52 protein-coding genes, 4 tRNA genes and 2 pseudogenes (1 of these 58 only partly in view) are annotated in these 56,898 nt (G+C 68.8%); 22 read left to right on the forward strand and 36 right to left on the reverse strand.

Annotation, left to right across the window (positions count from 1 at the left end; all coding sequences use genetic code 11):
- The 8 genes from NT132_RS01350 to NT132_RS01385 form a co-directional block, all read right to left on the reverse strand.
- Window positions 1-1,176, reverse strand: a 1,176-nt coding sequence (locus NT132_RS01350) for a RelA/SpoT family protein (protein ID WP_297783672.1), incomplete at its 3' end; no start/stop codon positions are given.
- Window positions 1,177-1,247: 71 nt separating this feature from the next.
- Window positions 1,248-2,237, reverse strand: coding sequence for a protein translocase subunit SecF (secF, locus tag NT132_RS01355; RefSeq protein WP_297783675.1), 990 nt, complete (start codon window positions 2,235-2,237; stop codon window positions 1,248-1,250).
- Window positions 2,237-3,949, reverse strand: coding sequence for a protein translocase subunit SecD (gene secD / locus NT132_RS01360; protein WP_297783678.1), 1,713 nt, complete (start codon window positions 3,947-3,949; stop codon window positions 2,237-2,239). Before secD ends, secF begins: the two co-directional genes overlap by 1 nt.
- Before the next feature lie 37 nt (window positions 3,950-3,986).
- A complete protein-coding gene (locus NT132_RS01365; RefSeq protein WP_297783681.1) occupies window positions 3,987-4,436 on the reverse strand; it encodes a preprotein translocase subunit YajC in 450 nt (149 codons plus the stop codon).
- 77 nt (window positions 4,437-4,513) lie between these two features.
- A complete protein-coding gene (gene ruvB / locus NT132_RS01370; RefSeq protein WP_297783684.1) occupies window positions 4,514-5,533 on the reverse strand; it encodes a Holliday junction branch migration DNA helicase RuvB in 1,020 nt (339 codons plus the stop codon).
- Entirely contained in the window at window positions 5,526-6,143 is a 618-nt protein-coding gene (ruvA, locus tag NT132_RS01375; RefSeq protein WP_297783689.1) for a Holliday junction branch migration protein RuvA, read from the reverse strand. The genes ruvB and ruvA overlap by 8 nt, the downstream gene beginning before the upstream one ends.
- Before the next feature lie 44 nt (window positions 6,144-6,187).
- Complete coding sequence (gene ruvC / locus NT132_RS01380; RefSeq protein WP_297783692.1) at window positions 6,188-6,754, reverse strand: crossover junction endodeoxyribonuclease RuvC; 567 nt, start codon at window positions 6,752-6,754, stop codon at window positions 6,188-6,190.
- Window positions 6,755-6,815: 61 nt separating this feature from the next.
- Entirely contained in the window at window positions 6,816-7,574 is a 759-nt protein-coding gene (locus NT132_RS01385; RefSeq protein WP_297783694.1) for a YebC/PmpR family DNA-binding transcriptional regulator, read from the reverse strand.
- Between the two features lie 102 nt (window positions 7,575-7,676).
- On the opposite strand from NT132_RS01385, the gene NT132_RS01390 reads away from it, so the two are divergent.
- Window positions 7,677-9,086 (forward strand): aminotransferase class V-fold PLP-dependent enzyme, encoded by a 1,410-nt coding sequence (locus tag NT132_RS01390; RefSeq protein ID WP_297783697.1) that lies wholly within the window; start codon window positions 7,677-7,679, stop codon window positions 9,084-9,086.
- Here NT132_RS01390 and pdxT read toward each other — a convergent pair.
- Together pdxT and NT132_RS01400 are read right to left on the reverse strand one after the other, a co-directional pair.
- A complete protein-coding gene (gene pdxT / locus NT132_RS01395) occupies window positions 9,034-9,687 on the reverse strand; it encodes a pyridoxal 5'-phosphate synthase glutaminase subunit PdxT (protein ID WP_297783700.1) in 654 nt (217 codons plus the stop codon). The genes NT132_RS01390 and pdxT overlap by 53 nt on opposite strands.
- Window positions 9,638-10,431: pseudogene (locus NT132_RS01400) on the reverse strand (pyridoxal 5'-phosphate synthase subunit PdxS). The gene pdxT and the pseudogene NT132_RS01400 overlap by 50 nt, the downstream one beginning before the upstream one ends.
- A gap of 51 nt (window positions 10,432-10,482) precedes the next feature.
- Between NT132_RS01400 and NT132_RS01405 the strand changes: the two are divergent.
- The 3 genes from NT132_RS01405 (at window position 10,483) to NT132_RS01415 (ending at window position 12,957) form a co-directional block, all read left to right on the forward strand.
- Window positions 10,483-11,820, forward strand: coding sequence for an aminotransferase class I/II-fold pyridoxal phosphate-dependent enzyme (locus tag NT132_RS01405; protein ID WP_297783703.1), 1,338 nt, complete (start codon window positions 10,483-10,485; stop codon window positions 11,818-11,820).
- Between the two features lie 52 nt (window positions 11,821-11,872).
- The gene (gene pdxY / locus NT132_RS01410; protein ID WP_297783706.1) at window positions 11,873-12,724 is read left to right on the forward strand and encodes a pyridoxal kinase PdxY; all 852 of its coding nucleotides are present in this window, start codon (window positions 11,873-11,875) and stop codon (window positions 12,722-12,724) included.
- 107 nt (window positions 12,725-12,831) lie between these two features.
- Window positions 12,832-12,957, forward strand: coding sequence for a hypothetical protein (locus NT132_RS01415; RefSeq protein WP_297783709.1), 126 nt, complete (start codon window positions 12,832-12,834; stop codon window positions 12,955-12,957).
- Window positions 12,958-12,959: 2 nt separating this feature from the next.
- Here the strand turns inward: NT132_RS01415 and NT132_RS01420 are convergent, their stop codons facing one another.
- Window positions 12,960-13,526 (reverse strand): HIT domain-containing protein, encoded by a 567-nt coding sequence (locus tag NT132_RS01420; RefSeq protein WP_297783710.1) that lies wholly within the window; start codon window positions 13,524-13,526, stop codon window positions 12,960-12,962.
- Window positions 13,523-15,529: a threonine--tRNA ligase gene (gene thrS / locus NT132_RS01425; RefSeq protein WP_297783712.1), complete on the reverse strand. Its 2,007-nt coding sequence runs from the start codon at window positions 15,527-15,529 to the stop codon at window positions 13,523-13,525. The genes NT132_RS01420 and thrS overlap by 4 nt, the downstream gene beginning before the upstream one ends.
- A gap of 73 nt (window positions 15,530-15,602) precedes the next feature.
- On the opposite strand from thrS, the gene NT132_RS01430 reads away from it, so the two are divergent.
- Entirely contained in the window at window positions 15,603-16,757 is a 1,155-nt protein-coding gene (locus NT132_RS01430; RefSeq protein WP_297783823.1) for an SLC13 family permease, read from the forward strand.
- A gap of 6 nt (window positions 16,758-16,763) precedes the next feature.
- Here NT132_RS01430 and NT132_RS01435 read toward each other — a convergent pair whose 3' ends face one another.
- From NT132_RS01435 to NT132_RS01465, 7 genes are all read right to left on the reverse strand, one after another.
- The gene (locus NT132_RS01435) at window positions 16,764-17,270 is read right to left on the reverse strand and encodes a DUF6790 family protein (protein ID WP_297783715.1); all 507 of its coding nucleotides are present in this window, start codon (window positions 17,268-17,270) and stop codon (window positions 16,764-16,766) included.
- 53 nt (window positions 17,271-17,323) lie between these two features.
- Window positions 17,324-17,986, reverse strand: a complete 663-nt coding sequence (locus tag NT132_RS01440; RefSeq protein ID WP_297783718.1) for a DNA alkylation repair protein — start codon at window positions 17,984-17,986, stop codon at window positions 17,324-17,326.
- Between the two features lie 72 nt (window positions 17,987-18,058).
- Entirely contained in the window at window positions 18,059-18,739 is a 681-nt protein-coding gene (locus NT132_RS01445; protein ID WP_297783720.1) for an HAD family hydrolase, read from the reverse strand.
- 93 nt (window positions 18,740-18,832) lie between these two features.
- Window positions 18,833-19,309, reverse strand: coding sequence for a heme-degrading domain-containing protein (locus NT132_RS01450; RefSeq protein WP_297783722.1), 477 nt, complete (start codon window positions 19,307-19,309; stop codon window positions 18,833-18,835).
- 160 nt (window positions 19,310-19,469) lie between these two features.
- Window positions 19,470-19,544 (reverse strand) — tRNA-Val (locus NT132_RS01455).
- Between the two features lie 24 nt (window positions 19,545-19,568).
- Window positions 19,569-19,642 (reverse strand) — tRNA-Cys (locus NT132_RS01460).
- A 48-nt stretch (window positions 19,643-19,690) separates the two neighbouring features.
- Window positions 19,691-19,763: transfer RNA gene (locus NT132_RS01465), tRNA-Gly, on the reverse strand.
- A gap of 161 nt (window positions 19,764-19,924) precedes the next feature.
- Between NT132_RS01465 and NT132_RS01470 the strand changes: the two genes are divergently transcribed.
- Window positions 19,925-20,000: transfer RNA gene (locus NT132_RS01470), tRNA-Val, on the forward strand.
- A gap of 58 nt (window positions 20,001-20,058) precedes the next feature.
- Here the strand turns inward: NT132_RS01470 and NT132_RS01475 are convergent.
- Together NT132_RS01475 and NT132_RS01480 are read right to left on the reverse strand one after the other, a co-directional pair.
- A complete protein-coding gene (locus NT132_RS01475) occupies window positions 20,059-20,661 on the reverse strand; it encodes a glycoside hydrolase family 16 protein (RefSeq protein ID WP_297783725.1) in 603 nt (200 codons plus the stop codon).
- 39 nt (window positions 20,662-20,700) lie between these two features.
- Window positions 20,701-21,252 (reverse strand): TetR/AcrR family transcriptional regulator, encoded by a 552-nt coding sequence (locus tag NT132_RS01480; protein WP_297783728.1) that lies wholly within the window; start codon window positions 21,250-21,252, stop codon window positions 20,701-20,703.
- Window positions 21,253-21,339: 87 nt separating this feature from the next.
- Between NT132_RS01480 and NT132_RS01485 the strand changes: the two genes are divergently transcribed.
- On the forward strand, window positions 21,340-22,266 hold the full coding sequence (locus tag NT132_RS01485) for an SDR family NAD(P)-dependent oxidoreductase (RefSeq protein ID WP_297783731.1): 927 nt from the start codon (window positions 21,340-21,342) through the stop codon (window positions 22,264-22,266).
- Window positions 22,267-22,273: 7 nt separating this feature from the next.
- Here the strand turns inward: NT132_RS01485 and NT132_RS01490 are convergent, their stop codons facing one another.
- From NT132_RS01490 to zapE, 3 genes are all read right to left on the reverse strand, one after another.
- Window positions 22,274-22,762: a type II toxin-antitoxin system PemK/MazF family toxin gene (locus NT132_RS01490; RefSeq protein ID WP_297783734.1), complete on the reverse strand. Its 489-nt coding sequence runs from the start codon at window positions 22,760-22,762 to the stop codon at window positions 22,274-22,276.
- A gap of 280 nt (window positions 22,763-23,042) precedes the next feature.
- Window positions 23,043-24,269: an ammonium transporter gene (locus NT132_RS01495; protein WP_297783825.1), complete on the reverse strand. Its 1,227-nt coding sequence runs from the start codon at window positions 24,267-24,269 to the stop codon at window positions 23,043-23,045.
- Window positions 24,270-24,467: 198 nt separating this feature from the next.
- The gene (gene zapE / locus NT132_RS01500) at window positions 24,468-25,499 is read right to left on the reverse strand and encodes a cell division protein ZapE (RefSeq protein WP_297783737.1); all 1,032 of its coding nucleotides are present in this window, start codon (window positions 25,497-25,499) and stop codon (window positions 24,468-24,470) included.
- Between the two features lie 121 nt (window positions 25,500-25,620).
- On the opposite strand from zapE, the gene NT132_RS01505 reads away from it, so the two are divergent.
- A complete protein-coding gene (locus NT132_RS01505) occupies window positions 25,621-26,523 on the forward strand; it encodes a sulfurtransferase (protein ID WP_297783740.1) in 903 nt (300 codons plus the stop codon).
- A 34-nt stretch (window positions 26,524-26,557) separates the two neighbouring features.
- Window positions 26,558-26,995 (forward strand): SufE family protein, encoded by a 438-nt coding sequence (locus tag NT132_RS01510; RefSeq protein WP_297783743.1) that lies wholly within the window; start codon window positions 26,558-26,560, stop codon window positions 26,993-26,995.
- 189 nt (window positions 26,996-27,184) lie between these two features.
- Here the strand turns inward: NT132_RS01510 and NT132_RS01515 are convergent, their stop codons facing one another.
- Window positions 27,185-28,396: an alpha/beta fold hydrolase gene (locus NT132_RS01515; RefSeq protein ID WP_297783745.1), complete on the reverse strand. Its 1,212-nt coding sequence runs from the start codon at window positions 28,394-28,396 to the stop codon at window positions 27,185-27,187.
- Between the two features lie 31 nt (window positions 28,397-28,427).
- On the opposite strand from NT132_RS01515, the gene NT132_RS01520 reads away from it, so the two are divergent.
- From NT132_RS01520 to NT132_RS01540, 5 genes are all read left to right on the forward strand, one after another.
- Window positions 28,428-29,006 carry a DUF3000 domain-containing protein gene (locus NT132_RS01520; protein ID WP_297783827.1) on the forward strand — a complete coding sequence of 193 codons (579 nt, stop codon included), beginning with the start codon at window positions 28,428-28,430 and terminating at the stop codon, window positions 29,004-29,006.
- The gene (locus tag NT132_RS01525) at window positions 29,003-30,199 is read left to right on the forward strand and encodes an HRDC domain-containing protein (protein ID WP_297783749.1); all 1,197 of its coding nucleotides are present in this window, start codon (window positions 29,003-29,005) and stop codon (window positions 30,197-30,199) included. Before NT132_RS01520 ends, NT132_RS01525 begins: the two co-directional genes overlap by 4 nt.
- 71 nt (window positions 30,200-30,270) lie before the next feature.
- Window positions 30,271-31,476: a thiolase family protein gene (locus NT132_RS01530; protein WP_297783754.1), complete on the forward strand. Its 1,206-nt coding sequence runs from the start codon at window positions 30,271-30,273 to the stop codon at window positions 31,474-31,476.
- Window positions 31,477-31,483: 7 nt separating this feature from the next.
- A complete protein-coding gene (locus NT132_RS01535) occupies window positions 31,484-33,622 on the forward strand; it encodes a 3-hydroxyacyl-CoA dehydrogenase NAD-binding domain-containing protein (RefSeq protein WP_297783758.1) in 2,139 nt (712 codons plus the stop codon).
- A gap of 81 nt (window positions 33,623-33,703) precedes the next feature.
- Window positions 33,704-34,255: a chloramphenicol phosphotransferase gene (locus NT132_RS01540; RefSeq protein ID WP_297783761.1), complete on the forward strand. Its 552-nt coding sequence runs from the start codon at window positions 33,704-33,706 to the stop codon at window positions 34,253-34,255.
- Window positions 34,256-34,316: 61 nt separating this feature from the next.
- On the opposite strand, the gene dxs is transcribed toward NT132_RS01540, so the two are convergent.
- The 5 genes from dxs to dut all read right to left on the reverse strand — a co-directional run bounded on the left by dxs (window position 34,317) and on the right by dut (window position 41,261).
- Window positions 34,317-36,281, reverse strand: coding sequence for a 1-deoxy-D-xylulose-5-phosphate synthase (gene dxs / locus NT132_RS01545; RefSeq protein WP_297783764.1), 1,965 nt, complete (start codon window positions 36,279-36,281; stop codon window positions 34,317-34,319).
- 151 nt (window positions 36,282-36,432) lie between these two features.
- Window positions 36,433-39,300: an aconitate hydratase gene (locus NT132_RS01550; RefSeq protein WP_297783767.1), complete on the reverse strand. Its 2,868-nt coding sequence runs from the start codon at window positions 39,298-39,300 to the stop codon at window positions 36,433-36,435.
- A gap of 139 nt (window positions 39,301-39,439) precedes the next feature.
- Window positions 39,440-40,219 (reverse strand): DUF3159 domain-containing protein, encoded by a 780-nt coding sequence (locus tag NT132_RS01555; RefSeq protein WP_297783770.1) that lies wholly within the window; start codon window positions 40,217-40,219, stop codon window positions 39,440-39,442.
- A complete protein-coding gene (locus tag NT132_RS01560) occupies window positions 40,216-40,809 on the reverse strand; it encodes a DUF3710 domain-containing protein (protein ID WP_297783773.1) in 594 nt (197 codons plus the stop codon). Before NT132_RS01560 ends, NT132_RS01555 begins: the two co-directional genes overlap by 4 nt.
- Complete coding sequence (gene dut, locus NT132_RS01565; RefSeq protein WP_297783776.1) at window positions 40,806-41,261, reverse strand: dUTP diphosphatase; 456 nt, start codon at window positions 41,259-41,261, stop codon at window positions 40,806-40,808. The genes NT132_RS01560 and dut overlap by 4 nt, the downstream gene beginning before the upstream one ends.
- Before the next feature lie 21 nt (window positions 41,262-41,282).
- On the opposite strand from dut, the gene NT132_RS01570 reads away from it, so the two are divergent.
- Window positions 41,283-41,756, forward strand: a complete 474-nt coding sequence (locus NT132_RS01570; protein ID WP_366940329.1) for a DUF3093 domain-containing protein — start codon at window positions 41,283-41,285, stop codon at window positions 41,754-41,756.
- On the opposite strand, the gene NT132_RS01575 is transcribed toward NT132_RS01570, so the two are convergent.
- Complete coding sequence (locus NT132_RS01575) at window positions 41,731-42,024, reverse strand: DUF4193 domain-containing protein (RefSeq protein ID WP_297783783.1); 294 nt, start codon at window positions 42,022-42,024, stop codon at window positions 41,731-41,733. The genes NT132_RS01570 and NT132_RS01575 overlap by 26 nt on opposite strands.
- A gap of 210 nt (window positions 42,025-42,234) precedes the next feature.
- Here NT132_RS01575 and sepH point away from each other — a divergent pair, with 210 nt between their 5' ends.
- The gene (sepH, locus tag NT132_RS01580; RefSeq protein WP_297783786.1) at window positions 42,235-43,227 is read left to right on the forward strand and encodes a septation protein SepH; all 993 of its coding nucleotides are present in this window, start codon (window positions 42,235-42,237) and stop codon (window positions 43,225-43,227) included.
- On the opposite strand, the gene NT132_RS01585 is transcribed toward sepH, so the two are convergent.
- On the reverse strand, window positions 43,228-44,355 hold the full coding sequence (locus NT132_RS01585) for an alkaline phosphatase family protein (RefSeq protein ID WP_297783790.1): 1,128 nt from the start codon (window positions 44,353-44,355) through the stop codon (window positions 43,228-43,230). It abuts the gene before it with no gap.
- A 57-nt stretch (window positions 44,356-44,412) separates the two neighbouring features.
- Between NT132_RS01585 and NT132_RS01590 the strand changes: the two genes are divergently transcribed.
- On the forward strand, window positions 44,413-46,878 hold the full coding sequence (locus tag NT132_RS01590; RefSeq protein WP_297783793.1) for a DNA topoisomerase IV subunit A: 2,466 nt from the start codon (window positions 44,413-44,415) through the stop codon (window positions 46,876-46,878).
- 115 nt (window positions 46,879-46,993) lie between these two features.
- On the opposite strand, the gene NT132_RS01595 is transcribed toward NT132_RS01590, so the two are convergent.
- A complete protein-coding gene (locus tag NT132_RS01595) occupies window positions 46,994-49,075 on the reverse strand; it encodes a DNA topoisomerase IV subunit B (protein WP_297783829.1) in 2,082 nt (693 codons plus the stop codon).
- A gap of 163 nt (window positions 49,076-49,238) precedes the next feature.
- Between NT132_RS01595 and NT132_RS01600 the strand changes: the two genes are divergently transcribed.
- The gene (locus NT132_RS01600; protein ID WP_297783797.1) at window positions 49,239-49,460 is read left to right on the forward strand and encodes a hypothetical protein; all 222 of its coding nucleotides are present in this window, start codon (window positions 49,239-49,241) and stop codon (window positions 49,458-49,460) included.
- Window positions 49,461-49,536: 76 nt separating this feature from the next.
- Window positions 49,537-50,553 (forward strand): sugar-transfer associated ATP-grasp domain-containing protein, encoded by a 1,017-nt coding sequence (locus NT132_RS01605; RefSeq protein ID WP_297783799.1) that lies wholly within the window; start codon window positions 49,537-49,539, stop codon window positions 50,551-50,553.
- A 67-nt stretch (window positions 50,554-50,620) separates the two neighbouring features.
- Here NT132_RS01605 and NT132_RS01610 read toward each other — a convergent pair whose 3' ends face one another.
- The 3 genes from NT132_RS01610 to NT132_RS01620 form a co-directional block, all read right to left on the reverse strand.
- Window positions 50,621-51,259, reverse strand: coding sequence for a coenzyme F420-0:L-glutamate ligase (locus tag NT132_RS01610; protein ID WP_297783831.1), 639 nt, complete (start codon window positions 51,257-51,259; stop codon window positions 50,621-50,623).
- A gap of 68 nt (window positions 51,260-51,327) precedes the next feature.
- Window positions 51,328-52,692: an RNA polymerase sigma factor gene (locus NT132_RS01615; RefSeq protein WP_297783802.1), complete on the reverse strand. Its 1,365-nt coding sequence runs from the start codon at window positions 52,690-52,692 to the stop codon at window positions 51,328-51,330.
- A gap of 184 nt (window positions 52,693-52,876) precedes the next feature.
- Entirely contained in the window at window positions 52,877-53,806 is a 930-nt protein-coding gene (locus NT132_RS01620) for a proteasome assembly chaperone family protein (protein ID WP_297783805.1), read from the reverse strand.
- A gap of 65 nt (window positions 53,807-53,871) precedes the next feature.
- Here NT132_RS01620 and NT132_RS01625 point away from each other — a divergent pair.
- The 3 genes and pseudogenes from NT132_RS01625 to sucB all read left to right on the forward strand — a co-directional run.
- Window positions 53,872-55,325 (forward strand): annotated as a pseudogene (locus NT132_RS01625) (leucyl aminopeptidase).
- A gap of 1 nt (window position 55,326) precedes the next feature.
- The gene (lpdA, locus tag NT132_RS01630) at window positions 55,327-56,691 is read left to right on the forward strand and encodes a dihydrolipoyl dehydrogenase (RefSeq protein WP_297783807.1); all 1,365 of its coding nucleotides are present in this window, start codon (window positions 55,327-55,329) and stop codon (window positions 56,689-56,691) included.
- 52 nt (window positions 56,692-56,743) lie between these two features.
- Window positions 56,744-56,898, forward strand: the 5' portion of a protein-coding gene (gene sucB / locus NT132_RS01635) for a 2-oxoglutarate dehydrogenase, E2 component, dihydrolipoamide succinyltransferase (RefSeq protein WP_297783810.1). Its footprint extends 1,600 nt past the window's final position; only the first 155 of its 1,755 coding nucleotides appear in the window; it begins with the start codon at window positions 56,744-56,746; its stop codon lies beyond the right edge, outside the window.

Below are 56,898 nucleotides of genomic sequence, written 5' to 3' on the forward strand. Positions count from 1 at the left end.
GTCGGAGATGTGCGCGAGCCAGACCATGTCGGCGTCGACGGACTTACCGTCGGTCTTGCCGCCGGCCATCCGCTCCTTGTACTTCCAGTGCGCGGCCACACCGTACTCGGCCTGCTGGTGCATCTCGTTGGTGCGGATCTGGATCTCCACCGTGCGGCCGCTGGGGCCGATGACGGTGGTGTGCAGCGACTGGTACAGGTTGAACTTGGGGGTGGCGATGTAGTCCTTGAACCGGCCGGGCAGCGGCGTCCAGCGGGCATGGATCGAGCCGAGCACGGCGTAGCAGTCGCGGACCGTGCCAACGATGACGCGGATGCCGATGAGGTCGTAGATGTCGTCGAACTCGCGGCCTCGCACGACCATCTTCTGGTACACGGAGTACAGCTGCTTGGGGCGGCCCACGACCCGGCCGCGGATGCGGAGCTCCCGCAGATCCGCCTCGACCGAGTCGATGACGTTCTGCACGTACTCCTCGCGCTGTGGCGTGCGCTGCTTGACGAGGCTTTCGATCTCGGCGTACAGCTTCGGGTGCAGCACGGCGAAGGACAGATCCTCCAGCTCGGACTTGATCGCCTGGATACCGAGGCGGTGCGCGAGCGGCGCGTAGATCTCGAGGGTCTCGGTGGCTTTCTTCGCGGCCTTCTCGGTCGGCACGAAGCCCCAGGTGCGGGCGTTGTGCAACCGGTCGGCGAGCTTGATCACGAGCACGCGGATGTCGCGCGACATCGCGACGATCATTTTCCGCACCGTCTCGGCCTGCGCGGCGTCGCCGTACTTCACCTTGTCGAGCTTGGTGACGCCGTCGACGAGCATCGCGACCTCGTCGCCGAACTCCGCGGTCAGCTCGGCGAGTTCGTAGCCGGTGTCCTCGACGGTGTCGTGCAGGAGTGCTGCGGCGATGGCCTTCGGGCCGAGGCCCAGATCGGCGAGGATCTGCGCGACCGCGAGCGGGTGCGTGATGTACGGCTCACCGCTTTGCCGCTTCTGGCCGCGGTGCGCCTTCTCGGCGACCGCGTACGCGCGCTCGATGATCGTGAGGTCGCCGCGCGGGTGGTGCGTGCGGACCGTGCGGATCAGCTGGTCGAGGTCGTCACGGCGGACCGCGCGGGTGAAGATCCGGGGAACCAGGCGCCGCAGACTCGACGACGGGGCGCCGGGAGGAGCGGTTTCGGTCATACGCCTGTCACCACCCTCTGCCGGATCGCTTCATCCTATGCCCCGTACGACGCACCGGTTCCCGCGTTCGCTCAGGCCGGAATCTGGGCCTTGGCCCGCGCCGCCAGCACCCGGTCGTCCCGCGTCCGCACCGACTTCTCGTTCTCGCGGAAGAGCGAGTACAGCGGAGCCGCGACGAACAGCGTCGAGTAGGCCGCCACGATGGTCCCGACGAAGATCGACAGCGAGATATCCGTCAGGGTCTGCGCGCCAAGCGCGAACGCCCCGATGAAGAGGATGGCGCCGGTCGGCAGAACGGCGACGATCGTCGTGTTGATCGAGCGGATCAGGGTCTGGTTCACCGCGAGGTTCACCGACTCACCGAACGTGCGCGCAGAGCTCTCGCCGTCGTCCCGGGTGTTCTCCCGAATCTTGTCGAAGACGACGGTGGTGTCGTAGAGCGAGTAGGCGAGCACGGTGAGGAAGCCGATCACGGCCGCCGGCGAGATCGGGAACCCGCACAGCGCGTACACGCCGACCGTGATGATGAGCACGTCGACAACGCCGATCATGGCGGCCGCAGACATCTTCCAGGTGCGGAAGTAGAGACCCAGGATGAGGAAGGTCAGCGCCAGGAAGATCGCGAGGCCCCACAGCGACTGCCGGGTGACATCGGCGCCCCAGACGGGCCCGATGAACGAGGCGGTGACCTCGTCGCTCTCGACGCCGTAGGTGTCGGCCAGCGCTCCGCGCACCGCCTGGGTGTCGTCGTTGCTCATCTGGTCGGTCTCGACGCGGACGCCGTCGGCACCGACGGTCGCGACCTTGACGGTGGCGCCCGGAACGATGGACTGCACGGCGTCGGTGGCGAGTGCCTGATCCGGGTTGCTGAGTCCGGAGACGGTGAACTGCGATCCGCCCGTGAATTCGATCGACAGCTGGATCGGCTTGACCAGCGGAACCAGCGCCGAGGCGACGACGAGGACCGCGGCGATGATGAACCAGACGCGACGACGCCCCACAAAGGGGAACGAGGTCTTGCCGGTGTAGAGGTCGTTACCGACCTGACCCATCGTGCGCATCAGTTGCCGGCCTCCTTCGTGTCGCGGGTGCCGGCATCGGATGCGGCGGCCTCAGCAGCCTTCCGTTCCGCGATGGTCTGCCGGCGGACCGCTTCGCCGCGGGAGCGAGAGGTGCGTCCGGGACGGGCAACGACCGGAGCCCGGAACTCCGCCCGACCGCGGTAGACCGCGCCGAGGGCGTTCGGGTCGAGACCGGAGAGCGGGTGACCGGAGCCGAAGAACCGGGTGCGGGCCAGCAGCTGCATCACCGGGTGGGTGAAGAGGATGAAGATGAGCACGTCGATCGCGGTGGTGAGACCCAGCGTGAACGCGAAGCCCTTCACCGTCGCATCCGCGAGGATGTAGAGCACCACGGCGGCGAGGATGTTGATCGACTTCGAGATGTAGATCGTGCGCTTGGCGCGACCCCAGCCGTCCTCGACCGCGCCGGTGATCGACTTGCCGTCACGCAGCTCGTCCCGGATTCGTTCGAAGTACACGATGAACGAGTCGGCGGTGAACCCGATCGTCACGATCAGACCCGCGACACCGGCGAGCGACAGGCGGAAGCCCATGCGCCAGCCGAGGATGCACAGCAGCAGGTAGGTGAGCACGCCCATCACCGCGAGCGACGCGATGATGACCGAACCGAGCGCGCGGTACACGAGGAGCGAGTACACGGCAACGAGCGCGAGGCCGATGAGGCCGGCGATGAGGCCGATCTGCAACTGCTGCGAGCCGAGGGTCGCCGAGATCGTGTCGGAGCTCTGCACGCTGAAGCTGAGCGGCAGCGCGCCGTACTTGAGCTGGTCGGCGAGCGTCTGCGCGGTCGTCTGCGAGAAGGAGCCGGTGATCTGGGGCTTGCCGTCGGTGATGATCGCGTTCATCGACGGGGCGGAGAGCACATTGCCGTCGAGCACGAAGGCGAACTGGTTCTGCGGCGAGGTCAGGCCGTACAGGCGCTGGCTGATCGCGGTGAACGCATCGGTGCCTTCAGAGTCGAAGACGATGTTGACGGCCCACTGGTTGTTCTGGCTGTTCAGGCCGGACGTGGCGTCCGAGATGGCCGAACCGTCGAGCTCGACCGGACCGAGGATGTACTTCGCCGTACCGTCCGCCTCACACGTGATGAGAGGCTCGTCGGCGGGCTCGGATGCCGGGTCGTTCGACGCATCCGCGCAGTCGTAGGCGAGGAACTTCGCATACAGCGCATCCGTGATCCACGCCGGGTCGCTACCGCTGGTGGGGCTGGCGGTGGGAGTGGAGTTCAGCGTCGGTTCCGGAGTCGGGTAGGGCGTCTCCGTGCCGTCGTCGCCGACGAAAGTGCCGGTCACTTCGCCCGAGGCGTAGATGACCGCACGCAGCTGCAGCTGCGCGGAGGCCTCGATGCGCTGACGGGTCTCCTCGTCGGCCTCACCGGGGATCTGCACCACGATGTTGCGGCCGCCCTCGGTGGTGACCGATGCCTCACCGACGCCGGAGGCGTCGATGCGCTGGCGGATGATCGTGACCGCCTGGTCCAGCTGGTCACTGGTGGGGTCGGTGCCGTCGGGCGTCTCCGCCCCCAGGATGATCTGCGTGCCGCCCTGCAGGTCGAGCGCCAGCTCGGGGATCCACGAGCTCTTCTGGAACACGTGCACGCCCAGGGCGTTCACCCCGAAGAGCACAGCGACGATCGCCAGCAGACCGATCAGTGCCCGCCAGGCATGGCGGACGGGGCTTGATGTCGCCACGGACACTCAGCTTTCTCGTGGAAGAGACGGGGCGAAATCAGGCGCTGGGCTTGGCCGGGTCTTCCGGCTCGTCCTTCGAGGCGGAGTAGCGCTTATCGTCGCTGATGGAGCTGACGTCACCGTCGGCGACGCCGGCGATGTACTCGGCCTCCGACGCCTCGGCCTCGATGAACTCGTCCTCGGTCACGACGCCCTCGGTGGGGTTCACGACGCGCAGGATCGCCTGGCTGTGGACCTTGATCTCCACACCCGGTGCGATCGCGACGACGGCCGGCTGGTCGAGATTCTCGGGGTCGAACTCGACGATGGTGCCGTACAGGCCGCCCTGCAACAGCACCTCGGCGCCGGGGACGGTCTCGCGGGCCTTCTGCTCCTGCTCGGCCTTGGCCTTCTGCGTGCGCCGACGCGAGCTCCAGAACATGAAGACCAGCAGCAGCACCAGCAGGATGATCAGGCCGTAATTGGCGAAGAAGTCGGCGAAGTCCATGGGGTGCGGGGCCTTTCGGGTGCGGCGCGCGTCAGAGCGCAGCCGGAAAAGTGAGTCGAGGCGAAAGCCTCCAGTGATTATAGGTCATCGAATCGGAATGCCCCGTCCGGATGCGGCACCCCGAGGTGGGCGTATGCCTCCGGCGTCGCGACGCGGCCGCGGGGCGTGCGCCCCATGAACCCGATCCGTACGAGATAGGGCTCCACGACCGATTCGATGGTGTCGGCTTCCTCCCCCACTGCCACCGACAGGGTGCCGAGGCCCACCGGGCCGCCACGGAAGCGACGAACGAGCATCTCGAGGACGGCGCGGTCCAGCCGATCGAGACCGATCCGGTCCACGTCGTACAACTCCAGCGCCGCATCCACCGATGCGATGTCGGCTTCGCGTCCGCGGACCAGCAGGAAGTCCCGCACCCGGCGCAGCAGCCGGTTGGCGATGCGGGGTGTACCGCGAGAACGGCGGGCGATCTCAGTCTGGGCCTCCGTCGGCAGGTCGACGCCGAGCATCACTGCCGAGCGGGCGATGACCTGCTGCAGTTCGTGCGGCTCGTAGTACTCCAGGTGGGCGGTGAATCCGAACCGGTCACGCAGCGGGTTCGGGAGGAGCCCGGAGCGCGTGGTCGCACCCACGAGCGTGAAGGGCGCGAGATCGAGCGGGATGCTCGTGGCCCCGGCGCCCTTGCCGACCATGATGTCGATCCGGAAGTCCTCCATCGCGAGGTACAGCATCTCTTCGGCGGAGCGCGCCATGCGGTGCACCTCGTCGACGAAGAGCACTTCGCCCGGGGTGAGGCTCGACAGCAGCGCGGCGAGGTCGCCCGCGTGCTGGATGGCGGGGCCGCTCGACATCCGCAGCGGCCTCCCGCTCTCGTGCGCGACGATCATCGCCAGGGTGGTTTTGCCGAGTCCGGGCGGGCCGGACAACAGGATGTGGTCGGGTGAGCGCTGCTGCATCCGCGCGGCGTCGAGCAACAGCTGCAGCTGACCGCGCACCTTCTGCTGGCCGACGAACTCGGACAGCGACTGCGGGCGCAGCGCCCCTTCGATCGCGAGTTCGGACTCGTCGACGGGCTCCGGGTCGCGCAGGTCATCCACGGCCGGCCTCCGCCCGTGCGGGTCCGAGGTGCGCGAGCGCGCGGCGCAGCAGACCGGAGACCGTGTGCTCGGCGACAGGCGCGTCCGCGGCGACGGCGGTGACCGCCTCGGCGGCCACGCGTTCGGGCCAGCCGAGTCCCACAAGCGCCTGGACGACCTGCGCGTCCAGCGTCGCGGTGGCGACCGGCGTGGTGCCGCCGGTGCTGACGGTGACGTCGAGCTTGCCGGCGAGCTGCACCACGATGAGCTTGGCCGTCTTCGGACCGATGCCCGACACCCGCCGGAACGGGGCGTCGTCTTCGGCGGTGACGGCCGCCGCGATCTGGGAGACGCTGAGCGAAGCCAGGACGCCGATCGCCGACTTGGGGCCGACGCCGGAGACGGCGACGAGCGCCGTGAACACGCCCAGCTCCTCGCGGGAGGGGAAGCCGACCAGCGACATGGCGTCCTCGCGGACGATGAGGTGCGTGTGCAGGTGCAGTTCGTCGCCCAGGTGCGCGCCGCGGGCGACGTCGGGGGTGACGGCCACGAGGTATCCGACGCCGGCGACGTCCAGCACGACGGAGTCGGGGCCGGTGTGCGCAACGGTGCCGCGCAGGGATGCGATCATGCTCCGAGCCTAACCGGGTTCGCAGATATGTTCGATCGACACGCTCAGCGTCGCACCGATCGTTCCGCATCCCGCCAGGCGCGCTGTGCGGGGGTCAGCGTCTCCACGCCGTCGGCCCGACCACTCGGTCCCGACCGCCATGCGTGACACAGGGCCAGCGCCAGCGCGTCCGCCGCATCCGCGGGCTGCGGCAGCTCGGCGAGGCGCAGGATGCGCGCCACCATGGTCTGCACCTGCAGCTTCTCGGCCGAGCCGTAGCCGGTGACCGCCGCCTTGACCTCGCTGGGGGTATGGGTGGCGGCGCTCATGCCGTGCTCGGCGGCGAGAAGGAGCGCGATGCCGCTCGCCTGCGCCGTGCCCATCACGGTGCTGCGGTTCTGCTGCGCGAACACCCGTTCCACGGCCATCACATGCGGCTCGTGGATGCGGATGGCGTCGCGGATGCCCGCGGCGATGGTCTTCAGCCGTTCGGCGATCGGGGCATCGGGTGCGGAGCGCACCACGCCCACGTAGACGAGGCTCGCGGAGCGGTCGGGACGCACATCCACGATGCCGACACCGCACCGGGTCAGGCCGGGGTCGATGCCGATCACGCGCAGCGGGGAGGTCACTCCCCCACGCTACGACCGCCCCGGACGACGGGAGCGCAGGCGCGCCCGCCGTCCGCGCGGGTCACTCGTCGTTCTCGAGCTCCGCCTGCACTTCGGGCGTCAGATCGAAGTTGCTGTAGACGTTCTGCACGTCGTCGCTGTCCTCGAGCGCGTCGATGATGCGGAAGATCTTCCGCGCGGTCTCCGCGTCGACCTCGACCTTGAGGTTCGGGACGAACTCGACGTCCGCCGACTCGTACTCGATCCCCGCGTCGACCAGCGCGCTGCGAACGGCGACCAGTTCGGAGGCCTCGGTGATGACCGCGAAGCCGTCGCCGTGCGGCTCGACCTCTTCCGCCCCCGCTTCGAGGGCCGCCATCATGACGTCGTCCTCGGTGGTGCCCTCGCTCGAGACGACCACGACGCCCTTGCGGGTGAAGTTGTACGCCACGCTGCCCGGGTCGGCAAGCGTGCCGCCGTTGCGGCTGAGCGCCGTGCGCACCTCGGCCGCGGCGCGGTTCTTGTTGTCGGTCAAACACTCGATCATGAGGGCGACACCGTTGGGTCCGTAGCCCTCGTACATGATCGAGGTGTACTCGACGGCCTCGCCGCCGATGCCCGCACCCCGCTTCACGGCGCGATCGATGTTGTCCTTGGGGACCGACGTCTTGCGTGCCTTCAGGACGGCGTCGAACAGTGTCGGGTTGCCGGCCATGTCCGCGCCGCCGAGCTTGGCCGCGACCTCGATGTTCTTGATGAGCTTGGCCCACGACTTGGCACGACGGGAGTCGATGACAGCCTTCTTGTGCTTGGTGGTGGCCCACTTGGAATGACCGGACATCGGCAGTGCCTCCTCGGTAGATCGCGGTCCAGTTTATGGGAGTCGCGGCATCGGCACACGTCCACCCTTGTCGCACCCCGGTGCCGGTGCGACACTGAGCGCATGTCAGAGCGCTCCCGCGCGCTCGATGCCGCGCACCGAGCCGCATCCGATTTCCTTGCCTCGCTACCCGATCGACCGGTGTGGCCGCGCGCGTCGCTGGACGATATGCGGGACACGTTCGGCGGCCCGCTGCCGGACGCGGGCGAAGATGCCGAGGCCGTCGTGACCCGACTCGCCACGGACGCCGACCCGGGTCTGGTCGCGATCCCCGGCGGCCGCTTCTTCGGGTTCGTGATCGGCGGCACCCTGCCTGCCGCCCTCGCCGCGGACTGGCTGGTGTCGGCGTGGGACCAGAATGCCGGATCGAGCACCATGACGACCGCCGCGGTCGCCCTGGAGCGGGTCGCTGGCGAATGGATCCTCGACCTGCTCGGCCTCCCCGCCACCGCCTCGGTCGGCTTCGTCACCGGGGCGCAGATGTCGAACTACGTGTGCCTGGCCGCGGCCCGTCGGGCGGTGCTGGAGCGGCTCGGCTGGGATCTGCTGCGCCGGGGCGCGCGCGAGGCGCCGCCCCTGACGATCGTCGTGGGCCGCCACCGGCACGGGTCGGTGGACCGGGCACTGCGCTTTCTCGGGATCGGCATCGACGAGATCACCGTGGTGGAGACGGACGGGGAGGGACGGATGCTGCCCGACGCCCTCCGCGCGACCCTCCGCACTATCGCTCCGGGTCACGCGATCGTCTGCCTGCAGGCGGGTGAGGTCCACACCGGCGCGTTCGATCGGTTCGCGCAGCTCATCCCGGTGGCTCGCGAGCACGGTGCCTGGGTACACGTGGACGGTGCGTTCGGTCTGTGGGCCGCCGCATCCCCCGGCCTTCGTCATCTGGTCGACGGCGCCGAGGGCGCGGACTCGTGGACCACGGATGCGCACAAGACGCTCAACGTCCCGTACGACTGCGGGATGGCTATCGTCCGGGATCCGGCGGATTCCGTCGCGATGTTCCGCGCCGGCGGCGACTACCTTATGTACGCGAGCCACGACCCGTGGGACGTGGGACCGGAGCTGTCCCGTCGTGCCCGCGGGGTGCCGGTGTGGGCGGCGCTGCGGAGCCTTGGCCGCACGGGGGTGTCCGAGCTCATCGGGCGGCTGCATGCGAACGCCGTGGACATGGCAGAGGGCCTCCGGCGGATCGACGGCGTCCGCGTCGTCAACGACGTCGACTACACGCAGGTGATGTTCCGGCTGCACGAGGACGAGGCGACCCGCGCTCTCGGCGAAGCGATCCTCCGCGATGGCACCGCCGCCCTCACCGGTGCGGAGTGGGACGGGCATGCGGTGCTCCGCTGCTCGATGTCGTCGTGGGTGACGGACAGCGACGACATCGCCCTGACCCTCACCGCGTTCGGGCGCCTCGTCAGCCGCGTACGGACTCCAGGAACAGTCGGTGGAAGCGGTACTCCCCGGTGACCTCCGGGTGGAACGAGGTGCCGAGCAGGTTCCCCTGACGCACCGCCACCACACGGCCGTCGGGGAGCGCGGCGAGCGGTTCGACCGCCGCACCCACCGTCTCCACCACAGGGGCGCGGATGAACACCGCGTGCACCGGCGGGGCGCCGAGCACGGGCACCTCGAGGTCGGTCTCGAACGAGTCGACCTGACTCCCGAAGGCATTCCGGCGCACCGTGACATCGAGCCCGCCGAAGCTCTGCTGCCCCGAGATGGCATCCGTGATCCGGTCGGCGAGGAGGATCAGCCCCGCGCAGGTGCCGTAGACCGGGAGCCCGCCGGCGATCGCATCCCGCAGCGGTTCCTGCATCCCGAACGCACGGGCGAGCTTGTCGATGACGCTCGACTCCCCGCCCGGGATCACGAGGCCATCGACCGCCGCGAGTTCCTCCGGCCGTCGGACGAGACTCACCTCGGCGCCGAGGGAGGTCAGCACCTGGGCGTGCTCGCGCACGTCGCCCTGCAGGGCGAGGACGCCGACGCGCCGCCGCCCTGCAGCGATGCCTGTGGTCTTACCAGCCACGTTCGGCGAGGCGGTGCGGCGCCGGCAGGTCGGCGACATTGATGCCGACCATGGCTTCGCCGAGGCCCCGGGACACTTCCGCGACCACCTTCGGGTCGTCGAAGAAGGTCGTGGCCTTCACGATCGCCGCAGCGCGCGCCGCCGGGTCGCCGCTCTTGAAGATGCCGGAGCCCACGAACACGCCGTCGGCGCCGAGCTGCATCATCATGGCCGCATCCGCGGGGGTCGCGACACCGCCGGCGACGAAGAGGACGACGGGGAGCGTGCCGGTCTCGGCGACCTCGGCGACGAGGTCGTAGGGCGCCTGCAGCTCCTTCGCGGCGACGAAGTGATGCGCCGGAGCGCTTCGCCGAGGTTCGTGGCACCGCAGACGAACGGCACCGTGAAGCCCCACTTGTCGATGTGGTTGACGTAGTCGGCGGGCGAGAGCACCTCGGACTCGTCGATGTAGTCGACACCGAGCTCCTGCAGGATCTGCGCCTCGACGAAGTGCCCGATGCGGGCCTTCGCCATGACGGGGATCGAGACGGCCTCGATGATGCTGTCGATCATGTCGGGGTCGCTCATGCGCGAGACGCCGCCCTGCGCCCGGATGTCGGCCGGCACGCGTTCGAGCGCCATGACGGCGACCGCTCCCGCATCCTCCGCGATCTTCGCCTGGTCGGCGGTGACGACGTCCATGATGACGCCGCCCTTGAGCATGTCTGCGAGACCGCGCTTGACGCGACCCGTACCTGTCGTGGACACGAGAACTCCCTCTCGGCGCACCCCTGGCGCCGTCATGGTTTGACCTATGCCAGAAAATACCATGGCCTGAGTTGTAATGTGGACTGCGTGAACAGCGGTGACGTGGACGAGGCGATCTCGGGCACCTCCGCCGCCGAGATCGCCGACAGTGTCCGCTCGCTCGTCGACAATGGGCGCCTCTCCGCCGGCGAACCGCTCCCTCCGGTGCGTGCGCTCGCCGACCGCCTCGGCGTGAACCGCAACACGGTGGTCGCCGCGTACCGGCTGCTCGGTCAGGCCGGCACCGTGGTCACGCTCGGGCGTGGCGGCACGCGCGTCGCCGCACCGGTGCCGCTTGCGGCCGAGGGCTACGCGCAGGACAGCGTGCTGCGCGACGTCGGAGACGGCAACCCCGATCCCTCCCTCATCCCTGATCTGTCCGCTGCCCTCACCTCCCTCGCGGGCCGGCCGGTGCTCTATGGCGAGCCCGTCATCGACCCCGAGCTGGAGCAGTGGGCGCGGGGCTGGGTCTCCCCCGATGTGCCCGATCCGGATGCGGTTCGCTTGACGATCACGGGTGGCGCGGTGGACGCGATGGAGCGGCTCCTCGCGCAGGCCCTGGTGCGCGACGACGCCGTGGCCCTCGAGGACCCGTGCTTCCTCTCCGCCATGCGCACGGTGCGGCTGGGTGGTTATCGCCCGGTGCCGATCCCGGTGGACGAGGAGGGCATGACCGTGGCGGGGCTCCGGACAGCCCTCGCCCAGGGGGTGCGGGCCGTCATCTGCACGCCGCGGGCCCAGAACCCGACGGGCGTCAGCCTCACCCAGAGGCGGGCGGCGGAACTGCGCGCGGTCCTCGCCGATCACCCGTACGTGCTCGTGATCGCGGACGACCACTATTCGCTCCTCACCCGTCGCCCGTACCACTCGATCATCGGGCCGGGTCATCGACGCTTTGCATTGATCCGTTCGGTGTCGAAGTTCCTGGGTCCCGACATGTGCCTCGCCGTGACCGCCACCGACCCGGAGACCGCCGACCGGTTGGCGATGCACTTCAGCCCCGGGAGCAGCTGGGTGAGCCACCTGCTGCAGCGGCTCACCGTGGCCCTCGTCACCGACCCCGAGGTGATGGCCGCGGTGGACCGCGCCGGTGAGCACTATCTGGCACGGAACACCGCCTTCGCCGAGCGTCTCACCGCCCACGGCGTCCCCTGCACGGCGGGCGACGGGCTCAGCCTCTGGGTCGATGTGGATGCGCCGTCGCGCGCCGTCGCCGAGCAGCTCATGCGCCGCGGCTGGCTCGCCCGCCCGGGCGACGAGTTCATCCTCGCCGACACCGGTGCCGCACGCCGCCTCCGTCTCACCGTCCACACCCTGTCGGATGCGGACGCCGACCGGCTGGCCGCCGATGTCGCCGCGGCCGTCCGTGCGACCGCATCCCGCTGACTCCGCCGCATCCTGTGCTCCGCCGCATCCCGTTGAAAGAAGGTCACCGCCCGTGAAGATCCTGTCGATCCAGTCCGCCGTCGCCTACGGCCACGTGGGCAACTCCGCCGCCGTCTTCCCGCTGCAGCGGATGGGTGTCGAGGTGCTCCCCGTCTACACGGTGAACTTCTCCAACCACACCGGCTACGGCGCGTGGCGCGGGCCACTGATCGCCCCGGACGACGTCCGCGACGTCATCACCGGCATCGAGGAGCGCGGCGTGTTCGGCGAGATCGACGTGATCCTCAGTGGCTACCAAGGTGGCGAGGGTATCGGCGATGTGATCCTGGATGCGGTGGCCCGCGTTAAGGCCGCGAACCCGTCTGCCGTCTATGCGTGCGACCCGGTGATGGGCAATGCGAAGTCCGGATGCTTCGTTGCCCCTGCGATCCCGGTGCTGCTGCGGGAGCGCGTGGTGCCGGCCGCCGACATCATCACCCCCAACCAGTTCGAGCTGGGCTTTCTCACCGACACCGAGCCCGCCGAGCTCGAGTCGACGCTCGCATCCGCCGACATCGCTCGCGCGATGGGCCCGCGCACCGTGCTGGTCACCAGTGTCGAGCGTCCCGACCGGCCCGAGGGCACGATCGAGATGATGGCCGTGAATGATGACGGCGCCTGGATCGTGCAGACCCCGCACATCCCGATGAAGGCGAACGGCTCCGGCGACGTCACCGCCGCTCTCTTCAGCGCGCACTACCGCGAGACCGGGAGCGCGGCGGACGCGCTCGCCCGCACGACCTCGAGCGTCTGGGATCTGCTCGATCTCACTCACTCGTCGGGCGAGCGGGAGCTGAAGCTGGTCGAAGCGCAGGAGTTCTACGCCCAGCCGCGGTTGCAGTTCGAGGTCACGCAGGTTCGCTGACCGCATCCGTCGCGGTTTCGCCCCGGCACACACCCCGCATCCGTGTCCCACTTTCTGCCGTTATGAGCACCCCAGAGCGGCAGAAAGTGGGACATATTCTGCAGAAAGTGGGACATGGTGACGGATGCAGCACGAAGCTGCTGCGCCGCAGCGACGGCAGCGAGAACAGCTACAGCTACAGCTACAGCTACAGCTACAGCTACAACCTCAGCCACAGCCACAGCCTGAGCTAGGTCTAGGCGGGCCAGCCGTCGGCGACGGCCTGCCGGACCTCGCCGAGCAACTGCGGCAGCGCCTTCGTCTTGGCGATGATGGGGAAGAAGTTAGCGTCAGTCGCCCACCGCGGCACGATGTGCTGGTGCAGGTGCGCGGCGACGCCGGCGCCGGCGACCTGGCCCTGGTTCATGCCGATGTTGAAGCCGTCACAGCGCGACACGGTGCGAAGCACCCGCATGGCGGTCTGCGTGAGCTCGGCGATCTCCGCGGTCTCCTCCGGCGTCGCCTCGTCGTACAACCCGATGTGCCGATACGGGCACACAAGCAGATGACCCGAGTTGTACGGGAACAGGTTCAGCAGCACGTACGCGGTGCGCCCCCGGTGCACGATGAGACCGTCCTCGTCGGACTTGCCCGGCGCGGCGCAGAACGGGCACTGCTCCACGAGCGGCTCGGGACCCGCGGCGATGTACGCCATCCGGTGCGGCGTCCACAGCCGTTGGAACTCGTCCGGAACCCCCGGCAGCTCGGCGGCAGACACCAGCCCCGCGATCTGCTCGGGGCTCACGTCCGCCGACTCGCTCATGCCAGGTCGTCCGCGGTGTTGACGAGGAGCTTCGCGGAAATCGCGCGATGGATGCGGTCGATCGCTTCGTCCACCGGGATGCCGTTGGTCTGCGTACCGTCACGGAATCGGAACGAGACGGTCCCGGCGGAGCGGTCCTGCTCCCCCGCGATCAGCTGCACCGGCACCTTCTGCGTCGTGTGCGTGCGGATCTTCTTCTGCATCCGGTCGGCGGAGTGGTCGACCTCGGCACGGACGCCGTCCGCACGGAGCCGCGTGATGATGTCATCGAGGTAGTCGCCGAATTCCTCGGCGACCGGGATGCCGACGACCTGCACCGGCGACAGCCACACCGGGAACGCGCCGGCGTAGTGCTCTAGCAGGATGGCGAAGAAACGCTCGATCGACCCGAACAGGGCGCGGTGGATCATGATCGGCCGGTGCTTCTCGCCATCCGGGCCGGTGAACTCGAGCTCGAACCGCTCGGGCAGGTTCACATCGACCTGGACGGTCGACAACTGCCACACGCGCCCGAGGGCGTCACGGGTCTTCAGGTCGATCTTGGGGCCGTAGAACGCGGCCTCACCCGGCACCTCGGTGAGCTTCAGACCACTGGCGACCGCGACATTCCGCAGCGCGTTCGTGGAGTACTCCCAGAACTCGTCCGAACCGATCCACTTCGACTTCTCGTCGTCGCGCAGCGACAGTTCGAGCTCGAAGTCGTTCAGCCCGAAGTCGCGGAGCATCGAGATGACGAACTCCAGGACGCGGGTCGCCTCGGTCTCCAGCTGGTCCGGGGTGACGAACAGGTGCGAGTCGTCCTGCGTGAAGCCGCGGACGCGGGTGAGACCGTGCAACGCGCCGGAGAGCTCGTTGCGGTAGACCGTGCCGTTCTCCGCCAGCCGCATCGGCAGGTCGCGGTAGCTGCGCGCCCGCTCCTTATAGATGAGGATGTGCATCGGGCAGTTCATCGGCTTCAGGTAGTAGTCGTGACCGGCCTTGGTGATCTCACCGTCCGCGTCTCGCTCTTCGTCCATGACGATCGGGGGGAACATGCCCTCCCGGTAGGTCACCAGGTGGTTCGACTGCAGGAACAGGTCTTCCTTGGCGATGTGCGGCGTGTACACGTAGGTGTACCCGTTCTCCACGTGGCGGCGACGGGCGTGCTGCTCCATCTCCATGCGGATGATGCCGCCCTTGGGGTGCCAGACGCTGAGGCCCGAGCCGATCTCATCCGGGAAGGAGAACAGGTCGAGCTCCTTGCCGAGCTTGCGGTGGTCTCGCTTCGCCGCTTCTTCCAGCCGCTGCTGGTAGGCACGCAGCTCATCCTTCGTCGGCCACGCGGTGCCGTAGATGCGCTGCAGCTGCGGGTACTTCTCGCTGCCGCGCCAGTAGGCGCCGGCGATGCGCTGGATGTCCCAGCCGTTGCCGATGAGGCGGGTGGTGGGCAGGTGCGGTCCGCGGCAGAGGTCCTTCCAGACCGTCTCGCCGTCCCGGTTGACGTTGTCGTAGATCGTCAGCTCGCCGGCGCCGACCTCGACGGACGCACCCTCGGCCGCTTCCTTGGTGCCGCCCTTCAGCCCGATGAGCTCGAGCTTGAACGGCTCGTCAGCGAGCTCGGCGCGTGCCTCGTCATCGGTGACGACGCGGCGGACGAAGCGCTGGTTCTCGCGAACGATGCGCTCCATCTCCTTCTTGATGGCCTTGACGTCTTCGGGGGTGAACGGGGTGTCGGTGCCGAAGTCGTAGTAGAAGCCGTCCGTGATGGGCGGGCCGATGCCGAGGTTCGTCTGCGGCTTGATGCGCTGCACCGCCTGCGCCATCACGTGCGCGGCGGAGTGACGGAGGATGCTGAGGCCGTCCGGGGAGTCGATCGTCACCGGTTGGACCGTGTCGGCATCCGTGACCGTGGTCGCGAGATCCTTCAGCTCACCGTTGACGCGCAGCGCGACGACGGAACGGTCGGGATAAAGGGCGAAGCCGTCGGTCGGATAGTCGACGTCGGCAGGGGTCACATCGGTCACAGGAACTCTCCAGAGGGTGGCTGCCATCAAGGCTACCGTTCCGCGCACGTCGGATCCCGCCGTCCGGGCCATGATGGTCTCTGTGAAGCTGGCCCTGATCGGTGGCGTGCTGCTGCTGGTCGGCGCCGCGGCGATGGCGTTCGGCATCCTTCCCCCCGCGGACGCGCTGACCATCGGCGAGCGGGTGTGGCCGATCCTGTTGTTCGTCGTGGCGATCACGATCGTGGCGGAGCTTGCGGCGGCGGCCGGTGTCTTCGACCTGGCCGGCGCACTGCTGGCGCGTCTGGCGCGCGGGCGCACGGTCGTCCTGTGGATGCTGGTGGTCGCTCTCGGCGTGATCGCGACGGCGTTCCTCTCGCTCGATACCACCGCCGTGCTCCTCACCCCGGTCGTGATCGCTGTCGCCCGCGCGAACAAACTGCCGCCGATGGTGTTCGCCTTCACCACCGTGTGGCTGGCGAACACCGCATCCCTGCTCCTGCCGGTCTCGAACCTCACGAACCTGCTGGCGATGCACCGCCTCGACCTTTCGCCCGGGGGCTTTCTCGCGCTCCTGGGCCCGTCCGCGGTGATCGCGATCGCGGTCACCGTGCTCCTGCTGTGGATCTCTCACCGCCGTGACCTCCGGGGACGGTATGTCCCCGTGCCGATCCCGCGCGCCGCGGACGCGCCACTCCTCGTCGCCACCGCTGTGATCGTTGTGGGGATGCTGCCGTTCCTGGTGTCGGGGCTCGAGCCGTGGATGCCGGCCGTGGTCGCGGCCGTGATGCTCCTCCTCCTGTTCGCGTGGCGGCACCCTCGGGCGCTGGGGCTCCGCCTGGTGCCGTGGAGCGTGCTCGTCTTCGCCGTCGGCCTCTTCCTCGCGGTCGGCGCCCTGGAGGCGACGGGAGCGTTGGATGCGGTCTCCGCCCTCGTCGGCGACGGGCCTGCCGGTCTCTGGCAGGCGGCGGGTCTCGGGCTCGTCGGCTCGAACGCCATCAACAACCTGCCGGCCTACCTCGCGCTGGAGCCGTCCGCATCCTCCCCCGCGCTCCTGGGCGCGCTGCTGATCGGTGTCAATGCGGGGCCCGTCATCGCTCCGTGGGGGTCGCTGGCGACGCTGCTGTGGCACGAGCGACTGCGCGCCGCGGGCGTGGACGTGTCGTGGCGACGGTTCGTGCTGTGGGGGCTGCTCCTCGGCCCGCTGTCCGTGGCGCTGTCCGTGCTGCCACTGCTGTGGCGCCTCTGAGGCCGCTCAGCGCAGTTCCAGCACCAGCCACAACACGAGGGTGGCGATCGGTGCCAGGAAGTCAAGGAAGAGGATCGGGCCGGCGTTGTTGATAGAGAAGTTGTGCTTCTTCACAATCTCGCGGATGTGGCCGACACCGGCGAGGACGAGGAAGACGAGCGCCGCGAGGATGGGGCCGAGCCAGGTGACCGGCGGGAACGCGGCCGCCATCACGATCGCGGCGATCCCGATGCCCAGATTGGCGGCACCGACTTCGAACTGGAACGGGCTCCCGGGTGCCCAGCCGATGGAGCGGGCGATAGCCGGCCCGAAGAAGAGGTGCGCGACGCCGCTGCCGAGGGCGGACGACCCCACCAGGAACAGCACCGCGTTCATGGTGGTCCACATGAGGAAGTCGGACGCCCCGCCCGCGATGAGCACCACCACCTCGGCGATGACGAAGAGGACGACCCCGCCGAATGGCAGCAGCCCCAGAAGAACCGATGGTTTCGTGGACGTGGTCGACGTGGACATGCGGCTCCCCCCGGATGGTGAGGGTGACACTAGCGAACAGCGAACCGATGCCGCTAGAGGCGCTTCAGGGCTTCGCGGCGCGAGAGCGGACTCAGCTGATGCGTCACGACATAACCGCGCACCCAGTCCGGATCGACCCGGCCGCACTCTCGGAGCGCCCAGCCGATGGCCTTCCGCACGAAGAACTCGGGGTCGTCGCGGTTCGGTTCAATGGCCTCGGCCAGAAGGTCCCGGTCGACGCGAATGCGGCGGCCGAGCTGGGACAGGATCGCGAGGCGCCGCATCCAGACGTCCTCGTCCGTGCTCCACGCCCGCACGAGATCCGCAGTCCGGGCCGGGAACCGGTCATGCAGCTCGGCCATCCGATGCGCGAGCTCGTCGGTGACGTCCCACCACCGCCCGGTACGCACCATGTGCTCGATATCGGCCACGAGATCCCAGCCGGGTTCGACCCGCCCGAGGAGCGCCATCGCCGCGTACCACTCCTCGCGATGGGTGGCCTCATCCCAGAGGATGCGGGACGCCGCCCGCCGCATCGCATCGTCCGCATTCGCGGCGGCGTTGATCGCGATCCGGCGCGACTCGGGCACCGCGACACCGAAGAACGGCAGCACCGACTTCATGTACGCCTGTTGTCCGGGGGCGCGCGCGGGGTCACCGGCAGCTCGCAGGGCCGCACGGATCCGCGCGACCAGCGTGTCGGTGGCGGTGCTCACCCGCCCAGCGTAGGACCGCGGTCGCCACGGCTGTCAGTGGCCTGAAGCTCGTCGGAGAAGGAGCACTGCCCCTCAGCGCTCACGCGCTCCGAGGGCCTCTTCGAGGTGCTCCAGGAGGTCGGCGATATCCGCGTACACGGCGACAGCACCCGCGTCCCGGAGCTCGTGCTCACCGCGTCCGCCGGTGAGCACCGCGACGGTGTCGACGCCGGCTCGGCGGGCGGCCTCGACGTCCCAGCGGGTGTCGCCCACCATGAGCGCTTCCCCCGCCTCGACCCCGGCCTTCGACAGGGCGACGGCGATCAGATCGGGTTCGGGCTTCGCGGTGTCGACATCACTCGAACTCGTGGCGTCGTCGATCAGGTCATCGGCATCGAGCACCCGGAGCAGGATGTCGAGTTCCTCCTGCGGTGCCGAACTCGCGAGCACCACCGCCACGCCGCGTTCGCGAAGCGCCGTGAAGAGTTCATGCACGTCCGCGAATCGGCGGAGCCGGTCCGCGGAGGCGGTGTAGTACTCCCCGTGCAGGTCCTTCGCCCGGGCGACAGCGTCACTGTCGGCGCGCTCGCCGAAGAGTCGCTCGAGCAATTTCGCGGAGTCCAGGCCGATGCCCTCGTGCACCCGCGCCGCCTGCGCAGTCTCTCCGGCCTCAGCGATTCCCCGCATCCAGGCGTCGACGTGGAGGTAGTTCGAGTCGACCAGCGTGCCGTCGATGTCGAACAGAACCGCTTTCACTCGGGATGTCTCACTCATGTCCGCCACGCTAGCCGTGGCGAGCATCCGGCCGCCGGGGGTTGCGGCCTGCGGCGGGAATGACATTTCTGCCCGGTGCGGCGGGGGCTGGTCCTAGGTCGTCCGGAGATACTGCCGCAGCTGCGCGACCACGAAAGCGTGATCGTCCGCCTGCGGCAAACCCGACACTCCGACGGTCCCCACGACCCCCACGCTCGCGATCGTGATGGGGAACACCCCGCCGTGTGCGGCGTACTCGCGCGGGTCGAGCCGGGCTGCCGTGTCGAAGTCCTTGCCGGTCGCTCGGAACGACAGACCGACCCCGAACGAGGAGCGAGCGTAGCGGCGAGCGACGCGCGTCTTGCGATCGAGCCAGCCGTCGTTGTCGGCGCTCGACCCCGGCAGCGCGGTGTGGAACACCCGCGCCTCCCCCAGAGTCACGCCGATGACGATCGGCAGCTCCTCCCCCTGTGCCGCTCGGCGCATCTGCGTGCCGAGCAGCCACGCGTCCTCGAGCCCGAACCTCTCGAACACGATGTCGCGCTCCTCGGCGGTCACGCGGGCGAGAGTCTGTGCGGCGTCGTCGGTCATGCGACGAGGGTAGCCCGCGTCTGCGCCGGGTGCGTCGGATGAGGTGGACGCTCCACGTGGCACGAACGGCTGCTCGACCGGCGGGATCCCGCGCGAAGCGCGACGCGAGGACTCACCGCCTGGAGAAACAGAAAACCCCCGGTAAACCGGGGGTTTCAGGTGGTGCGCGATACTGGGATCGAACCAGTGACCTCTTCCGTGTCAGGGAAGCGCGCTACCGCTGCGCCAATCGCGCCTAAAAGGCTTTTCAGTTGTTGAGTGGAGGTGGCGACGGGATTCGAACCCGTGTAAACGGCTTTGCAGGCCGGTGCCTAGCCGCTCGGCCACGCCACCGTGTGTGGTTCGACCCACGTGTCGTGTTCCCTAAGAAACTCGCACTCGAGCGGATGACGAGACTCGAACTCGCGACCCCAACCTTGGCAAGGTTGTGCGCTACCAACTGCGCTACATCCGCATGTCTTCCCGATCGCTCGGGGCAACAGATAAGACTTTAGCTGAGATTTGGGAACGCGCAAAACCGACGGCGCCCGCGCGTGTCCGCGCCCTCAGGGGCCGTTCGTGTTCGGATGCTGCCGCCTCATCCGGTATGCTCGTTTCTCGGCCCTGGTGGTCATTGGGCGATTGGCGCAGTTGGTAGCGCGCTTCCTTCACACGGAAGAGGTCGTCGGTTCGAGTCCGGCATCGCCCACCATGAAACCCCCGAGATTCTCGGGGGTTTTCGACTCTTGGCCGCTTCGCAAGACGGCATCTCACGCCGGGTAGGACGCGATCCGCTCTACCGTGAACACCAGCGGATGCTGCGACACATCGCGTGCGCCGCCCGGCAGCTCGAAGACATCGAGCATGAGCTGCACCGGGTAGTCGATGCGCTGGGCCACGGTCTTCACCCACCTGCCGTCGATGAAGAAGCGGAGCCGCTCCGCCGACCACTTGACTGCATAGTCGTGCATCGTGGTCAGGTCGCCCGTCACCCGGATCTTCTCGAAGTCAGTGTGCAGCCGTGGGTCGTGGTGCGCCTTCACACCGACGCCGACCCATCCGCCGCTGTCGTCGATGTCGGCCCCGAATATCTCCGCGACGCAGATCTCGCCGGACTCCCCCGGATGCTCCTCGAAGCCGATCGGCCAGAGCGCGACCATGGCCGCAGGACGACGGATGGCGGCGATACGTGCCGTGAGCACGCCGTGCGGGAGGAGCCAGCCCCGCCGCGTGGGTTGCTCTTCCCGCACGCGCAGGCCCTCCCGGAACCGATGCTGACCGATCGGTGAACCCACGGGACCGCTGAACTGCCCTGTCTGCAGGTGCGAGACCCGGACGCCGGGATCCCACCGGTGCAGGGTGACATCGACCATGGGTCGAAACTCTCACGCACCCCCGACACCGGGCCGGCGTCAGCGGCGCGGCTCCCCCGCCAGCCCGGCGAGCATGACATCCAGCAGCAGCGCACGGTCCGCGGGGCTCCCGAGCCTCACGGCGTGCTCCACGCCGCACACCAGATGGTGCACCTGGAGCACCGTGATGTCGGAGCGGATGACGCCTTCGCGCTGTGCGCGGGCGAGCGTGCCGGCGAATGCGGCGAAGATCTCCGCGCTCAGGGCCCGGTTCTCCTCGTTGCCCTGGGTCGCGGCGGTCAGAACGGTCTGCAGGCCACCGTTCTCGAGCTGCAGGGCGAGCGCCTCCGACAGGAAGGTGCGGATCGCCGACGCGGCGTCGGGATCCTCGCCCGCGCGCTCGGCGACCTCTCGGAGACGTCGCAGCGTGTCCAGGCTCAGCGCGCCCACCAGCGCCTCCACGGTCGGGAAGTGACGGTAGACGGTGCCGACCCCCACTCCGGCCTCGCGAGCAACCTCGTTCAGCCGCAGCGACCGGACGTCGCAACCGCTGGCGGCCGCGAGGATCCGCTCACGGCTTCGGACCGCATCCGCACGAGCAGCAGGAGTCATGCGAGCATCCTACGCCTAAACGGATGTGGTATCCGCTTGGGGTGTACGTTAAACGGATAGCTCATCCACTTCACCTTTGGAGGACCCATGTCCTGGGACCCGTTGCACCTTCCCGACCTCCGCGGCCGCACCTACGCCGTCACCGGCGCGACCGCCGGGATCGGCTACTTCGCCGCAGAGCAGCTGGCGACCGCGGGCGCACACGTCGTGCTCGTCGGTCGCAGTCCCGCCAAGCTCGAGGCGGCCCGGGCGGCCCTCGCTACCCACGCCCCGGAAGGCAGTTCGGAGACGGTGCTGATGGATCTCGCCGACCTTGCCAGCGTCCACCGCGGCGCAGCGGAGCTCGCCGGGATGCCGCGCCTGGACGGCATCCTGCTGAACGGCGGAGCGATGGACACCCGGGGCGGGAAACTCTCCGCCGACGGTCATCCTCTGCTGCTGGCGACCCATGTGCTCGCCCATCTCGCCCTGGTGACCGATGTGCTGCCGGTCCTCGCCGCGACCGGGACTCCGGACGACCCCGCACGCATCGTCCACACCTCGACCGGATTCGTGCGGCGCTTCCCGCAGCGGGTGGACGACGTCCTGGCCGTGCCGCGCGTCACGGTCGTGGCCTACACGAAGGCGAAGACCCTCACCGAGGTCGCCGCGTACGAACTCGATCGCCGGCTCCGAGCGGAAGGGACGCCGGTGATCTCGCTCCTCTCGCGTCCGGGAGTGGGGGTGGATGCCAAGACGCCGCGGCGGCCAGGAATCCATGACGAGACCACTCCTCATCGCCGGAACCCGTACACGCCGTGGGCGCAGGGGAAGGACACCGCGGCGTGGTCGGCAGTCCGGGCGTTGACCGATCCGTCCGCGCACGGCGGGGACTACTTCGCCCCCACCGGAGCGCTGCGGGGCGACCCAGTGCGCGATCACGAACGCTCGGCCGCCGCATCCCTCTCCCCCGCCGAGTCGGCGCGGGTGTGGGACGAGCTCTCCCGCCTGGCGGGGATCCGGGCAGCCGTATGAGCGATCCTCAGCCGACCCGCCAGCCGTACCGCCGTCCAAGCTCCGCGGCCACCGTGGCATAACGCGTCCGGTCGAGCGCGGCCGCCTCGCGCCGCATCCCGCCCTCGTGCACGAGGTAGAGCTGGTCGAGGTCGACCCATGACGGACGCCCCGCGGCGTCCCAGGTGCCGGACCCGATCGGCAGGAACTCTCGGTCTCCGTCGTGCGATCGGCTCGTCAGCTTCACCGCATACGCGCGGTGGGCGTCATGCCGGGCGATGACGAGCACCGGCCGGTCCTTGCCCCGGCCGTCGCGCTCGACATAGGGCACCCACGTCCACACGATCTCGCCCGCATCCGGGGACCCGTCCTGGTGCGGCGCGTAGGCGAGGGTCAGGCCGCGGATGCGGTGCGGGTCGACCTCGACCGTGGCGACGGCGTCCCGGGGCGCCGCCGTGAGAGTCGACCGCGCCTTCCGGGAGAAGGGGGCGAGCAGGCGGCGAAGAAGCGAGGGCACGCCGACACCCTAATCGCCAGGGCTCCCACGCATCCCACTCTCGGTGCGGCCCACGCCCCCCGCAGGTGCGGCCGACCCCGCATCCGCCGTCACGAGATTCGGAGATGCCCCGAGATTCGGAGGAGTTCGGCCACAGTGCTCCGAATCCGACAGCATCCCCGAATCTCGCGACGTGCACATGAGCCACCGCGAGTGCGGTGGTACGGGATGCGGCGCACCGGGCATGCGACAGGGGCGCCGCGCGATGCGCGACGCCCCTGAAGTGCTGTGTTGCGGGAGATCAGACCTGCTCGGCGAGCGAGTAGCCCTCTTCGCCGTGGACGGTGGTGTCCACGCCGGCGAGCTCGTCCTCGTTCTTGATCCGGAAGCCGATGGTCTTCTCGATCGCGAAGCCGATGATCCAGGCGACGACGAAGGAGTAGATCAGGACACCGAAGGCGGCGATCGCCTGCAGCACCAGCTGCTCGACACCGCCACCGAGGAAGAGGCCGGTCTCCGTGGCGAAGAAGCCGAGGAACAGGGTGCCGATGAGACCACCGACGAGGTGCACGCCGACAACGTCGAGCGAGTCGTCGTAGCCGAGCTTCCACTTGAGCTCGACGGCGAGGGCGCAGACGGCACCGGTGATGACACCGAGCAGGAGCGACCAGCCGGGGGTCAGGTTGGCGCACGACGGGGTGATCGCGACGAGACCGGCGACGGCACCGGATGCGGCGCCGACGGACGTGGCCTTGCCGTCCTTCAGCTTCTCGATGACCAGCCAACCGATGATGGCCGCAGCGGTCGCGCCGAGCGTGTTGACGATGATGAGGCCGACCGAGGAGTCCTCGGTGCCCAGCAGGCCGAACGTGCCCTCGGCGCCGGCGTTGAAGCCGAACCAGCCGAACCACAGGATCGAGGCGCCGAGCATGACGAGCGGCACATTGTGGGGCTTGGTGATGCCCTTCTGGAAGCCGATGCGCTTGCCGAGGACGAGCGCCAGGGCGAGAGCGGCGGCACCGGCGTTGATGTGCACCGCGGTACCACCGGCGTAGTCGATGACGCTGGTGGAGAAGCCGAAGGTGTCACCGAGGCTCATGATCCAGCCGCCACCCCAGACCCATGCGGCGACCGGGAAGTAGACGAGGGTGACCCAGACACCCGCGAAGATCATCCACGCGCCGAACTTGGCACGGTCCGCGATGGCGCCGGAGATCAGGGCGACGGTGATGATCGCGAAGGTGGCGCCGTAGGTGGCACCGACCAGGGTGTCGCTGTCCGCGCCGCCGAGGCCGAAGTCGCTGAAGGGGTTACCGGCGAAGGCCCAGGGGGTCTCGACCGCGCTCATGTTGAAGCCGTAGAGGATCCAGAGGACGCTCACGAGCCCCAGAGCGCCGAAGCTCATCATCATCATGCTGATGACGCTCTTGGCCTTGACGAGTCCGCCGTAGAAGAACGCCACGCCCGGCGTCATGAAAAGCACCAGGGCCGTCGCAGCGACGGACCAGGCGAGATTTCCCGCATCCATAAGATTCCTCATCCATGTGTCGTGTTACTCAGTGACCCATAGCGGCCGCGTATGACGGGCGGTGCATTCGGGTGAGGTCAGTTTCCCGACTCGGGGTTTCCACGGGTAGTCGGGGTGTGTTTCTCGGGTGTTACAGCCGAGGGCGCGAGGTAAACATCAGGTTTCGCGGCACCGTGAAGGCGCTAGCGAAACCCTTGGTCAGGAGTGCGTGAGCGCGATGAGTCGCGATATGGCGCGCAGATACTTCTTGCGGTAGCCGCCGGCGAGCATCTCGTCGCTGAACACACGGTCCAGGGTGATACCGGTCGCGCGGATCGGGATCTGCGCGTCATACGCGCGGTCGACGAACGCAACCAGTCGGAGCGCCGCGGACTGGTCGGTGAGCACCGACACGTCGCGCAGCCCGATGACCTGAACGTCGTCGAGCAGTCGGATGTAGCGGGACGGGTGGACGCGCGACAGGTGCTGTACCAGCGCGTCGAGCGCGTCGTCGGAGACGACCTCGTGCGTGGCGGCGTCGGCAATCGCAGCGGCGTACTCGTCGTCGGTGAGCACGGCGGCATGCCCGTCGAACGCCCGCTGCCGGTAATCGACGCCGTCGATGCGGAGCGTCTCGAAGCTGGCCGACATGGCGCTGATCTCGCGCAGGAAGTCCTGCGCGGCGAACCGGCCCTCCCCCAGCGCGTTCGGCGGGGTGTTCGAGGTGGCCGCGAGCTTGGTGCCGGAGGCGACGAGTTCACCGAGCAGCCGTGTCATGACCATCGTGTCGCCCGGGTCATCGAGCTCGAACTCGTCGATGCACAGCAGATCGGAACCCCGGAACAGCTCGACGGTCTGCTTGTAGCCCAAGGCCCCCACGAGCGCGGTGTACTCGATGAAGGATCCGAAGTATTTCCGGCGTGCGGGCATGCCGTGGTAGATCGACGCGAGGAGGTGCGTCTTGCCGACGCCGAACCCGCCATCGAGGTAGACGCCGGGCTTGCGCTCGGGCAGCTTCGGTGCGCGCTTGAAGAAGCCGCGCTTCTCGGTCGCCGCCGGCGCCACACCGGAGAACGCGATCAGTGCGTCTTTGGTGTCCTGCTGCGATGGGTATGCGGCATCCGCGCGGTATGACTCGAAAGTGGCGCCGGTGAACTGCGGCGGCGGAACGAGCGCGGCCACCATCTCGGCGCCGGAAACCTGGGGCTGCCGGTCCGTCAGGTGCACGATGCCGGGGGTGGTCGCAGTCATACGGAGCAGTCCTGTGTCACATGTTTACGGAATGGATGCGTCGCCCACCGGTTGAATCTAGGGTCGATGCGGACGGTCCCACCCTAGCCGTCACGCACCCGTCACCGATCCGAGGAGCATCATGGCCGTCGAGCCCGACAGCACGTCCGAGAAGTTCGCCGCCTACGCCCACCCCGACCGGTTGGTGACCACCGAGTGGCTCGCCGAGCGCCTGGGACAGCCCGGCCTCGTTGTCGTCGAATCGGACGAGGATGTGCTCCTTTACGAGACCGGGCACATCCCCGGCGCCGTCAAGGTCGACTGGCACACCGAGCTCAACGACCCGGTCGTGCGCGATTACGTGGACGGCGAGGGCTTCGCGGCCCTGCTCAGCCGCAAGGGCATCTCCCGCGACGACACCATCGTCATCTACGGCGACAAGAACAACTGGTGGGCCGCCTACGCGCTGTGGGTGTTCTCGCTCTTCGGTCACGACGACGTGCGCCTGCTCGACGGCGGGCGCGACCGCTGGATCGCCGAGGGACGCGAACTCACGACGGATGCCACCACCCGCGAGGCGACCGAGTACCCGGTCGTGGAGCGCGACGACAGCGTGCTGCGCGCCTACCGCGAGGACGTGCTGGCTCACCTCGGCAATCCGCTCATCGACGTGCGCTCCCCCGAGGAGTACAGCGGGGCACGGACCACGGCACCCGCCTATCCCGAGGAGGGCGCCCTGCGCGCCGGTCACATCCCGTCGGCGCAGAGCGTGCCGTGGGCGCGAGCGGTCGCCGAAGACGGCACCTTCAAGTCTCGCGAGGAGCTCGACGCGATCTACCGCGGCGAGGCCGGTCTCGCCGACGGTGACGCCGTCGTGGCGTACTGCCGCATCGGTGAGCGCTCCAGCCACACCTGGTTCGTGCTGCAGCATCTGCTCGGCTTCGAGAACGTCCGCAACTACGACGGCTCCTGGACCGAATGGGGCAGCTCCGTGCGCGTCCCGATCGTGACCGGCGCCGAACCGGGCGAGGTCCCCGCCCGCTGATCCCGCGGGCGCGGGGCGTGGAAGGATGGAGGGGATGACCGACATCCTGCTTCCCGACACACTCGCCGAGATCCGTGACGAGTTCCTGGAACTCGACGAGCCCGAACGCCTGCAGCTGCTGCTGGAGTTCTCCCGCGAGCTGCCCGAGATGCCCGCCGTCTACGCGGACAGCCCGGAAGCGTGCGAGCGGGTCGCGGAGTGCCAGTCGCCGGTGTTCATCGTGCTCGAGGTCGACGGTGCCGGCATCGTCACGATGCACGCCTCCGCCCCGCCCGAGTCGCCCACGACCCGTGGCTTCGCCAGCATCCTCGTCCAGGGCCTGTCCGGTCTCACCGCCGACGAGGTCCTCGCGGTTCCCGACGACTTCCCGCAAAGCATCGGGCTCACCCGCGCGGTGTCGCCGCTGCGCATCGCCGGCATGACCGGGATGCTGCTGCGCGCGAAGCGTCAGGTGCGCACGAAGCGCCCCTGACCTTCGACGCCCCGCGCTCGCCCAGCCGAGCCCACACCGCGCTGGCCGCTGGCTGCTCACCGCTCACTGAGCGGAGCCCATCCCCCGGTGCATGTCCCATTTTCTGCCGCTATAGGTGCACCAAAGCGGCAGATTTCGGGACATGTTCTGCCGAAAACGGGACATGCTGGCGGGGGTACCCGTGAACGATCAGGCGTCGGTGGTGGCGGGGACGATGCCGGTGCGCGCGAGCCAGCCGCGGATATCCGCGTTCCAGCGGTTCTGGTCGTAGTTCCACAGCTTGGTGTGCCGCGCGCCCGTGAACACGTCAAGCTGCACGAGGTCGGGACGCGCGTCTGCCAGGGCGTGTGACGCATCCGAGGGCACGAATCCGTCGTCGTCCGAGTGCAGGATGAGCACCGGCACCTTCAGTTCGTCGGCGCGAGCCACGACGTCGAGGTCGTCGAACGGGATCGGCGCCCCGGCACCCGTGAACGCGGTGCCCCAGGCGGAGCCCAGCGTCTCGAGCGCGAGGTTCGTGATCGGATGCGGCAGCCGCATCTGCTGCGCCTGGTAGTCGAGCACCACGCGCCAGTCGACGACCGGCGAGTCGAGGATGATGCCGTCGATGCGATCCCGGTGCGCGGAGCGGAGTGCCAGCTGGAGGCAGATCGCGCCGCCCATGGACCACCCCATCAGCAGGATGCGTTTCGCTCCGGCACGACGGGCGAACCCGATGGCCGCATCCACGTCCCGCCATTCGGTGGCGCCCAGGGCGTAGGTGCCGTTACGGCTCCGGGGCGCTTCGCCGTCGTTGCGGTACGACACGAGCATGGTCGGGAAGCCGAGGGAGTGCAGCAGCGGCACGGCGCGGAGGCACTCCGCCCGGGTCGTCCCGCGCCCGTGCACCTGGATGCACCAGGTGTCGGATTCCCCGGGGAAGACCCAGGCGGGGCACGGACCCACCGCGGAGCCGATCAGTTGCGAGGTGTACGGCAGGTGCAGCTGCTCCGGCCGGTCGTAGTACCAACCGCTGAAGGCGGCATCGGCGGAGAGCCGGGACTGCGCACCGATCTCCGTGAGGAGCTTCCGGGTCACCGAGGTGGCGTCCTGCGAGAGGACACTGCCGAGCTTGACGTAGTCCTCGGTGCCGCGGGTGAACAGACCGTAGCGACCGGGCAGCTCGGTGTCCGGGGTGCGCGACAGGGTGATCGTCTGCGCGGCCGTGTCGAGGGCGAGGATGCGGGTGTCCGCCCGCCGGGCGGCGGGCGTCACCACGAGGCGTGCGACGCGGACAGCGGCGCCGCCGCACGCGGCACCGACGAGACCGAGGGCTGCGGACAGACCGACGATCGCGGTCCGTAGACCGGTGCGGAACGCGGGGGATGCGCCGAAACCGGCGGCGCGCCTGGGGGCCATCATCGAGGCATCACTCTAGTCTGTCGCCGTGGCAATCCACCGTCCTGAACCGGCGCAGACGTTCGCAGACGCCGTCGAGGCGGTCTCGGCGACGCGTTTCCGTGCCGACCTCCTCGTGCGGGAGATCCCCGCGCCCGTAGGCCTCGCACCCGAGGCATACGCTCTCGCCGCCGACGTCCGCCCCGAACCGGGCGTCGAGGACTCCCCCTACGGCACGGGTCGGTTCGTGCTGCTGCACGACGACACCCACCCCGACGCGTGGGATGGCCCCTGGCGCATCGTCTGCTTCGCGCAGGCGCCGCTCGAGACCGACATCGGCACGGATCCCCTCATGGCGGACGTGACCTGGTCGTGGCTCGTCGACGCGCTCGCCTCCCGCGGTGCGGGGTTCCACTCGATCTCCGGCACCGCCACGAAGACTCTCTCCAAGGGCTTCGGCGGGCTGGCGGCCGAAGGCGACGGAGCACAGGTGGAATTGCGGGCCTCCTGGTCCCCGACCGATGATGTCGGTGCGCACGTCGAAGCCTGGGCGGAACTGGTCTGCATGTTGGCGGGGCTCCCACCCGGGTCGGAGGACGCCCCCTTGCTGCGGGCGCACGGAAGGAACTTGTGAGCGGTTATACGGTCATCGACGACGAAGAGGCGTTTGTCGCCGCGATGGCAACCCTGGCGGGCGGGTCCGGCCCGTTCGCGGTCGACGTGGAACGGGCCTCCGGATTCCGCTACTCGCAACGGGCCTATCTGGTGCAGATCTGGCGCGAAGGCGCCGGCGTGCTCCTCATCGACCCGCCGGCGCTCACCGACGTCGACCGGCTGCAGCCGATCCTTGCGGAGGACGAATGGATCCTCCACGCCGCCAGCCAGGACTTGCCGTCGCTGCGTGAATTGGGACTCGAGCCGCCTCGGATCTTCGACACCGAGCTCGCCGCGCGACTGCTCGGCCATGACCGGGTCGGGCTCGGTGCGGTCGTCGAACGCACGCTCGGCATCACTCTGGCCAAGGAGCATTCGGCGGCGGACTGGTCCACCCGGCCTCTCCCCCAGTCCTGGCTCGAATACGCCGCCCTGGATGTCGTGCATCTGCGTGCGGTCCGTGACGTCCTGGTGGCGGAGCTCGCCGAGCAGGGCAAGACGGTGCTGGCGGCCGAGGAGTTCCAGGCGGTCATCGATCGGCCGAGCAAACCGCTGCGGACCGATCCGTGGCGACGTCTCACCGGACTGAATTCCCTCCGGGGGCGCCGCGCGTACGCGATCGCCCGTGAGCTGTGGAACGCCCGCGAGGAGCTCGCCCAGTCCACCGATACCGCGCCCGGGCGTCTGGTGCCCGACCGCTCGCTCGTCGCCGCGGTGGCCGCGAACCCGGCGACCAAACGGGATCTCTCCGCACTGAAGGCCTTCAATGGCCGCGCGAGCCGGAGCGAACTCGACCGCTGGTGGGCGGCGATCGAACGCGGCCGGGCGACCGAGGATCTACCACCCGAGCGGGTCCCGAGTGACACACTGCCGCCGCCCCGTGCCTGGGTGGACCGCAATCCCGAAGCGGATGCGCGGCTGAAGGCCGCTCGCCCCGTGGTGGAGGAGCGCGCCGCATCCTTGCACATGCCCACGGAGAACCTGCTGACGCCCGAGATCCTGCGGCGGCTGGCCTGGTCGCCGCCGCAACCGATCACCGCCGTGACGATCTCGATCGCCCTCGCCGAAGCCGGCGCCCGCGGCTGGCAGATACTCGAAACCTCACAGCTGATCGCGGATGCCTTTGTCGATTCCGTGCAAACGGTCGAGAGCCGTCCGGAAGCCGCTTCGTAGATTCGACCCAACCGATTCCGGGCGCCTGCACCCGCTTCCTAGGCTGAGGGAAACCTAACCTTGGAGGCAGAGTGGCCGAGATTTCGGACGTCTTCTTCGTCGATGGCATGCGCACCCCGTTCGGGCGCGCCGGCGAAAAGGGCATGTACTGGAACACGCGCGCCGACGATCTGGTGGTCAAGGCCATCATCGGCGTGATGGAGCGGAACCCGCAGGTTCCCGGTGACCGTGTCGACGACGTGGCGATCGCCGCGACGTCGCAGACGGGCGATCAGGGCCTGACGCTGGGTCGCTCCGCGGCGATCCTCGCCGGATTGCCGATGACCGTTCCCGGATTCGCGATCGACCGTATGTGCGCCGGCGCGATGACGAGCGTGACCACCATGGCCGGTTCCATCGGCGTGGGCATGTACGACGTGGCCCTCGCCGGCGGCGTCGAACACATGGGACACCACCCCATCGGCGGCAACGCCGACCCCAACCCCCGCTTCGTGGCCGAGAAGATGGTCGACCCGGGCGCCCTGAACATGGGCGTGACGGCCGAGCGCATCTTCGACCGGTTCCCGCACCTCACCAAGGAGCGCAGCGACCGGTTCGGGATGCTGAGCCAGCACAAGGTTCAGGCGGCATACGACGCCGGCAAGATCCAGCCCGACCTGGTGCCCGTCGCCATCAAGGACGCGAGCGGAGCCTGGGGCCTCGCCACCGAGGACGAGGGTCGGCGCCCGCAGACGACCATGGAAGACCTCGCGGCGCGCAAGACGCCGTTCCGTCCCCACGGCCGTGTCACCGCCGGCACCTCCTCCCCTCTCACCGACGGCGCCACCATGGGCCTGCTGGCCAGCGGCCGCGCGGTGAAGGATCTGGGCCTCGCGCCCAAGATGCGCCTCGTCTCGTTCGCGTTCGCGGGCGTCCAGCCGGAGATCATGGGCATCGGCCCGATCCCGGCCACCGAGAAGGCACTGAAGAAGGCCGGGCTCACGATCAACGACATCGGGCTGTTCGAGCTGAACGAGGCGTTCGCCATCCAGGTGATCTCGCTCCTCGACCACTTCGGCATCGCCGACGACGACCCACGCGTCAACCCGTGGGGTGGTGCGATCGCGTTCGGGCACCCGCTCGCCGCATCGGGTGTGCGCCTCATGATCCAGCTCGCCGCGCAGTTCAAGGAACGTCCGGACGTCCGGTACGGTCTGACCGCGATGTGCGTGGGTCTCGGGCAGGGTGGCTCCGTCATCTGGGAGAACCCGTATTTCGACGGCAAGAAGCGGAAGTAAGGCGGCCATGACGAACTACGACGACATCGATTTCTCGTCCCTCGACGCGTTCGCCGACGACGAGGTCGTCACGCACTCCCCCGTGCGCGACGTTCGCCTGCCCTCCGGCAAGGTCCTCGCTCTCATCACGCTCGACAACGGACGCGACCACACCCGACCGAACACCCTGGGTCCGGCCACGCTGAAGGAGCTCGGTGAGACGCTCGCGGGTCTCAAGGCGCGCGCCGCGGCCGGCGAGATCCAGGCGGTCGGCATCACCGGCAAGCAGTACATCCTGGCCGCCGGCGCCGATCTGTCGGATGTATCCCGCCTCCCCTCGAAGGATGCGGCGAAGCTCATCGCGCAGCTCGGCCACAAGGTGCTCGGTTCGCTGTCCGAGCTCGGCGTGCCCTCCTTCGCCTTCGTGAACGGGCTCGCGCTCGGCGGCGGCGTGGAGATCGCGCTGAACTCCACCTACCGCACGGTGGACGCCTCCGCCGCGGCGATCGCGCTCCCCGAGGTGTTCCTCGGCCTCATCCCGGGATGGGGCGGTGCGTACCTGCTGCCGAACCTCATCGGTATCGAGAACGCCCTCGAGGTCGTCATCTCGAACCCGCTGAAGCAGAACCGCACGCTGAAGCCCCGCCAGGCGTACGAGCTGGGCATGTTCGATGCGATCTTCACCCCCGCGAACTTCCTCGAGGAGTCGCTGCTGTGGGCGGACGGCGTCCTCGGCGGCAGCGTCAAGGTGGTGCGCAAGAACGAGCCGGGCAAGGTGGAGCGGCTGACCAAGTGGCCGATCGCCATCAAGGTCGCCCGGAACATGCTGGAAAGCCGCATCGGCACCGTTCCCCGTTCGCCGTACCTTGCGCTGGAGCTGCTGGAGAAGGCGAAGAGCGGCACGAAGGCCGAAGGCTTCGCTCGCGAGGACGAGGCGCTCAGCGAGCTCATCGTCGGCGACCAGTTCGCCGCATCCATGTACGCCTTCGATCTCGTGCAAAAGCGCGCCAAGCGCCCGGTCGGGGCCCCCGACAAGTCGCTGGCGAAGAAGGTCACCAAGGTCGGCATCATCGGCGCCGGTCTCATGGCCAGCCAGTTCGCGCTGCTGTTCGTCCGGAAGCTCCAAGTGCCGGTGCTCATCACCGACCTCGACCAGGCGCGCGTCGACAAGGGCCTGGCGTACATCCACGAAGAGATCGGCAAGCTCGAGGCCAAGGGTCGCCTCGACGGCGACGCCGCCAACCGGCTCCGTGCCCTCATCCACGGCACGACCGACAAGAGCGAGTACGCGGACTGCGACTTCGTCATCGAGGCCGTGTTCGAAGAGGTCGGCGTCAAGCAGCAGGTGTTCGCGGAGATCGAGCCGATCATCGCCCCGGACGCGATCCTCGCCACCAACACCTCGTCGCTGTCGGTCGAGGAGATCGGTGCGAAGCTCGCTCACCCGGAGCGCCTGGTCGGTTTCCACTTCTTCAACCCGGTCGCGGTCATGCCGCTGATCGAGATCGTGAAGACCCCGACGACCGACGAGCAGTCGCTCGCCACCGCGTTCGTGGTGGCGCGTGGACTCGGCAAGAACGCCGTGCTCACCGCGGACGCGCCCGGATTCGTGGTCAACCGGCTGCTGGCGAAGGTCATGGGCGAGGCCGCTCGTGCCGTGTACGAGGGCACTCCCCTCCTCACGGTCGAGAAGGCGTTCGCGCCGCTCGGTCTGCCGATGACACCATTCCAGCTGATCGATCTGGTCGGCTGGAAGGTGGCTGCGCACGTGCAGGACACCATGGCTCACGCCTTCCCCGACCGGTTCTTCGCGTCGGAGAACTTCCACGAGCTCGCGGAACTCCCGCAGGTCGTCGAGAAGGACAAGAGCGGCAAGGTCACGGGCTGGAGCAAGGCTGCGCAGAAGGTGCTCAAGACCGACAAGAAGCCGGTCTCCGAGGACGAGATCCTCCGCCGCGTGCAGGAGGGGCTCGCCCAGGAGATCAAGATCATGCTCGACGAGGGCGTTGTCCCCGAGGTACAGGACATCGACCTCTGCCTCATCCTCGGTGCGGGGTGGCCGTTCATCGACGGTGGGGCGACGCCCTACCTGGATCGGTCCGGCGCGTCCGAGCGCGTGTTCGGCGGTACGTTCCACACTCCGCCGGTGCGCGGCATCGGCGCCTAACGGACACCGTTCGCGCAGCGGCCCCGGGCTTCGGCTCGGGGCCGCTGCCGTGTTCGCGCCCTGGCCGGATAGGCTCGCAGGATGCCCGAGCCGCTGCCACCGATCATCGTCGTAAACGCGGCCTCCAGTGCGGGCGGCACGACCATCGCCCGGAAACTGCAGAACGTCCTTCCCGATGTCCGTCTGCTGCTCGGCGTGGATGCCTTCCTAGACGCGCTCCCCGATTGGGCGGTGCGCGATGACGTCGGTATCCGCTTCGCCGCGGACGGCGGCATCGAAGTCGCCCCCGACTACCACGCCCGTGAGGACGCCTGGTACCGGATGCTGGCCGATCTCGCCCGCAACGGACAGCCCTTAGTGCTCGACGAGGTCATGCTCAACGGCGGCGCCGGGCAGGAGCGGCTACGGGGGCTGTTCGCGGATGTGTCCTCGTTCTGGGTCGGTGTCCGATGCGATCCGGACGTCGCCGAAGCCCGCGAGGCAAAGCGACCCGATCGCGTCACCGGGATGGCACGGGACCAGTTTGAGCGCGTGCACGCGGGCGTCGGCTACGACGTCGTCGTGGACGGCGGGACTGACACGCCGGACGACGCGGTGGATGAGATCCTGACGGCGCTCCTCCGCAATGGGTGACGCTCCGGCGGCCCTCCCCGCGTGCTGACCGTCGCGGGCCGCTCCGGGTCGGGCGCGCCCGTCAGTCGCTGCGCTCGTGCCGATCCGCGGTGACGTCCTGCGCATCCGCGGCCCACACCTGCTGTTCGGTCTGGCGGGCCACCGGGATGCGGGTGCCCAGCACCTGCGCCACCACGTCCTGCGCGATCTTGGCCGGGGTGAGCCCGGCGTCGGCCAGGATCTGCTCCCGTGAGGCATGGTCGATGAACGCATCCGGCACGCCCAGCTCGTCCACCGCGGTGTCGACGCCGGCCTCACGCAGCACCTGGCGGATGCGGGTGCCGATGCCCCCGACGCGGATACCGTCCTCGATCGTGATGACGAGCCGGTGGGTCGCGGCGAGGTCGACGAGCGAACGTGCGACCGGGATGACCCAGCGCGGGTCGATCACGGTGGCACCAATGCCCTGATCACGCAGCCGCGCCGCCACGTCCATCGCCACGTGCGCCATGGAACCGATGCCGACGATGAGCACGTCCTGCGCGTCCGAACGGGCGAGGACGTCCACACCGTCTGCGAGCCGCTCGACGGCGGGCAGGGGCGCCGCGACACTGCCCTTGGGGTAGCGGACCACGGTGGGGGCGTCGGCGACGGCCACCGCTTCACGCAGCTCCTCCTGCAGACGCTCGGCGTCTCGGGGTGCGGCGATACGGATACCCGGCACGATCTGCAGCATCGCGAGGTCCCAGATGCCGTGGTGGCTCGGGCCGTCCGGCCCGGTGACCCCGGAGCGGTCGAGCACGAACGTCACCCCGGCACGGTGCAGAGCCACGTCCATCAGCATCTGGTCGAAAGCGCGGTTCATGAACGTGGCGTAGACGGCGACCACGGGATGCAGGCCGCCGTAGGCGAGTCCCGCGGCTGAGGTGACCGCGTGCTGCTCAGCGATGCCGACGTCATACACCCGGTCGGGGTGACGCTCGGCGAACGGCAGCAGACCCGTGGGCCGGAGCATGGCGGCGGTGATGGCGATGACGTCGTCACGCTCGTCTCCGATCCGCACGAGCTCCTGCGCGAACACGTCCGTCCATGCGGTGCCGGCGGCCCCGCCCAGGGTCTCCCCCGTGATCGGGTCGATCTTGCCGACGGCGTGGAACTGATCCGCCTCGTCGTCGATGGCGGGCTGGTAGCCGCGGCCCTTCTCGGTGATGACGTGCACGATGACCGGGGCGCCGTAGTTCTTCGCCAGCTGTAGCGATTCGGTGAGGGCGCGGATGTCGTGTCCGTCGATCGGTCCCAGATACTTGATGTCGAGGTTGGAGTACAGCGCCTCGTTATTGGTGAGTCGCGACAGGAACCCGTGCGTGCCGCCGCGCACACCGCGATAGAGCGCGCGTGCCGCCGGTCCGAGTTTCGCGGAGATGCTGCGGGAGCTGTGGTGCAGGTTCCGGTAGGTCTCGGCGGTGCGCACCTTGTTGAGGAACCGTGCCATGCCACCGATGGTCGGGGCGTAGGAGCGGCCGTTGTCGTTGACGACGATGACGAGGTTCCGGTCGTTGTCGTCGGAGATGTTGTTGAGCGCCTCCCACGTCATCCCGCCGGTGAGCGAGCCGTCGCCGACGAGAGCGACCACGTGGCGGTCGCGGCGACCGGTGCGGGCGAAGGCGCGGGAGATGCCGTCGGCCCAGCTCAGGGAGCTCGAGGCGTGCGAGGACTCGACGATGTCGTGCGGGCTCTCCGAACGCTGCGGGTAACCCGCGAGTCCGCCGCGGGAGCGCAGCTGGCTGAAATCGCGCCGCCCGGTGAGGATCTTGTGCACGTAGGACTGGTGCCCGGTATCGAAGATGAAGGGATCCTGCGGGGACTCGAACACCCGGTGCATCGCGATCGTGAGTTCCACGACGCCGAGGTTCGGGCCGAGGTGACCTCCGGTGCGTGACACGTTCTCGATGAGGAACGCCCGGATCTCGCTGGCCAGCTGCTCGAGCTGGGCGACGCTCAGGGCGTCCAGATCACGGGGGTCCGAGACGGAGTCGAGGATCGACATCGCTCTCCTTTCCGCCGGTTCGGGGGACATCGACGAGGATGTCCGTCCGATCCAGTGTAGTTCGCAGCATCCGCCCCGACGGTCGCCGGTGGATGCAGGAACCCCCGGCATCCAAAGGCAGGATGCCGGGGGTCCGCTCTGCCGGGATCGCTCAGACGAGCGAGCGCAGCACGTACTGCAGGATGCCGCCGTTGCGGTAGTAGTCGGCTTCACCGGGGGTGTCGATGCGGACGACCGCGTCGAACTCGATGGTCTGCTTGCCCTCCGCGGAGAACTCGCTCGGCTCGGCGACGACACGCACCGTCTTGGGCGTCACGCCCTCGTTGAGCTGCTCGAGGCCCGTGATCGAGACGATCTCGGTGCCGTCCAGGCCCAGGCTCTTCCACGATTCGCCGGCGGGGAACTGCAGCGGCACAACGCCCATGCCGATGAGGTTCGAGCGGTGGATGCGTTCGAAGCTCTCGGTGATGACGGCCTTGACGCCCAGGAGGCTCGTGCCCTTGGCCGCCCAGTCACGGGACGAGCCGGAGCCGTACTCCTTGCCGCCGAAGACGACGAGCGGGGTGCCCTGGGCCTGGTAGTTCATGCAGGCGTCGTAGATGTACGACTGCGGACCACCGGGCTGCGTGAAGTCGCGGGTGTAGCCACCCTCGACGATCTTGCCGTCGTTGACGGCGGAGACCAGCTCGTTCTTCAGGCGGATGTTCGCGAAGGTGCCGCGGATCATGACCTCGTGGTTACCGCGGCGCGAGCCGTAGGAGTTGAAGTCCTTCTGCGCGACGCCGTGCTCGATGAGGTACTGCGAGGCCGGGGTGCCGGCCTTGATGTTTCCCGCCGGGCTGATGTGGTCGGTCGTGACCGAGTCGCCCAGCGTCGCCATCACGCGCGCACCGGTGATGTCGGTGACCGGGGTGAGGTCCATCGACATGCCCTCGAAGTAGGGAGCCTTGCGGACGTACGTCGAGTCCTGGTCCCACTCGAAGATCGGGCCGGTGGGCGTCGGCAGGGTCTGCCAGCGCTCGTCGCCGTCGAAGACCGTGGCGTACTGCTTGATGAACTGCTCACGGGAGATCGAGGAGTCGATGATCTCCTGCACCTCATCGGTGGCGGGCCAGATGTCCTTCAGGAAGACGTCGTTGCCGCTGCCGTCCTTGCCCAGCGCGTCGGTCTCGAAGTCGAAGTTCATCGAACCGGCCAGCGCGTACGCGACCACCAGCGGCGGCGACGCCAGGTAGTTCATCTTGACGTCGGGGCTGATGCGACCCTCGAAGTTGCGGTTACCCGACAGCACCGCGGTGACGGCGAGGTCGTTGTCGTTGACGGCCTGCGAGACCTCGTCGATCAGCGGACCGGAGTTGCCGATGCAGATCGTGCAGCCGTAGCCGACGGTGTAGAACCCGAGGCCCTCGAGATCCTTGTCGAGGCCGGACTTCTCGTAGTAGTCGGTGACGACCTTGGAGCCGGGGCCGAGAGTGGTCTTGACCCACGGCTTCTGCTTCAGACCCTTTTCGCGTGCCTTCCGGGCCAGCAGTCCCGCGGCGATCATGACCGAGGGGTTCGACGTGTTGGTGCAGGACGTGATGGCCGCGAGGGTGACCGCACCGTTGTCGAGCAGGTAGGGCGAGCCCTCGGGGGGCGTGACCTTGACCGGGTTGGAAGCCGGGTGGGCGGAGCCGCTGAACAGCAGCGCGGACTCGGCGTGCTCGTCCTCGTGCTGGTGGGAGACACCGTCGTGGGACACGGTCTCGTGCTCGACGCCGGGCGCGTTGCCCGGGTCGGATGCGGGGAAAGTACCCTCGACCTCGACCGAGTCCTCCTCGGTCAGGCTGGCGTAGTTCAGGATGTCCTTCTGGAACTGCCCCTTCGCCTCGGAGAGCAGGATGCGGTCCTGGGGACGCTTCGGACCGGCGATCGAGGGGACGACCGTCGACAGATCGAGCTCGATGTATTCGCTGAAGACGGGCTCGACGTCTGCGTTGTGCCAGAGCGTCTGCTCCTTGGCGTACGCCTCGACGAGCGCGACGGTCTGCTCGTCGCGACCGGTGAGACGCAGATAGTCCAGCGTCACGTCGTCGATCGGGAAGATCGCGGCCGTTGAACCGAACTCGGGGCTCATGTTGCCGATGGTGGCGCGGTTGGCGAGCGGCACGGACGCGACGCCCTGGCCATAGAACTCGACGAACTTGCCGACCACGCCGTGCTTGCGCAGCATCTCGGTGATCGTGAGGACCACGTCGGTTGCGGTGACGCCGGCGGGGATCTCACCGGTGAGCTTGAAGCCCACGACGCGCGGGATCAGCATCGAAACGGGCTGGCCGAGCATAGCGGCCTCGGCCTCGATGCCGCCGACGCCCCAGCCGAGCACGCCCAGGCCGTTGACCATGGTGGTGTGCGAGTCAGTGCCGACGCAGGTGTCGGGGTACGCCCGGAGCACGCCGCCGACCTCGCGGTCGTAGATCACCTTGGCGAGGTGCTCGATGTTCACCTGGTGCACGATGCCGGTTCCCGGCGGGACGACCTTGAAGTCATCGAAGGCCGTCTGGCCCCAGCGCAGGAACTGGTACCGCTCGCCGTTGCGCTCGTACTCGATCTCGACGTTACGCTCGAGGGCGTTCTCCGTGCCGAAGAGGTCGGCGATCACGGAGTGGTCGATGACCATCTCGGCGGGCGAGAGCGGGTTGATCTTGTTGGGGTTACCGCCGAGGGCGGTCACCGCCTCGCGCATGGTGGCGAGGTCCACGATGCAGGGCACGCCGGTGAAGTCCTGCATCACCACACGGGCCGGCGTGAACTGGATCTCGGTGTCCGGGTCGGCGTTCGGATCCCACGAGCCGAGTGCCTGGATCTGCTCCTTGGTGACGTTGGCGCCGTCCTCGGTGCGGAGCAGGTTCTCCAGCAGCACCTTCAGGCTGAAGGGCAACTTCTCGTAGCCCTCCACCGCGTCGATGCGGAAGATCTCATAGTCGGTGCTGCCGACCGTCAGGGTGCGCTTGGCACCGAAGCTGTCTACCGTCGACACGATCGTCTCCTTCGTCGGCGAGGACGGGCGTTTCACCCGTCCCGATTTCCCCATCATCCCTCCCCTCCACGGTGGGAGGCTAGGAAGGCGTGCCTTACTGCAGGCCGGGGAAATTTATCTTGATGTCAAGATAAATGTATCACTCGCCAACGGACGCGGAGGGGTCCGGCGCATCCGCATCCACCCGTGCATAGAGCGAACGCGATGCCAGCCAGGTGACCGCGACCAACGGGGCGAACAGCGGCAGCCCCATGGCGATCTTGGATGCGCCCAGGAGTGCGACCTCCCCCGCGGCGTAGAGCGGCAGCTGCACGACGAGGCGGAGCGCGAACAGACCCGCCCAGGCGAGGGACAGCCAGCCGAACACCCGACGCTTGCGCCGGTCCTTCCGCCACGCCACCCCGTCGTTCATGAGCCACCCGACGGCAAGGCCGATGAGCGGCCAGCCGATCAGCGCCGAGACGAGGAACACCGTGCCGTAGGCGCCGTTGGTCACGAAACCGAGGACGAAGTTGTCCTGGCCGCGCCCGGTCCACAGCGCCAGGGCGGCCGCGGCGGCCGCGGCGATCAGACCGCCGAATGCTGCGGTGACGGGCGTCCGGGAGATGAGGCGGACGACAGTGAACACTGCCGCGAGACCCACCGAGAGCCCGAGGGACAGCCACAGGTCTCCCTGCCCGGTGTCGGGATCGATCGTGATGGTGAAGACGATGACGAAGACGAGACTCGGCAGCACCGACTCGAGGACGCCGCGCCACCCGCCCATCGCTCGCCACACCACATGACCCGCGGATGTCTGCGCGGCCGGATCGAGGCCGGCGCGGAGCGCGGCGGCCCCGAGAGCCTGACCGAGAACCTCGGATGCGGGCGGAGGCGTGAGATCGGGTCGCTCCGGCTCCGCCGGGCGCTCGTCGGTCACGCGGTACCCGGCGTGGCGGGCATCTTCAGCGGGATGAGGTCGCGCGGCGGCATCGGTGTCGTGCCCCGTACCACCACCAGGGATCGGAAGAGGTCCTCGATCTGCGCCGCGGCCTCGACATCGCTGGTCGCCGCTCCCCCGATCACGCCCCGCAGGAACCAGCGGGGTCCGTCGACGCCGACGAACCGGGCGAGCCGCATCCCGGGCGTGCCGTCCTGGCCCGCCGCGACGGGCACTTCGGCGAGGAGTTCGGGCCCGAGGGGGCCTGAACGCTCCTCGACACGGCCGCCCTGCTGACGCACCTGCTGGCGGATCTGCTCCCGCGTCTCGTCCCACAGGCCCGTGGACCGCGGTGCGGCGAAGGCCTGCACCTGCAGCGTGGAGCCGGCGTAGTCGAGCCCCACGGCGACGATGCGCTTGGTCTGCTCCTCTACCTCGAGGCGGAGGTTCAGTCCCTCTCGGGGCAGCACCTTGACCGCACCCAGGTCGATGTAGGGGCGGACCGGATTCACCTCGCTCTCGTCGAACGGGCCGTCGACGGCGCGCGTGTCGGGAGCGGACTTCGAGGCGGGGATCGATGCATCCGTCATGCGCGGGTGCCTCCATTCGTGGCGTAGCCGGTGGAGCCGAAGCCGCCTTCGCCACGCGTGCTCTCAGGGAGGACCTCGACCGGAACGAAGCGTACCGGGGGAACAGCCATCACGATGAGCTGTGCGATGCGGTCACCGACGGCGACGTCGTACGCCTCGGACAGGTCGGTGTTCAGCAGCGAGACCTTGATCTCGCCGCGGTAACCCGCATCCACGGTCCCCGGGGAGTTCACCACGGTGATGCCATGCTTGGCGGCCAGACCGCTGCGCGGCACCACGAACGCGACATACCCGTCGGGCAGGGCGATCCGCACGCCCGTGCCGATCAGGGCGCGATGCCCGGGCTCGAGTCGCACGGCCTCCGCGGCGATGAGATCTGCACCCGCATCGCCCGGATGGGCGAAGACTGGAGCAGCGGACGCGATAATGGGGACATCCACGCTTTCCGTCACCCATCGAGGGTAATGCAGAACATGAACCCCAGCGCCCGCCCCTATCGCGAACGCCTCGCACCCTCTCTGTGGATGCTGGTGGCGGCCGCTGTCTGTGCCCCGATGGCGGTGCTGGTGCTGGCACCGGCAGGAGCAGTGATCGCGTTGATCGTGGGCGTCGTCGTCGCCGCCGTCATCGTGACCGCGATGGTCGCGACCGCACCGGTGGTGTCGGTCAACGGCTCGACGCTTCGAGCGGGGCGCGCGCACATCGATGTTTCGCTGCTCGGGGATCCCACGGCACTCACCGGTGCGGACGCAAGGGATGCGCGTGGACCGAAGTTGTCGGCTCGCGCCTGGCACCTGCTTCGTGGGGGAATCGACGGGCTGGTGGTCGTCCCGGTCATCGACCAGGACGACCCGACTCCGGCGTGGGTGATCTCCACGCGCACGCCGGATCGTCTTGCGGCGGCTGTCCGCCGCGCTCAACTCAGGCCGAGCACTCCGCGCAGATAGGGCCGAAGGACTCTTCGTGGTCCAGCTGCGAACGGTGCTTCACGAGGAAGCAGCTGACGCAGGTGAACTCGTCTTCCTGCGCCGGGAGCACGACAACGTCGAGCTCCAGGTCGGAGAGGTCGGCACCGGGCAGTTCGAAGCCTGCAGGGTTGTCCGCGTCCTCGACGTCGACCGACCCCGAGAGCTTGTCGGGGACGCGCTCCTTGAGCGCCTCGATCGACTCGCTGTCGTCCTCGGTCTTGCGGGGGGCGTCGTAATCCGTTGCCATTCGTCCGTGTCTCTTATTTCTTCGGGTGGAGCGCACCGCCTCGGGGCGGGCGGCCATAGTTTGCATGACGGCCTCGCATTTAGCAAATGCGACTACTGCGTGCGATCCGACCGACAAGACCGAAACCCGCGGCGCGCCCCGAATATTCCCCGAGTCGGCGGGGGCGTGTGTGAGCATGGGCGTACACCGCAGATCGGAGGCGCGTCTCGCATGGAACAGCTGAGAGTGATCGGCACGGAAGATGGCGCACTGGTCCTGGCCACACAGGGCGGTGATCGCTATACCCTGCCGGTCGATGACGTGTTGCGCGCAGAACTTCGGCGTGTGCGCCGCGATCGTGAGAGCGCGCCGGTCACAGCGAAGCCCAGCCCGCGCGAAGTGCAGGCCCAGATCCGCGGCGGATTGTCAGCGGAAGAGGTCGCCCAGCTCCTCGGTGCGAGCGTCGAGGACGTCCGCCGCTATGAGGTCCCGGTGCTCGCGGAGCGAGAGTTCATCGTCGGCCAAGCGCTGTCGGTTCCCGTTCTCATGGGCGCGGACTTCGACGATTCGCCGTCCACGACGTTCGGCACCGCGGTGCGCGCAAAGCTCGATGAGGCCGGCGCCACGGGTGAACGGTGGACGAGCTGGAAGGATGCGTCGGGCTGGATCGTCAAGCTGACGTTCGTCGCCGGCGAGGTCGAGCGGGACGCACGCTGGTCGTTCGATCCCCGGCGCAGCACCCTCTCCCCCCTCAACGCGGACGCCACCCAGCTGTCGCGCCAGGGGTCACTGCCGGACGGACTCATCCCGCGGCTCCGTGCTCTCGACGCCCCCGGCTTCAAGGACGACACCCGCTTCGACAGCGGTGCCTTCGGCGCTCGCGGGTCCATGGAACCCGTCACCGATCCCGCACGTCATACGGCGCAGGATGCGGCCATCAAGCGCGCCCCGGATGCCCCGGTGACCTCGCCGGAGACCGCCGACCTGCTGGAGGCGCTCCGTCGCCGCCGGGGTCAGCGCACACCCGCGCCCACGGGCGAGGCCGAGGACCGGAAGATGGCGCCTGTCGCACTGTTCGATACACCGGAGCCCGGCGACACCGAGCCCGCTCCCGAGCCGAGCGGCTCGCGTCCGGATGCGGCAGAGCCCTCCCGGCGCAAGGGTCGAACCTCGATGCCGTCGTGGGACGAGATCGTCTTCGGCGCCCGCACCGACGAGAGCTGATCAGCGAGCGAAGGCACCGAGCCGGATGAACGGGACCGCAGTCTCCTCATCGGTCAGCGAACCGTGCTGTCCCACCATGCGGCGCGGGGAGGTGTCTGCCACGCGGTCGTCGTAGTAGGCGTACCGCCCCCTCGCCGCCACGAGCACGTCGCCGATGCGGGCACGCACCGCATCCGCGACCACCGGGCCAAACACGCCCGCATCGATCGCCTCGTCGCGCGCCATCACCCAGGCGCGCGACGACTCGTCGAGCCAGGCGGTGTGCAACGCGCCGGCGGCCCCCGGCTCGGCGTACAGGTGCAGCATCCTGGGCTCCCCGCCGACGTCCTGCAGTCCCGCGGTCAGCGGCCCGTCGCCGAACAGCACCTGACGGTGGGCGGGCACGTCGACCATGCCGTGATCCGCGGTGACGATCACGCCCACCTCACTGCCCGCCGCCTCGTGCAGCCGACGCGCCCCGGCGTCGAGCGCTTCCAGCGCGAACGCCCACTCGTCCGATTCCGCCCCACGCCGATGGCCGACCGTGTCGAGCTCGGGGGCATACAGGTACGTGAGCGAGCCGGGCGTCGTGCGCGCGATATGCGCAGCCAGGTCGATGCGGTCGTCGAGGGATGCGACGCCGTGGATCTCTGCGCCGCGGAGCGTGGCGCGGGTGAAACCGGAATCCGCGTACTCCGGCTTCGACACCGCGAAGCACGGGCGGCCCTGAGCCGCGTCCGCCGCGAACAGCGGCTCGGCGCGCTGCCAGGTCATCGGATCGAGCGAGCCGTCGTCCCACCCGTTGAGCTGGTTGACCACCTCGCCGGTCTCGGGCACCCGGGCGCGGTATCCCACGACCCCGTGCTCGCCGGGCCACGTGGCAGTGAGCAGCGACGTCAGTGCCGCCGCCGTCGTACTGGGGAAGACCGTGCGGGCGACGTCACGGCGGGCCATCGCCGCGGCGAGGAAACGGCCGTGCGCGCGGCGGGCCGAGAGGTTCCGTGCGCCGAGGCCGTCGACGACGAACACGATGCCCGATCGGGCGGGCGGCAGTTCGGAGGATGTCCCGCCCAGAGCGTCGCGGACGATCGGCACGACGTCGGTGAGGCTCCGGGCATCGGCGGGCTGCGCCGGTAGGCTGAGAGACATCGGGGCCAGTCTGGCACACACGTCGACGGCCGCCACCGACCCGAGGTCTTCCTGCCCATGACACCCACGCGTTCCGTCCCGTCCCCCGCGCCCGAAGGCCGCATCGAGGACATCGACCTGTCCACCGAGATGCAGGGCTCGTTCCTCGAGTACGCCTACTCGGTGTTCTATTCGCGCGCCCTCCCCGACGCCCGCGACGGGTTGAAGCCCGTGCAGCGCCGCATCCTGTACCAGATGGCGGAGATGGGGCTTCGTCCCGACCGCGGCCACGTGAAAAGTGCGCGCGTCGTCGGCGAGGTGATGGGAAAGCTGCACCCGCACGGTGACGCGCCCATCTACGACGCCCTCGTGCGTCTCGCGCAGCCGTTCTCGCTCCGCGTCCCGCTCGTGGATGGGCACGGCAACTTCGGCTCGCTCGACGACGGTCCGGCCGCGCCCCGCTACACCGAGGCCCGGCTCGCTCCCCCGGCGCTCGCGCTGACCGAGAACCTCGACGAGGACGTCGTCGACTTCATCCCGAACTACGACGGCCAGTTCCAGCAGCCCGAGGTGCTCCCGGCCGCGTTCCCGAACCTGCTCGTCAACGGCACCACCGGCATCGCCGTCGGCATGGCCACGAACATGGCACCGCACAACCTCATCGAGGTCGTCGGCGCCGCCACGCACCTGCTCGAGAATCCGGACGCGACGCTCGAAGAGCTGATGGAGTTCATCCCCGGCCCTGACCTGCCCTCCGGGGGCATCATCGTGAGCCTCGACGGCATCAAAGACGCGTACGCCACCGGCCGCGGCTCGTTCAAGACCCGGGCGAAGACGTCGATCGAGCAGCTCGGCCCGCGCAAGACCGGCATCATCATCACCGAGCTGCCGTACTCCGTCGGTCCGGAACGCGTCATCGAGAAGATCAAGGATGCGGTCGGCTCGAAGAAGCTGACCGGCATCTCGGACGTCACCGACCTGACCGATCGCAATCACGGCCTCCGCATGGTCATCGGGGTGAAGACGGGCTTCGACCCCGCCGCCGTGCTGGAGCAGCTGTTCCGCCTCACCCCGCTCGAGGACTCGTTCGGCATCAACAACGTCGCCCTCGTCGCGGGCCAGCCGCAGACCCTCGGGCTGAAGGAGCTGCTGCGCGTCTACGTCGACCACCGCATCGAGGTCGTTACCCGGCGCAGCCGTTTCCGGCTCGGTAAGCGCAAGGACCGGCTGCACCTGGTTGAGGGTCTGCTCATCGCGATCCTCGACATCGACGAGGTCATCCAGGTGATCCGCACCTCGGACGACTCCGAGCAGGCCCGCACCCGGTTGATGGACGTCTTCGACCTGTCGCATCTGCAGGCCGAGTACATCCTCGAGCTGCGGCTGCGCCGCCTCACCAAGTTCTCCCGCGTCGAGCTCGAAGCCGAGCAGGACGCGCTGAAGGCCGAGATCGCGGCGCTCGAGGAGCTCCTCGGCAGCGAGATGCTGCTGCACGCACAGGTGGCACGCGAGTTGGATGCGGTCGCGGAGGCCTACGGCACCCCGCGCCGCACCGTGCTCCTCGACGGTCCGGTGGCGTCACGTTCGCGCAGCGTTCGCGCGGCCGCGGACCTGCAGCTGGCCGACGACCCGTGCCGGGTGTTCCTCTCTGCCACGGGTCGCATGGTGCGTGCGGCGCTCCGTGCCGGTGCGGACGACAGCGATCCCGCCGGCATCCTCGCCCCCACCCGTCGCGCGAAGCACGATGCGGTCCGAAGCGTCGCCGACACCACGGTGCGCGGCGAGCTCGGCGCGGTGACCAGCACCGGGCGCATCATCCGCTTCTCCCCCGTCGACCTGCCCTCCGTGCCGGGCAACTCGGTGCAGCTGGCCGCCGGAACCCGGGCAGACCAGTACCTGGGCCTCAGCGGCTCGGAGCACGTCGTCGCGATCGTGCCGCTGGTCGATGAGCCGGTGATCGCGCTCGGCACCGTCCAGGGTGTCGTAAAGCGCGTCGCTGCGAGCGAACTCCCTGCCAACAAGCACGACGTCGAGATCATCTCGCTGAAGCCCGGTGACCGGGTCATCGGCGCGGCGCCCGCACCCGACGGCACCGAGCTGGTGTTCGTCACGACCGATGCGCAACTGCTGCGGTTCGACGCCGCATCCGTCCGCCCCCAGGGACGCTCCGCGGCGGGAATGGGCGGCATCCGCCTCAACGCCGGTGCCGCCGTGGTGTCGTTCGGCGTCGTGGACCCGGAGCAGGAGAACGTCGTGGTCACCGTCGCCGGGTCGACGCAGGCGCTCGTCGGGGCCGACCCGGGCTCGGCGAAGGTGTCGCCGCTGTCCGAGTTCCCCGCGAAGGGCCGTGCCACCGGCGGGGTGCGCGCGCAGCGCTTCCTGAAGGGCGAGGATCAGATTTCGCTGGCCTGGGTCGGTGCGGATCCCCGCGCGGTGGGCACCGACGGCGCGGTGCGTCAGCTCCCCGAGACCGGTGCGAAGCGCGACACCTCCGGACAGCCGCTGGATGCCGTGATCGGCGCCATCGGCACCGCGATCGCCTGAGCAACGCGCGAGACCACATCCGTTGCGCGAGACCACATCCGATCCGATGTGGTTTCGGTGGATGGATGTGGTCTCGGCGGGGCGCGTCGGCGACGTTTCGGTCGCCGACCGCGGGTCAGGCGTCGATACGCTCGCGCGCGAGGCTGTCGCTCGATGACACGATGAAATCGCGGCGCGGGGCGACTTCGTTGCCCATGAGCAGCTCGAACACGGATGCGGCCGCCTCCGCGTCCTGCACCCGCACACGCCGCAGGGTCCGCCCGGCGCGATCCATCGTCGTCACGGCCAGCTGCTCGGCATCCATCTCACCAAGTCCCTTGTAGCGCTGCACCGGCTCCTGCCACTTCCTGCCGGACTTGGTGAGCTTCGCCAGCAGCTGGTGCAGCTCCTGCTCGCTGTACGTGTAGATCGTCTCGTTCGGCTTGCTGCCCGGGTTGATCACCACGACCCGGTGGAGCGGCGGGACGGCCGCGTACACGCGTCCTTCTTCGACGAGCGGCCGCATGTAGCGGAAGAACAGCGTGAGCAGCAGCGTCCGGATGTGCGCGCCGTCGACGTCGGCGTCGCTCATCATGATGATCTTGCCGTAGCGCGCCGTGTCGATGTCGAACGAGCGGCCGGAGCCGGCGCCGATGACCTGGATGATCGAGGCGCACTCGGCGTTGGAGAGCATGTCGCTCACCGACGCCTTCTGCACGTTCAGGATCTTGCCGCGGATCGGTAGCAACGCCTGGTACTCGCTGTTGCGGGCGAGCTTCGCGGTGCCGAGCGCAGAGTCACCCTCCACGATGAACAGCTCGGAGTCGTTGACGTCGTTGGAACGGCAATCGACGAGCTTCGCCGGCAGCGACGACGACTCCAGCGCGTTCTTGCGGCGCTGCGTCTCTTTGTGGCTGCGCGCCGAGATGCGCGCCTTCATCTCCGAGACGACCTTGTCCAGCAGCAGTGCCGTCTGCGCCTTGTCGTCGCGCTTGGCAGACGAGAACCGGGCTGCCAGCTCCTTCGTCACGACCGAGGCGACGATCTGCTTGACCGCGGGGGTGCCGAGCACCTCCTTGGTCTGACCCTCGAACTGCGGTTCCGAGAGGCGCACGGTGAGCACCGCGGACATGCCGGCGAGGATGTCGTCCTTGTCGAGCTTGTCGTTGCCGACCTTGAGTCGGCGTGCGTTCTGCTCGACCTGGGTGCGCAGCACCTTCATGAGCCCCTGCTCGAAACCTTGCTGATGCGTGCCGCCCTTGGGCGTCGCGATGATGTTGACGTACGACCGGCACACGGTCTCGTAGCCGGTGCCCCAGCGGAGGGCCACATCGACGTGGCATTCGCGTTCCACGTCCGTCGGGATCATTGCGCCGGTGGGCTGGAGCACGGGCACCGTTTCGGTGAACGTGCCGGTGCCGGTCAGTCGCCAGGTGTCGGTGATGGCGGTGTCGGGGGCGAGGAACTCCACGTACTCCGAGATGCCGCCGTCATAGCGGTACACCGACTCGACGCTCTCCTCGCCGCGCTCGTCGCGGACGACGATCTCGAGACCCGGCACCAGGAACGCGGTCTGGCGCACCCGCTGCACCAGTTCGTCCGAGGTGAACGACGCATCCTTCGTGAAGATCTGCCGGTCGGCCCAGTACCGGATGCGGGTGCCCGTGACACCCTTCTTGGCCTTGCCGACCACGCGCAGCTCGCTGCGATCGCGGAACGGGGTGAAGGGGGAATCTGGGCGTGGCTCGCCCGAGTCGGCGAACAGCCCCGGCTCACCGCGGTGGAACGACATGGCCCAGGTCTTGCCGCCGCGGTCGACCTCGACGTCAAGTCGCTCGGACAGTGCGTTCACGACGGACGCGCCGACACCGTGCAGACCACCGGATGCGGCGTACGAGCCGCCGCCGAATTTGCCACCCGCGTGCAGCTTGGTGAACACGACCTCGACACCGGACAGGCCGGTGCGCGGTTCGATGTCGACAGGGATGCCGCGCGCCTGGTCGCGCACCTCGACGCTGCCGTCGCGGTACAGCACGACGTCGATGCGGTTGCCGTGGCCACCGAGCGCCTCGTCGACGCTGTTGTCGATGATCTCCCAGAGGCAGTGCATGAGGCCGCGGGAGTCGGTGGAGCCGATATACATACCGGGGCGCTTGCGAACGGCCTCGAGCCCCTCCAGGACCTGCAGATGGTGGGCGGAATATTCGGCTGTCACAATCCTCAAGCGTATCCGGGGCCTCCCCCACGACGGCGCACAGACACGGGCCGGTCGGGGTCGGATACGCGCACAGCGAAATGCCGGTGGATGGCGGCATTCTGCCCAGGTGCGCGTGGTTGTATGTCGTGACACGCACCGAACGCACCTTGAGGGAGGTCCAGCGATGAACATGACATCGACATCCGGCGAGCAGGCCGTTCTCGACTACCGTCTCAGCGCCGCGGACCGCTGCGACTCGTGCGGCGCGCAGGCGTACATCGCCGCGGAAGTGAACGGCAGTGAGCTGCTGTTCTGCGCACACCACGGACGCAAGTACGAAGAGAAGCTGCGCGCTGTCGCCACCAGCTGGCACGACGAGACCGCGCGCCTCGTCGACGCGAACTGACCTCCGGGCGACACCGGGACCGGTGACCGCGGCGGCCTAGACTGTCGGGGTCCCCGATCCCCACCCCGGAGCACGTATGCCCTCTCTCGGTCTCGCCCCTCGTCTGCGCTATCTCGTCGGACGCGCCCGTCGCATCGACGTCGGCTCACTGATGGAGCGCGCCAAGACCGCGGCGACCCTGCACCACCGCAACACCGCGGTCATCGCGGCAGACATGCTCGTCCAGGCAGGCTTCCGCAACGTCGGATTCCAGGACTACGCCGACTACGACTTCGCCATCCTCAGTCGCGCCGAGCGTGCGACGTACATGACACACCCGGTGTCGAACCAGCTGTCGCAGAAGTACGACGACCCGGCGTACCGCCCGCAGTTCCACGACAAGATCGCGTTCAACCGCGTCTTCGCCGACCACCTGCATCGCGCCTGGCTCATCGTGACCCCCGACAACGCCGACGAGGTGCGCGCCTTCGTCTCCGGCCAGGGCACCGTCGTCGCCAAGGAGCCGGTCGGCCAGGCCGGGACGGGCGTACACCGGTACCGCGCCGAGGAGATCGATGACTGGGATGCGTTCCATCGCGGTCTCGTGGAGCGCGGCGAGCTGCTGCTCGAGGAGGTCATCGTGCAGCATCCGGACCTCGCCGCGGTCTGCCCCGGCACGGTGAACACCACCCGCGTGACCGCGTTCTTCGACGGCACGCGAACGCACATCCTCGCGGTCGCCCAGAAGTTCGGACGCGGCGCGGTGAGCGACCAGATGACCTATGGCGGGTTCTACTCGATGCTCGACGACACCGGTCACTCCGTCGGCAAGGGGTACGACTCGCACGACAACATCCACGAATTTCACCCGGAGTCCGGGGTGAAGATCGCCGACTTCCAGCTGCCGATGTACGACAAGGTCGTCGCGTTCGTCGACCGGGTCGCGCGCGTCGTGCCGCAGATCCAGTACGTCGGCTGGGACATCGTGGTGACGCCGAACGGCCCGGTGCTCGTCGAGGGCAACTGGGCGGCCGGCGTGTACGAGAACAAGCCCACTGCGACCGGCATCCGCACCGGCCACAAGCCCCGTTACCGCGCTGCCATCGGGTTCTGACCCGGCCGGACACGCACGAAGCCCCCGCACCGGATGACCGGGCGGGGGCTGTCGTCTTCGTAACGGCTCAGGCGGGACGCACGACACCGAGTGGCGTCGACTGGTGACCCTGACCGAGCGGATTGTCCTTGAGGATCGCGACGAGGCGCTTCTCCCCCGCCTTGTCGAGGGTCGAACCGAGAATGTTGCCACCTAGGTCGTTGATGTCGACCACGGCCACCTCAACGCCCGCGGGGAGCAGGCTCTGCAGGTGACGGGCGACCTCGGTGGGTCGCTCCGGGCCGAGCACGACGGCCTTGTTGTACGGCGGGATCGTGCCGCTGGTCGGGCCGTCGATGGCGCGGGCCTTGTCACCGGCGATGCGGTAGAAGTCGCCCTTGCGACCGAACGCCTTCGTCACAGCGGACACGGCGGCAGCGAGCAGGATGCGGGGCGTCCCGCACTCGCGCAGCGCCATCTCCATCGTCTCGGGCATGCCGAGACCGATGCCGTGCGGGGTGCGGGTGACGTACTTCGAGAGGAACAGCGCCAGCTTCCGCGGCGCAATGTCCTCCACCAGGTACGAGCGACCCTGCGTGATCGCGACGATCTTCTCGGTCACGAACAGCAGGTCACCCGGCTGCACCACGGGGGCGGCGTACTCGGTCACGAAGGGGTCGAGCTCATCGCCCGGAAGCACCACGCGGGTGCGGATCGGGATCCGCATGTAGCGCGCGCCGTCGGTTTCGACGGTGAGCGCTTTGCCCTCGTTCGCCTCCGGCGTGCCGGCCTCGCTCACTCGAGGTAGTCCCGCAGCGACTGCGACCGCGAGGGGTGGCGAAGCTTCGCCATGGTCTTCGACTCGATCTGGCGGATGCGCTCGCGTGTCACGCCGAACGTGTCGCCGATCTGGTCGAGGGTCTTGGGCTGTCCGTCTCCGAGGCCGAAGCGCATCCGGATGACGCCCGCCTCGCGCTCGCTGAGCGAGTCGAGGAGCGATTCCAGCTGACGCTGCAGCATGGTGAAGCCGACGGCGTCGGCAGGAACGACCGCCTCAGTGTCCTCGATGAGGTCACCGAACTCGCTGTCGCCGTCTTCACCGAGGGGCGTGTGCAGCGAGATGGGCTCGCGCCCGTACTTCTGCACCTCGATGACCTTCTCCGGGGTCATGTCGAGTTCGCGGCTCAGCTCTTCGGGCGTGGGCTCGCGGCCCAGGTCCTGCAGCATCTGCCGCTGCACGCGGGCAAGCTTGTTGATGACCTCGACCATGTGGACGGGGATGCGGATGGTGCGCGCCTGGTCGGCCATGGCGCGCGTGATCGCCTGGCGGATCCACCACGTCGCGTAGGTCGAGAACTTGAAGCCCTTGGTGTAGTCGAACTTCTCGACCGCACGGATGAGGCCGAGGTTCCCCTCCTGGATGAGGTCGAGGAACTGCATGCCGCGGCCGGTGTAGCGCTTGGCGAGCGAGACGACGAGGCGGAGGTTGGCACCGAGCAGGTGGCTCTTGGCGCGCTGGCCGTCGCGGGCGACCCACTGCAGGTCGAGTCCCATCTGGCTGGACTTCTCGGCCGCCGACATCTTCGACAGCTTCTCTTCGGCGAACAGGCCCGCCTCGATCCGCATGGCGAGCTCGACCTCTTCGGCCGCGTTCAGCAGCGGAACCTTACCGATCTGCTTCAGGTAGTCCTTGACCGGGTCGGCTGTCGCGCCGGTGATCTGGGTCGAGTAGACGGGGACGTCGTCCTCGTCGTTGGACGAGATGACGATGGCGCCGGTCGGAAGCGGCTCGGAGAACTTGGGCTTCGTGTTCTCGTCGTCGTCATCGTCGTCGTCGGCTGCCTTCGCCTTGTCCTTGGCCGGAGCGGCCGAGTCATCGGCGTCGTCAACGACGACCTCGTCGACGATGACCTCATCGTCGATCTCGGCGTCGTCCTCGAAGTCGTCATCGCCCTTCACGGGCTTCTTGGTGCTCTTCTTCGCCGGAGCGGCCTTCTTGGCCGTCGCGGCCTTCGTGGTCGCGGCCTTGGTCGTCGTGGCGCGCTTCGCAGGAGCCTTCTTCGGCGCAGCGGCGGCCACCGCCTCTTCGACCACGGCCTCCGCCGGAGCGGTATCGGTCGCGGTGCGCGAGCGGTTGTCGGTCTTCGTGCTCGGAGTCACGGTTCGCCTTTCACCGGGTGTGTGTGCCGCGATCGATCTCGGACACTAGTAAGACCCTTGTCAAGTCCGCAGCGAGCGGATCGCTGCGAGTGACAATGGGTCGGTCCTCTATTGTCGCATACGCGGACGGAGATCTTGTCGACCCCGCAGAGGGCACAACATCCGAGCCCGATCGGGCATTCCCTCAGGCCAGCGGACCGGGACGCTCCTCGTCACCGTGTCCGCGGTTCGCCAGGAACCGCTCCAGTTCGGCGGCGATCTCGTCGGCGCTGGGAAGGTCGGCCTCGTGCAGCAGCGCGGTCGCCTGTGTGGAGCCCGCCATGTAGGAGTCGTATCGCTCCTCGAGACCATGCAGCATCCGCTCCAGCTCATCGCTTGCGGCGATCTGCTCCGACACCTTGCCGAGGAACTCCTCGTTGTCATCGCGCAGGGAGTCGATACCGAACACGAGTCCGGTGCCGGCGGTGATGCTGTCAAGCGCCGCGATTGCCGCGCCCGGGTACTCGGTGTCGCCGAGGTAGTGCGGGATGAGGAGCACGAATCCCGCCACGGCGACGCCCGCCTCGGCCAGGCGGTACTCCAGGAGATGACCGGCGGTGGCGGGCACCTGCGTGTGCGGCTTCCACACCGAGTGGTCCTCGGCGAGCGAGGTCCGGTTCCCCGACACCGTGGCGCCGAGCGGGCGGGTGTGCGGCACCGGCATGCCGATGGCGTGCACCCAGGTGACCGATGAGACCGCCGCGGACTGCACGAACTCCGCCACCGAGGCGACGAAGCTGTCCCAGGCGAAGTCCGGCTCGTAGCCGGCGAGGACGAGAAACGGCTGGCCGAGAGCGTCACGGGTGAGAGTGAGCTCTAACCGCGGCGGGCGGTAATCGGTGAGGTGGTCGCTCTCGAAGGAGATGAGGGGACGACGTGCGCGGTAGTCGAGCAGCACGTCGTTCTCGTAACGGCGCACCATGGCGTGGGTCAGCTCGTCCCGCAGGTAGGAGACCGTCTGCGAGACAGCGGAACCCGCATCCGTGAATCCCGTCAGCAGGACCACCAGCGGGAGACCCGCAGGCACGACCGGCGCCGGCTCCGCGGGCTCGAACACGGGGATGTCGAAGGGCATACCACCATGCTACGAGGCGCACGCATACCTGCGGGCGGTTCGCAGGCTCGGCCTACGATGGGGGGATGCCGTATCCCGCGCTGTCCGTGACCGATTCCGACCTGCGCACCACCGGTGCCGATGCCGCCCTCCTGGTGATCCCGCCGCCGGCGGATCCGTTCTATGAGGACAAGACCTGGTCGGGCCTGGGCGCCCTGCTCGGCCGCGTCGGGTTCTCCGGCGCCGTAGGCTCCTACCTCCGGGTCGACGCCCCCGACGTCTTCGACGGCCCGCTCGCGGTCGTCGGATCCGGCAGCGACGCGGATGCGGCGGCCCTTCGCACCGCGGCGGGCTCCGGCATCCGACAGCTCACCGGCTTCGAGACGGTCGCGATCCTCGCCCCCGTGGCTCCCGACGCGGCGCCCGCGCTGCTGGAGGGCGCAGGCCTCGGCGGCTACCGGTTCGAGGGATACAAGCGCAGCGGGCCCGCGGGCCGCGCGTCGCGCGTGGTCGTGGTGGCGCCGCAGGCCTCCGCCGCCGATGCCACCGCCGCCGAGGTCGTCGCCTCCGCCGTGGCGCTGGTGAAGGACCTCACCTCGATCCCCGCCGAATGGCTCGGCCCGGACGACCTCGCCCGTCGCGCGGTCGCCGAAGTCGCCGACAGGTCACCGTCCTCGACGAGGTCGCGATGGCCGAACAGGGCTTCGGCGGCATCCTGGGCGTCGGTCAGGGATCCGATCGCCCGCCGCGCTTCGTGCGGCTCGACTACCGCCCGGCGGGCGCCGCGCGCCGCGTCGCCCTTGTGGGCAAGGGCATCACCTTCGACACCGGCGGGCTGTCGCTGAAGCCCGCCGCCTCGATGGTCGGCATGAAGGACGACATGTGCGGCGCCGCGGTGGTGCTCGCGGTGCTCCGAGCCGCCGCCCAGCTGGAACTGCCGGTCGGCGTGACCGCCTACCTCTGCATCTCGGACAACATGCCGTCGGGACGCGCGACCCGCCCGGGCGATGTGCTCCGGATGCTGGACGGCACCACCGTCGAGGTGTTGAACACGGACGCCGAGGGCCGCCTCGTGCTCGCGGACGGGCTCGTCGCCGCGAGCCGCGAGCAGCCGGACCTCATCGTCGACGTCGCCACCCTCACCGGCGCCATCATCACCGCGCTCGGCACCCGGCTCACCGGCGTCATGGGTGCGGACGACGCGGTCGCCGCCTACCTCGACGCCGCCGAGCGAGCCGGTGAGCCCTCGTGGCGACTGCCCCTGCCGGAGTACATGGAGGACGAGCTCGACTCCCCCATCGCCGACCTCGTGAACGCGAAGATCGGCGACCCTGCCGCCGGCTCGCTGTTCGCCGGCCTCTTCCTGCAGCGCTTCGTCGGCCGCGCGTCGGACGCGGACGACGCGCCTCGCATCCCGTGGGTGCACCTTGATATCGCCGGGTCCGGATGGCACAAGGGCGGCGCCTACGGATTCACCGAGAAGGGTGCCACCGGGGCCTCGGTCCGCGCGCTCATCGAGCTCCTCCGCGGGCAGGCCTGACATGGCAACCGACATCATCGTCCTCGGCGGCGGCAGCGCCGGGTACGCCGCCGCCCTCCGCGCCGCCGAACTCGGCAAGCAGGTCGTCCTGATCGAGCGCGACAAGGTGGGCGGCACGTGCCTCCACCGCGGTTGCGTGCCCACCAAGGCGCTGCTGCACGTCGCCGAGGTCGTCGACACCGTCGGCGAGGCCGCATCCGTCGGCGTGCGCGCGACCCTCGAGAGCGTTGACGTCGAGGCGATGCAGGCGTTCCGCCGCGGGATCGTCGCGAAGAAGCACAAGGGCCTCGAGGGGCTCCTCGCCGCCCGCAAGATCACCGTCGTCGTCGGCGACGGCCGGCTGGAGCAGCCGGGACGCGTCCGGGTCGGCGACGAGGTGTTCGAGGCACCCGACGTCATCGTGGCGACCGGCGCCCGCACGCGCGACCTGCCCGGCGTGACGACAGGTGGCCGCGTGCTCACCAGCGAGACCGCACTGGAGCTCGACGAGATCCCGGCCCGCGTCGTCGTGCTCGGCGGCGGCGTCATCGGCGTCGAGTTCGCCAGCATGTGGCGCTCGCTCGGCGCCGACGTCACGGTCGTCGAGGCGCTGCCGAGCCTCGTGCCGAACGAGGACGAGACGCTGCGGAAGGGCCTCGAGCGTGCGTTCCGCAAGCGCGGCATCATCGCCCGCATCGGCACACGGGTCGCGTCGGTGGCACAGACGGACACCGAGGTGACCGTCACTCTCGAGGATGACTCGGTCCTCACCGCCGACTACGTCCTCGTCGCGATCGGTCGCGTGCCCGCGATCGACGGGATCGGACTAGAGGAGGCCGGCGTCGGCGTCGAGCGGGGCTTCGTCGTCGTCGACGAGCAGCTGCGGACCGCCGCGCCCGGGGTGTGGGCGGTCGGCGACATCGTCGCCGGTCCGCAGCTCGCACACCGTGGTTTCCAGCACGGCATCTTCGTCGCGGAGCAGATCGCCGGCACGAACCCGACTGCGGTCCCCGACGAGAACGTCCCCCGCATCACGTATTCGCAGCCCGAGCTCGCCGCCGTCGGCCTCACCAAGGCGCAGGCCGAGGAGCGATTCGGGGCGGATGCGGTGGCGGTCGTCGACTACAACCTGGCCGGGAACGCGCGCAGCGAGATCCTCGGCACCGCCGGGAGCGTCCGTGTCGTCCGCCGTGTCGACGGGCCCGTCGTGGGCGTCCACATGATCGGTTCCCGCGTCGGGGAACTCATCACGGAGGCCCAGCTCATCATCGGATGGGAGGCGCATCCCGAGGACGTGAAGCCGTTCCTCCACGCGCACCCGACCCAGAGCGAAGCACTCGGCGAGGCGCTTCTGGCCCTCGCCGGGTCGCCGTTGCACACGCTCTGACCTGCACAGATCACTAAGCTAGACAGACATCGTTTTAGAAGGAGCAAATGCCATGAGCACTTCCGTGGTCCTCCCCGCTCTCGGCGAGAGCGTCACCGAGGGAACGGTCACCCGCTGGCTCAAGAACGTCGGCGACACCGTCGCGGTGGACGAGGGCCTGCTCGAGATCTCGACCGACAAGGTTGACACCGAGATCCCCTCGCCGGT

It is taken from the genome of Microbacterium sp. (assembly GCF_026393345.1).
In the GTDB taxonomy this organism is placed as follows: domain Bacteria; phylum Actinomycetota; class Actinomycetes; order Actinomycetales; family Microbacteriaceae; genus Microbacterium.

What these genes read in the sequence shown, in the direction of transcription:
- secF (WP_297783675.1), bottom strand. Translation starts at nt 2,237, where the DNA reads ATGCGCACGATGGGTCAGGTCGGTAACGACCTCTACACCGGCAAGACC.
- NT132_RS01365 (WP_297783681.1), bottom strand. Translation starts at nt 4,436, where the DNA reads ATGGACTTCGCCGACTTCTTCGCCAATTACGGCCTGATCATCCTGCTG.
- ruvA (WP_297783689.1), bottom strand. Translation starts at nt 6,143, where the DNA reads ATGATCGCATCCCTGCGCGGCACCGTTGCGCACACCGGCCCCGACTCC.
- NT132_RS01385 (WP_297783694.1), bottom strand. Translation starts at nt 7,574, where the DNA reads ATGTCCGGTCATTCCAAGTGGGCCACCACCAAGCACAAGAAGGCTGTC.
- NT132_RS01390 (WP_297783697.1), top strand. Translation starts at nt 7,677, where the DNA reads ATGTCAGAGCGCTCCCGCGCGCTCGATGCCGCGCACCGAGCCGCATCC.
- pdxT (WP_297783700.1), bottom strand. Translation starts at nt 9,687, where the DNA reads ATGTCGCCGACCTGCCGGCGCCGCACCGCCTCGCCGAACGTGGCTGGT.
- NT132_RS01420 (WP_297783710.1), bottom strand. Translation starts at nt 13,526, where the DNA reads ATGAGCGAGTCGGCGGACGTGAGCCCCGAGCAGATCGCGGGGCTGGTG.
- NT132_RS01430 (WP_297783823.1), top strand. Translation starts at nt 15,603, where the DNA reads ATGGTCTCTGTGAAGCTGGCCCTGATCGGTGGCGTGCTGCTGCTGGTC.
- NT132_RS01435 (WP_297783715.1), bottom strand. Translation starts at nt 17,270, where the DNA reads ATGTCCACGTCGACCACGTCCACGAAACCATCGGTTCTTCTGGGGCTG.
- NT132_RS01445 (WP_297783720.1), bottom strand. Translation starts at nt 18,739, where the DNA reads ATGAGTGAGACATCCCGAGTGAAAGCGGTTCTGTTCGACATCGACGGC.
- NT132_RS01450 (WP_297783722.1), bottom strand. Translation starts at nt 19,309, where the DNA reads ATGACCGACGACGCCGCACAGACTCTCGCCCGCGTGACCGCCGAGGAG.
- NT132_RS01475 (WP_297783725.1), bottom strand. Translation starts at nt 20,661, where the DNA reads ATGGTCGATGTCACCCTGCACCGGTGGGATCCCGGCGTCCGGGTCTCG.
- NT132_RS01480 (WP_297783728.1), bottom strand. Translation starts at nt 21,252, where the DNA reads ATGACTCCTGCTGCTCGTGCGGATGCGGTCCGAAGCCGTGAGCGGATC.
- NT132_RS01485 (WP_297783731.1), top strand. Translation starts at nt 21,340, where the DNA reads ATGTCCTGGGACCCGTTGCACCTTCCCGACCTCCGCGGCCGCACCTAC.
- NT132_RS01495 (WP_297783825.1), bottom strand. Translation starts at nt 24,269, where the DNA reads ATGGATGCGGGAAATCTCGCCTGGTCCGTCGCTGCGACGGCCCTGGTG.
- zapE (WP_297783737.1), bottom strand. Translation starts at nt 25,499, where the DNA reads ATGACTGCGACCACCCCCGGCATCGTGCACCTGACGGACCGGCAGCCC.
- NT132_RS01505 (WP_297783740.1), top strand. Translation starts at nt 25,621, where the DNA reads ATGGCCGTCGAGCCCGACAGCACGTCCGAGAAGTTCGCCGCCTACGCC.
- NT132_RS01510 (WP_297783743.1), top strand. Translation starts at nt 26,558, where the DNA reads ATGACCGACATCCTGCTTCCCGACACACTCGCCGAGATCCGTGACGAG.
- NT132_RS01515 (WP_297783745.1), bottom strand. Translation starts at nt 28,396, where the DNA reads ATGATGGCCCCCAGGCGCGCCGCCGGTTTCGGCGCATCCCCCGCGTTC.
- NT132_RS01535 (WP_297783758.1), top strand. Translation starts at nt 31,484, where the DNA reads ATGACGAACTACGACGACATCGATTTCTCGTCCCTCGACGCGTTCGCC.
- NT132_RS01540 (WP_297783761.1), top strand. Translation starts at nt 33,704, where the DNA reads ATGCCCGAGCCGCTGCCACCGATCATCGTCGTAAACGCGGCCTCCAGT.
- dxs (WP_297783764.1), bottom strand. Translation starts at nt 36,281, where the DNA reads ATGTCGATCCTCGACTCCGTCTCGGACCCCCGTGATCTGGACGCCCTG.
- NT132_RS01560 (WP_297783773.1), bottom strand. Translation starts at nt 40,809, where the DNA reads ATGACGGATGCATCGATCCCCGCCTCGAAGTCCGCTCCCGACACGCGC.
- NT132_RS01570 (WP_366940329.1), top strand. Translation starts at nt 41,283, where the DNA reads ATGAACCCCAGCGCCCGCCCCTATCGCGAACGCCTCGCACCCTCTCTG.
- NT132_RS01575 (WP_297783783.1), bottom strand. Translation starts at nt 42,024, where the DNA reads ATGGCAACGGATTACGACGCCCCCCGCAAGACCGAGGACGACAGCGAG.
- sepH (WP_297783786.1), top strand. Translation starts at nt 42,235, where the DNA reads ATGGAACAGCTGAGAGTGATCGGCACGGAAGATGGCGCACTGGTCCTG.
- NT132_RS01585 (WP_297783790.1), bottom strand. Translation starts at nt 44,355, where the DNA reads ATGTCTCTCAGCCTACCGGCGCAGCCCGCCGATGCCCGGAGCCTCACC.
- NT132_RS01590 (WP_297783793.1), top strand. Translation starts at nt 44,413, where the DNA reads ATGACACCCACGCGTTCCGTCCCGTCCCCCGCGCCCGAAGGCCGCATC.
- NT132_RS01600 (WP_297783797.1), top strand. Translation starts at nt 49,239, where the DNA reads ATGAACATGACATCGACATCCGGCGAGCAGGCCGTTCTCGACTACCGT.
- NT132_RS01605 (WP_297783799.1), top strand. Translation starts at nt 49,537, where the DNA reads ATGCCCTCTCTCGGTCTCGCCCCTCGTCTGCGCTATCTCGTCGGACGC.
- NT132_RS01610 (WP_297783831.1), bottom strand. Translation starts at nt 51,259, where the DNA reads ATGCGGATCCCGATCCGCACCCGCGTGGTGCTTCCGGGCGATGAGCTC.
- NT132_RS01620 (WP_297783805.1), bottom strand. Translation starts at nt 53,806, where the DNA reads ATGCCCTTCGACATCCCCGTGTTCGAGCCCGCGGAGCCGGCGCCGGTC.
- lpdA (WP_297783807.1), top strand. Translation starts at nt 55,327, where the DNA reads ATGGCAACCGACATCATCGTCCTCGGCGGCGGCAGCGCCGGGTACGCC.